Source organism: Streptomyces sp. NPDC058683 (genome assembly GCF_042716195.1).
Taxonomy (GTDB): Bacteria; Actinomycetota; Actinomycetes; order Streptomycetales; family Streptomycetaceae; genus Streptomyces.
Genome location: NZ_JBHXSK010000011.1, coordinates 56,156 through 110,607, shown reverse-complemented (window position 1 = coordinate 110,607; position 54,452 = coordinate 56,156). Strand labels below are relative to the sequence as shown.

The following is a 54,452-nucleotide window of genomic DNA, read 5'->3' as shown; positions in this document are numbered from 1 at the left end:
TGGACGAGGGCGAGTACTCGATGCCCCGGGTCGCGCTGGCCAAGATGCACTACACCGAACGGGCCCGGGCCATCCTCGCCGACGCCCGCGACATGCTCGGCGGCAACGGGATCCTGCTCGACTACCACGTGGCCCGGCACCTGTGCGACATCGAGGCGATCGACACGTACGAGGGCACCGACACCGTGCAGGCGCTGATCGTCGGTCGTGACATCACCGGTTACAACGCCTTCGTGCCCGTGGCGCCCAGCCACCACTGACCCGGCGCGTGCCGCGGCGCCCCGCCAGGGCGGTCACCCGCCCGGGCGCCGCGCGCGACCCGCCGAGGGCACATCGAGGACAAGGAGTCGTCATGAGCAACACGCCCCTGCTGCAGGGACTGCACGTCGTCGATCTCGCGAGCTTCATCGCCGGGCCCGCCGCGGCCACCATCCTCGGTGACTTCGGCGCCGACGTCGTCAAGGTGGAACCACCGGGCGTCGGCGACGCCTACCGATCGCTCAGCCGTATGCCACCGAACCCCCGTGTCGAGGGCGTCAACTACCCCTGGCAGCTGGACAACCGCAACAAGCGCAGCATCGCCCTCAACCTGAAGTCGCCCGACGCCCGGGCCGTCGTGGAACGGCTGGTGACCTGGGCGGACGTGCTGGTGACCAACTTCCCGCCGCGCACCCGCGCCAGGCTGGGCCTGGAGTACGACGACCTGGCCCCGCTCAACGCCCGGCTGATCTACGCCGATGTCACCGGCTTCGGCGAGGAGGGCCCGGACGCCCACCTGCCCGGGTTCGACGTGACCGCGTTCTGGGCACGCAGCGGCCTCATGGACGTGACACGCCAGCACGACGCGCCGCCCGCGATCAACGCGTTCGGATCGGGCGACCACCCGACGGCGATCAGCCTGTTCGCCGGGATCATGACCGCGCTGTACCGGCGGGAGCGGACCGGCGAGGGCGCCCGCGTCACCGCGTCACTGGTCGCCGAGGGCGCCTGGGCGGCGGGCATGTGGCTGCAGGCCGTACTGGTCGGCGGCAAGGCACCCCGGCCGGTCGACCGGACCGACCCGCCGAACGCGCTCGCCAACGCCTACCGCACCGCGGACGACCGCTGGCTGCTGCTGGCCTTCGCCAACGAGGACAAGCAGGTCCCCCTGTTCCTCCAGGCCATCGGCCACCCCGAGGCCGCCCAGAACCCGCACTACGCCGACTCGCAGAGCCGCCGCGCCCACGCCGCCGAGATCGTGGGCGTGCTGGACAAGACGTTCGCGGCCCGTCCGCTGGCCGAGTGGCGTGAGGTACTCGACGCCGCGGGACTCACCTACGGAGTCGCCCAGACGATCGAGGAGTTCGCCCACGACCCCCAGCTCGTCGCCAACCGGATCCTGGTGCCGATCGACGACGGCAACGCGGAACCGCACCTGACGATCGACAGCCCCGTGCGGCTCGAGCAGGAGCCGAAGGTCCCCCCGCGCCCGGCACCCGACCTGGGCGAACACACCGATTCCGTGCTCCACGACCTCGGCTTCGACGCCGCCGGGATCGAGGAGCTGCGCAAGGCCGAGGCCGTCGGCTGAGGCCAACGGCTCCACGGCGCGAGGGAACAGCACGGCCAGCAGCGCGAAGGAGAGAAGGGAAACACGTCATGACCAAGGACTCGAACACACCGACCGTACGGACCGAGGAGATCGACGGCATCTTCGTGATCACGATCGACCGGCCCAAGGCCCGTAACGCCATCGACGGGGCCACCGCACGGGCCCTCGCCACCGCCGTCGACTACCTGGAGGCCCACGAGGACCTCAGGGTCGGCATACTCACCGGCGCCGGCGGTGTCTTCAGCGCGGGCATGGACCTCAAGGCCTTCGCGGCCGGAGACATGCCCATCATCGAGGGCCGGGGCTTCGCGGGCATCACCCGGGCCAAGATCTCGACCCCGCTCATCGCCGCCGTCGAGGGCTACGCGCTCGGCGGCGGAACCGAGATGGCGCTCGCCTGCGACATGATCGTGGCCGCGCGGAACGCCACCTTCGGCCAGACCGAGGTCCGTTACGGCATCGTGCCGCCCGAAGGGGGCATGGTCCGGCTCCCCGAGCGCATCCCGCACAACATCGCGCTCGAACTCCTGCTCACGGGCGAGTCGCTGCCCGCCGAGCGCGCCGAGCGGTTCGGCCTGGTCAACGAGCTCACCGAACCGGGCCAGGCCCTGACGCGGGCCCTGGAACTGGCCAGCAGCATCGCGCTCAACGCGCCTTTGGCCATCGAGGCCGTCAAACGCGTCGTCAACGAACGGCGGGCCTTCAGTGACCAGGACGCCTTCGTCGACCAGGACCTGATCACCGCACCCGTACTGGCGTCCCACGACGCCCAGGAGGGCGCCCACGCCTTCGCGGAGCGACGCCAACCGCACTGGCAGCGCCGCTGACCCGACATCCCTGAGTGCCCGGCCACTTCACTCGGCGCTCGTGCGCAGGAGCGCCGAGCCGAGGTACCGGACGGCGCGCAGCGCGATCTCCAGATCGGTGTGTTCACTCTGCACCGGATGGCCGATCATTTCCTCGGCCTTTCGGATGCGGTATTGCACCGTGTTCTTGTGCAGAATCTGCGAGGCGGCGGTGGCGGTGTAACTGCACCCGCTGTCGAGGAAGATCTGGGCGGTCTCCCGAAGCCGTGCGCTGTTCTCGTCGTCGACGGCCAGCGGACCGAGAATTCCCCACACCCACGCGCGGATGTCGTCGATGTTCGTGGCCATCAGGGCGATGGGGGCGACGGTGGAGAATTCGGTGAAACGGGGGACCGGGTCGGCCACCGCCGCGAGTTCCTGCGCGCGCAGTGCCTGCCGGTGCGTGATACGGAATCCCTCGATTCCGTATCCCACGCTCCCGGCACATATGTGCAGGGAGGGATCACCGCGCTCCAGCACGTCCGACACCTCTTGCCACGGGACGTCGCTGTGCGCGCCCAGCGGCAGCCAGCTCCAGGACACCATCGCGTCCCGGGGGACGAACAGCGGCCTGGAGGTGCAGTTGAGCCGCTGGGCGATCTCGTCGGTGATCCGGTGCAGCCGGGCGAGTCCGGCACCCTCGACGGTCAGGGTGGGCAGCCACGCCACCAGCCCGAGATGATTCTGCCGAAGCCGGTAACCGAGCGACGGTTCCACCGAGTTGAGGTCGACGTCCCGCGTGGCGAGGATGTCGCGCACGCGGGCGGCGCGCGCCGCGGTCTGGCTGAGCAGCCAGTTGTCCCGTTCATGTTGGTAGATCGCGATGACCTGCTCGGTGACCCGGTCGATGTAACCGAAGCTCACGTGCAGCATGCGCCGGTTGGTCGTGACGGCCAGCTCCTCGTCGGCGTTCTGCCGGTTGAGCTCGTCCAGACACCACTGCAGAAAACGCCAGTGCCCGATCCTGTAGGCCCTGATCAACGCGCTGAGGGGAATTCCCCGCTGCGCCAGTCTCCGAGCGTACTCAAGCGCGGCCGCGGGCGCCTCGACCTTCTCCAGAGAAATTTCGTTCTCGAAAACATGCAACAGCGTGCCGGCGTTTTCCGCGACGCTCGCGTGGAGCATTTTGACAATGGTCGAGTCGCCCCTGAGTTCCGCTATCTCGGCTAGAACATACTGCCCGATGTCGTTGCCGACCTCCGGGAGATGTGACCCTACGTTCGCTGCGACCACGGACAGTTGCTTGGCGGCTTCTGGGTGCTCCGGAGTCATTCCTCAAAGCTACTCGCGGAATGGTCCAGCGGCACCAATTCGGGCCCCGGGGTCGTATCGCGGGCCCAGTGATTTCCGTGCGCCGCGCGCCTAGCGTCGGCTCACATGAACCTCGCACACCACGTGGTCGACAGCGCCCGGACGTATCCGGACCGCCCCGCGCTCCGCCTCGGGGACGCCACTCTCTCCTATCGCACGCTGGACCGGCGCAGTGCGCGCATGGCGGGGCTGCTGCGCGATCGTGGCGTGCGGCCCGGCGACCGAGTCGCGATCATGCTGCCCAACGTGCCGGAGTTCGCCCTCGTGTACTACGGCGTACTCCGGGCCGGTGGCGTCGTCGTGCCCATGAATCCCCTGCTCAAGTCCCGCGAGGTCGCCTATCACCTCGGCGACTCGGGTGCCCGGCTGCTGTTCGTCTGGCACGACTTCGCCGACGAGGCACGGGACGGTGCGCAGCAGGCCGACGCGGAGACGGTCGTCGTCGATCCCGGCTCGTTCGACGAACTGCCGGACGCCACCGCGCTGTCGGCGGACCTGACGGACCGTCATGACGACGACACCGCGGTCGTTCTCTACACCTCGGGGACGACCGGTCAGCCGAAGGGCGCCGAACTGACCCACGCCAACCTCGCCGGCAACTGTCACACCGTGGCCACCGAGCTGCTCCGTCTCACGGCCGACGACGTGATCTTCGGCGGGCTGCCGCTGTTCCACGCCTTCGGGCAGACCTGCACCCTCAACGCAGCCGTGGCCTCCGGCGCGTGCCTCACGATGCTCCCGCGCTTCGACGCGGCGCAGACCCTGTCGATCGTCGAGAAATACGGGGTGACGGTCTTCGCCGGGGTGCCGACGGTGTACAGCAGGCTGGTGCGGGAGCCCGGCAAGGAGGCCTACGACGTCTCCCGGCTGCGGGTGTGCCTCGCCGGCGGTGCCGAGATGCCCGTCCAGGTGCAGCTCGACTTCCGGGCCGCGTTCGGCTGCGCCGTGCTCGAAGGCTACGGGCTGTCGGAGACCTCGCCCGTCGTCGCGGCCAACACCCTGCGGGCCGGGCCCAGGCCCGGTTCGGTCGGCGTCCCGATATCGGGGGTCCAGGTACGGGTGGTCGACGTCGACAACGGCCGGGAGGTACCGCGGGGGGAGGCCGGCGAGATCGCGGTCCGCGGACCCAACGTGATGAAGGGGTACTGGCGGCGCCCCGCGGAGACGGCCGCCGCGATCAGGGACGGCTGGTTCCGCACCGGCGACCTCGGCCGGCTGGACCAGGACGGGTATCTCTGGATCGTCGGACGGAAGAAGGACGTGATCATCCGGGGCGGGTACAACGTGTACCCCCGTGAGATCGAAGGCGTGCTGTACGAGCACCCGGCGGTCGCCGACGCCGCGGTCGTCGGCATCCCCAGCCCCGATCTGGGCGAGGAGGTGGGCGCGGCGGTCGTGCTCCGGCCGGGTGCCCGGACGACCGCCGAGGAACTGCGTGCCTACGTCAAGGGCCGGGTCGCCGCCTACAAGTACCCGCGGAAGGTGTGGCTCGTGGACACCCTGCCCAAGGGGCCCACCGGCAAGATCCTCAAGAGGGAGATCGTGCCGCCGGCCGACGTGTCCGGAGCGTCGGCCCGGCCCGGCCGGATCACATGAAGGGGCAAGCGACCGGACCGGATCGGGCGGGGCGGGCCCGATCCCCCGCGATGCCGTGCCCGAACCGGTGCCGCGGGCCCCCGGACGGCGCGCGGAGGCTGGTACGCTCCCGAAATGACCACCTCCGACGCGTCGCCGGGGACCGGCGAGCCGGCCGATCCGTGGCTCACACCGGCCGAACTGGCCGCATGGATGTCGGTGGTACGGCTCATCACCCGCCTGCCCTGGGCCCTGGACACCCAGTTGCAGCGGGACGCGGATCTGAGCATGGTCGAGTACATGGCCCTGGCGATGCTCTCCGAGGCCCCCGACCGGACCCTGCGCATGAGCACCCTGGCCGAGGTCGTCAACTCGTCCCTGTCCCGGCTGTCGCACCTGGTGAAACGGCTGGAGAAGCGCGGTTACGTCCGACGTGAACCGGACCCCGACGACGGACGTTTCACCAACGCCGTGCTGCTGCCCGACGGCATACGGAAGCTGGAGTCGGCCGCGCCGGGCCACGCGGCCCACGTCCGGCATCTCGTCGTGGACAACCTCTCTCCCGAGCGTCTTCGCCGGCTGGGCCAGGACGCCGAGCGCATCCTCCAGCGCGTCGACTCGCCCGTGCGCTGAGCACGGCACGATGACTTGAGGATTAACGCGAAGGGCGCTACTGCGCGCGGCCCGCGTCCCCGAGTTCCTTGAGCAGGAGGGTCAGGGTCGCGAGACGGTCGGGACCGAGGAGCTCCTCGATCCAGCGGCTCGTCTCCCGCACCTGCTCGCGGCCCAGCGCCGCCCGCTCGCGCCCGGCGCCGGTCAGCGTGATCAGCTGCCGGCGGCGGTTGTCGGGATCCGTGTTCTTGGTGACGAGGCCACGCGCCACCAGCCGGTCGAGCAGGGGAGTGAGCGTCGACCGGTCGATCGCGGCGTGCGCGCCGAGGGACTTCTGATCGAGGCTTCCCTGCTCGTCGAGGACGTGCAGCACGGCGAACTGTGGCGGTGTGAGGTCGCCGCCGCTGTGCAGCTGCCACGAGGCGTTCACCGCCTGCGAGGCGCGTCGTAGCTGGTGGGCCATGCCGTCTTCCAGCGTCCCGTCGTATCGCGCTCCTGTCGTCATGCGCCCAGGTTACCTCCGCCTACTGTCATTCCGTACACGGATCATTTGCCATCGCAAGCCGCGTGCTCTACGTTATTCCGTGTACGGACTTACCGCGTACGGAAGGTTTTGTTCATGCCTCGACGAGTGATCTTGGGGATGACCGGGGCGACCGGCGCCGTCCTCGGTGTCGAACTGCTGCGCCGGCTGCGGGAGCAGCCCGACGTGGAGACCCATCTCGTGCTGTCCCAGTGGGCCAGGGCGACCATCCATCTGGAGACCGACCTCTCGGTCCGCGAGGTCACCGACCTCGCGGACGTGACCTACGCGTGGAACGACCAGGGTGCGGCGATCTCGTCCGGGTCGTTCCCGGTGGACGGGATGATCGTCGCGCCGTGCAGCATGAAGACCCTCGCCGGGATCCGCACCGGGTACGCCGACGGCCTCATCCCGCGCGCCGCCGACGTCACGCTGAAGGAACGGCGTCCCCTGGTGCTGGTGCCGAGAGAGACCCCGCTCAGCGAGATCCATCTGGAGAACATGCTGGCGCTCTCCCGGATGGGGGTACGGATAGTGCCTCCGATGCCGGCCTTCTACAACCGCCCGACGACCATCGACGACCTGGTCGGGCACATCGCCGTCCGGGTGCTGGACCAGCTCGGCATCCAGGTGCCGTCCGCGCAGCGCTGGGACGGGATGCCCCGCCCCTCGGAACCGAAAGGTGCAATCAACTGATGTCCGAAACCACTGACTTCCGGTCCTACCTCGCCAGGCTCGAAGAGCTGGGCGACCTCCAGCGCATCTCGCGCGTGGTCGATCCGGACCTGGAGGCGTCCGCCGTCACCCGGCGCTCCACCGAGAACGGCCGCCCCGCCCCCTTCTTCGAGCACCTCAAGGGCGCCGGCGAGGGCTTCCGCATGGTCGGCGCCCCGGGAGCGCTGTCGAGCATCCCCGGACATCCGCTGGCCCGGATCTCCCTCTCGCTCGGCCTGCCGTACACGACGACCGCCGCCGAACTCGTCGAACGACTCGCCCAGGCCGGCACCGGGGAGCTGCTCCCGCCCAGGCGGGTGACCGGCGACGGCGCGCCCTGCAAGCAGCACGTCCTTACCGGCGACGAGGCCCGGCTGGACCGGTTCCCGATCCCCGTCGTACACGAGGGCGACGGCGGCCCCTACGTCAACACCTGGGGCGTGATCGTCGCCAGGACCCCCGACGGCCGGTGGACCAACTGGTCCATCTCCCGGATCATGATGATCGACGGCCGGCACATGACCGGACTGGTCCTGCCCGGCCAGCACCTCGGCATGATCTGGCGCGAATGGGAGGCCATCGGCCAGCCGATGCCCTACGCCCTGTTCCAGGGCGGCGACCCCGGCGCCGCCGTCGTCGGCGGCATGACCGTACCCACCGAGGTCGACGAGGGCGCCTACCTCGGCGCGCTCCTCGGCCGCCCCGTCGACGTCGTCAAGTGCGAGACCAACGACCTCGAGGTCCCGGCCTCCGCCGAGGTCGTCATCGAGGGCCACCTCTCCGCCACGCGGGACGCGGTCGAAGGCCCGTTCGCCGAGTTCCACGGCTGGGCACTGCCCGAGACCTCACCCCAGCCGCTCTTCGGCATCGAGGCCATCACCTACCGCAGCGACCCCATCTGGCCGCTCGCCCCCGCCGGCCGGCCCGTCGACGACTCCCACGTGGCACCCGCCGCCGGGATCTCCGCCGAGGTCGTCTCGGAGCTGCGCAAGGCCGGACTCCCGGTCACCACAGCCTGGCTGCCGCTCGGCGCCGCCTGCTTCTGGACCGTCATCACCGTCCCCTCCGACTGGCGTGACCTGCTGCCGGACATGGACACCGCTCGCTTCGTCCACCGCATCGGCGAGGTCCTCAACGGCACCCGGGTCGGGCGGCTCTCCCCGGTCGTCTACGTCCTCGACGACGACGTGGACCCGGCCAAGGACGCGGACCTGCTGTGGGCACTGGCCACCCGCGTGCATCCCACCCTCCGCCAGGAACAGTGGCACGGCCCGATCATGCCCTGGTACCCGTGCTTCACCGAAGAGGAACTCCACAACGGCTGGGGAGCAGTCGTCGTCCACGACGCACTGCTCCCGGCGGAGGGCCACGGCCGCGCCCGGCAGGCCACCTTCGACGGCGTCTTCCCGGCCGACGTGCGCGCCAAGGTCCTCGCCGCCGAAGCCGAAGCCGAAGCCGAGGGCGGAGCCGATGCCGGAGCCGCCCCGGGCGCCTGACGGGCCGGCGCACCGGGGCAGCCCTGTCGGGTCACAGCACCGGGAGCAGCTCCATGGTCGGCAACGGCCGGGGATGGAAGAGCCGCAGCCGGTGCACCCGTCCGGCCTCGTCCAGCGTCATCAGCCAGGCCACCGTGGGCGGGCAGTGCTCCGGGTTGTCGGACGGATTGACGATGTCCATCTCCCAGACGGCCAGCGTCCGTCCGGCGACCGCATGGGCGAGCCGCTGTCGTACCCCGGCCTCGATGTCGCCGTCCATGGCACGGACCAGGAGGTCGCCGCCGCCGACCCGGTCGGTCCCCCTGAGCAGCGCGATCTCCGGCGACCAGCGCTCCGTGAGGAGCCGGGCGAAGTGCCCGCTCTCGGCGGCGGCCAGCGTCTCCCGGGCCTGGGTCCGGGTCTCCCGGGCGCGCCGGCCGGTGTCGCCGTGCGCGGTGTCCGCAGTGGCGGCCAGCGCGGCCGCGAGCTTGGCCCGGCCCTGGCTGAGCCTGCTGCGGACGGTGCCGACCGGGACCCCGCAGGCATGGGCGATCTGCTCGTAGGAGCTGACCCCGGTGGTGAAGTGGCGCAGCACCAACGGCAGCCGCAGCACCGGGGTCAGCTCCTCCAGGGCCTCCCAGACCCAGTCCCGCAGCGCGCTCTCTTCGAGCCACTGCTCCGGACCGGCCTCCGTGGCCGGCAGGTGCAGGCCCTCGTCCACCGGGCGGGCGGGAACCGCGGCCCGCAGCAGGGAGCGGGCCGCATTGCGGACGATCATCCGCAGCCATGCGCCGACCGCCCCCGGATCGCGGACGTCGCCGATCCGCCGCAGTGCGGTCAGGGCCGCTTCCTGGAGTACGTCGTCGGCGTCCGGGCCCGGCCCCAGGATGCTCAGCGCCACCGCGCGCATCCCCGCACGATGGCGTTCGAGCAGCAGACCGAGGGCGGTCACCTCGCCGGCCTGCGCGGCAAGAGTGAGCGCCGTGTCCTCGGCGAGGGCGGCCTCGGCGGTCTCCCGGATCATGCGGGCCGCCCCGGGAAGACCACGCGGAGGCTTTGGACCCTTCGGTCGGGCCTGCGGATCATGAGCCAGGCGAGGGTCGGCGGGCAGGGATGCGGGATGCCGTCGGGATTGACGGTCGTCATCTCCCAGATGGTGATGTCCGGGCTGGCCACCACATGGCGCAGGTGCTGGGTGATCCCGCTCTGCCGGGTCCGTTCCATGGCCGGGAAAGGGTGGCAGCGTTCGCCCGGCGTGCGGAGTACGCCGACCAGTTCGGTCTCCGCCGGCCACAGCTCCAGGATCTCCCTGGGCTGACGGCCGCGCAGCGCGCCGTCCAGCGTGAGTTCGGCCTCCTTGCGGCTGTCCTCGACGAGACGGGACGCGTCGTCGTGGGCCTCCGTGGCGGTCCTCAGCAGCACCTCGGCGAGCTTTCCCCGGGCCTGGCTGAGCCGGCTGCGGACCGTCCCGACCGGTATCTCGCAGGCGCCGGCAATCTCCTGGTAGGAGGTGATGCCGCTGAAGTGCCGCAGCATCAGCACCAGCCGCAACTGCTGCGGCAGTTCCGTCATCGCGTTCCAGATCCAGTCCCGCATGGCGTGCCGGTCGACGACCCGCTCCGGGTGCGACGACTCGTCGGTGCCCGTGTCCAGCCGGTCGAGCCGGTCCAGACCGGGTGTCTCCCGGCCGGTGCGCAGCCGCATACGGGAGGTGTTGCGCACGATCGCGCGCAGCCACGCGCCGACGGCCGCCGGATCGCGGACGTCGCCGATCCGCCGTAGCGCGGTGACCACGGCGTCCTGCACCGCGTCCTCCGCGTCGGGGCCGTAGCCGAGCAGGCTCAGCGCCACCGCGCGCATCGGCGCCTGGTGGCGGGCCAGCAACAGCCCGAGGGCCGCAGTCTCTCCGGACTGGGCCCTGCGGGTGAGTTCCTCATCCGTGGGGGGATCGAGAAACACCATGAAGCGAATGCCTCCATGCGGACGTGTACTGATGGTGGGGGGACTTTCGTACAGGCGGGTGCGCCGGACACAACTCCCGGCGCACCCAGTGTGACGGAGTTCCTGCTAGGCCTCTTCGGTGAGCTCCGGCAGCCAGCTTCCGTGGAAACCGGCCGGGACGGCGTACGGCAGCTCCACCACCGCCTGGACGGAGAGTTCCCGCGCGTCGAGGACGAGCAGTTCGCCGGCCTCGCCGTCGTCGTTCGAGACGAGGGACAGCAGCCAGCCCTCGTCCTCGCTCCTGCCGTCCGCCGCCGGGACGAACACGGCCTCGCCCGCGTAGCGGGCGCCGGGCGTCGCGTGCAGCTCACTGCCCCCGCCCGTCAGGTCGTGCTTGGCGATGCCGTCGCCCGAGACGGTGTACAGATACCGGTTCGCGCGGCCGGTGAGGGTCTCGTTGTGGGTGGGGAACTCGGCGTCCCGGTCGTCCAGCTGGGACTCGGTGACCCGTCCGGTCGCCGGGTCCAGCGCCCAGCGGTACAGCACGGCGGTCGCGCCGGTGTGACCCGGTTCCGGTACGACGGCCGGGCCGGAGGGCCCGCCGATGTCGCCCCAGGCGTGGTCGAAGCCGAGGCGGTCGTAGCGCACCGCGTCGAGGACGATCCGCCCCCGCTCGTCCTCGTGGGCGTTGCCGACGTGGAAGACGTAGCAGGGATCGATGTCGAACCAGCGCACGTCGGTGCTTCCGGGGGTGCGGGACATGATGCCGAGCCGGGCGCCGTAGCCGTCGTCCCATCGGTAGGGCATGCCGCCGCGTCCGGCGAGGTCCGGGTCGAAGGCGACGGGCAGGTCCATCCACACGATGTGGTGCTCGGTGATGGCGAAGTCGTGCATCATCGTCGGCCCCGGCACCGCTATCGGCCGGCTGTCGAGCAGTTCCCCTTCCGCGGTGACCCGGTGGTAGGTGAGATAAGGCGGGGCAAACCCGGTACCGAACAGGTGCAGTTCACCGGTGATCGGATCCTCTTTCGGATGGGCGGTCATCGAGGTGGTCAGCCGGCCTCCGAAGTCGTAGGGGCCGACGGTCTCCAGCGACGGGGTGACCCAGTAGGGCAGGCCGACCTCGCACAGGGCCAGCACCGTGTCCGCGTGCCGGATGACATGGGTGTTGCCGGGCGTCGCGGCCAGGTCGACGCTGCCGTCCTCGCGGACGAACGGATGCCCCTCCAGCTCTCGGGTGCGGATCCACCGGTTGCGGTACCACTCGGCGTGGCCGTCGCGCAGCCGGATGCCGTGCAGCATGCCGGGGCCGGTGAACCAGTGCCCCTTGTCCTCGCCGGGCAGCGGGTTGGGGCCGTTGCGCAGATAACGGCCGTCCAGGTCGGGCGGGAGGGTGCCGCGCACGGTGAGGTCGTGGGCGCTGTGCTCCTCGGGAACCGGGGCGAAGCGGCCCCGCAGGTACAGGGGGAGGGTGGTCTCTTCGGTCATGCTGCTTTCCTTGTCGGGCCCGGCAGGGCGCTGCCGGCCGCGTTCTCGATCAGGCCGGACGGCCGCGGCGATGGGTTCCGCGGCCGCCCGCTGCGGACGGTCAGACGGTGGACGTCAGGCCCTGGGACTCCAGCAGGCGCCGCTGGGCCCGCTCGGGGTACACCTTCGTGAAGACGATCGGGCCGACCAGGCCGATGACATGGGCGGTGATGCCCACCCACGCCGGGGCGTCCACGGCGTTGCCGATGGCCAGGCTCACCGCGATGAAGGTGAAGCCGGCTCCCCAGGCACTGGTGATGTGGTTGTTGACCTGGAGGAACTCCGGCATGTCCCAGTACTCGCGGGGCGTCTGGCGCTTGGCGATGCCCAGTGTGAAGGGACGGCGGATCGCCAGGGAGCCCCAGGCGGTGGCGCCCAGCCAGACGAACGAGAGGACGTCGGAGTGGTCCTGGAGCGACGAGTCCGGGTCCGCGACGGAGACGGCGCCGATGACGACGAAGTACACGATGGTGCTGGCCTCGAGGATCAGCGCGTCGAGGTCGACCCCTCGACGGAGGTCCTGGATCAGGAGCAGCAGCCCCGAGACGAGACCGCCGAGCGCACCCCAGCGCCAGTCGACGACGCCCGAGACGACACCGGCGACGATCCAGGGGACGAAGCCGCGCAGATAAGCCACAAAACCCATTGAGTTGTTCCTTGCTGAATGGACGGGACGGCCCCGGAGGGGGGTTGCTCCGCAGCCGCTCTGTGAACCGAACGCGGACTAGATGCAGGGCGAGAGCCAAAGTTCGACGCCGGGAGTGTGACCCTCGCCACAGCGTGGTTACGGTGGCCGGGCAGCGGCCCGCCAGGTGTCGCCGCCCGCCCGCCGGCTGCGTCCGCTGCCATACTGACCGGCGTGATGCGTGCGGGGGCATGGCGGGACAGCCGACGTCGGATGCTGCGCCGGATCGCGCAACGGCCGTACGCCTGGGCCGTGTTGCTCGGGATCCTCGCGGTCACCGAGTCCCTCGCGGAGTTCGTCGCCGGACACGGCTCCGTCCCCCGGATGTTCGCGGACCGCGCCTCCGGCGGATCCGGCGGAGTGCAATTCGCTCTGGTCGTAGGTCTGTTCTGCCTGTCGACGGCGCTACCACTGGCGTTCTTGCGCCCGTTGACGGCCGCTGTCACGGTCACCGCCGCGAGCCTCGGCTCCTTCACGATCCTCCACACCCTGACGGTCGCGGGTTTCGCCGCCCAGACCGTCGCCCAGTACCGGCTGGCCCGTACCGGCTCCGCGCTGTCCGCGCTGCTCCTCGGCGCACCGTTCCTCGCCCTGGCGCTGGCGTCGTCCGCGGACACCCGTGCGGTGCTGCTGGCGGTCCTCGCCCCCTGCGCCGCCTGCGCCGGACTCGCCGGGCGGGCCGCCGACCACGACCGTGAACACACCGCCGTACGCCGGGTCATGGCCGTGACCGAGTGGGAGAACGCGGCGCGCGGCGAGCGGGCCCGGATCGTCCGCGAACTCCACGACGTCGTCGGCCACCACCTCTCGATGATCGCCGTACAGGCCGAGACGGCCCGGGTGGCCACCCCGGGCATGCCCGCCCAGGGCGCCGAACGCCTCCTCGGCATCGGGGACACCGCCCGCGCCGCGCTCACCGAGACGCGCCGGCTGCTCGGTGTCCTGCGTGAGGACACCGGGTCCGGTACCGGCGGCGAGCGCAGTCCCCAGCCGGACCTCGGCCACCTCAACGAACTTCTGGACGAGGCCCGTACGGCCTCCGGCGCCACCGTCCGCCTGGTCCTCAGCGGTTACCCCCGCGCCCTCGACCCCGGTGTCGAACTCGCCGTCTACCGCATCGTCCAGGAGTCCCTCACCAACGCCCGCAAACACGCGCCGGGCGCCGCCGTGGACGTCGAACTGCACTACGCCGACGACCGCCTGCACCTGCGCGTCCGTGACAACGGCCCCGGTCCCGCCCCGGGGCGAACGGCCGACGGACACGGCCTGCTGGGCATGCGGGAACGGGCCGCCACGGTGGCCGGCGAGGTCCGCACCGGCACGCCGGACGCCGGCGGTTTCCTGGTGGCGGCCCGCTTCCCGGTCCCGCCACCCGACGGCCTCGAGGCCCGCACGGAAGAGAGCGCATGAACGACACCACCCCGCCGGTCCGCGTCGTGATCGCCGACGACCACCTGGTCGTCCGGACCGGCTTCGGCGCACTGCTGGACTCCCAGCCCGACTTCACCGTCGTCGGCACCGCGTCCGACGGCACCGAGGCGGTCCGCGTCTGTCACGAGACCCGCCCGGACGTCGTCCTCATGGACATCCGTATGCCGGGCCTCGACGGCATCGAGGCCACCCGCCGGCTCCTCGGCACCGCACCGGAGCGGCCGGACGGACCCCGTGTCCTCATCCTCACCACCTTCGACCTGGACGAGTACGTCTACGACGCCCTGCGCGCCGGGGCCAGCGGCTTCCTCCTCAAAGAGGTCACCGCGGAGCGGCTCTTCGACGCCGTACGGGTCGTGGCGGCCGGCGACGCGCTGCTCGCACCCGGCATCACCCGCCGGCTGATCAGCGAGTTCGCCCGGCTGCCCGCCCGCGCCGCCGCGAGCACCCCGCCGGCCCGGCCGGGCACGCTCACCGCCCGCGAGACCGAGGTCCTGCTGCTCGTCGCCGAGGGGCTGTCCAACCCGGAGATCGCGGCCCGGCTCGTCGTCGGCGAGGAGACGGTCAAGACCCACGTCAGCCGGATCCTCGCCAAGCTCGGGCTGCGCGACCGCACCCAGGCCGTCATCGCCGCCTACGAGTCGGGACTGGTCATCCCCCGTGCGAGGGACGGGAAAGCTGGCTCCCAGGGGTGACGCGACCGGCCTTCGCGCTTCCTAGCCTGGCGGGCATGGAAACGACGATCGAGGTCAGGGACTTACGCAAGCGCTTCGGGCGTGTGCAGGCCCTGGACGGCATGGAGTTCACCGTCCGGCCCGGACAGGTCACCGGCTTCGTCGGCCCGAACGGCGCCGGCAAGTCCACCACGATGCGGGTGATCCTCGGCCTGGACCGGCCCGACCGGGGCAGCGCACTGGTCGGCGGCCGCCGCTACCAGGAACTGCGCACCCCCTTCACCCACATCGGGGCGCTGCTCGACGCCGCCGCCGTCCAGCCCGCCCGCACCGCCCGCCACCATCTGCTGTGGCTGGCGCACTCCCAGGGCCTGCGCGCCGGACGCGTCGCCGAGGTGCTCCGGCAGGTCGGCCTGGAGGACGTGGCGAACCGGAAGGCGGGCGGCTTCTCGCTGGGGATGCGGCAACGGCTCGGCATCGGGGCCGCCCTGCTCGGCGACCCACCCGCGATCATGCTGGACGAGCCGTTCAACGGCCTCGACCCGGAGGGCTTCCGGTGGATGCGCGGCTTCCTCGCCTCCCTCGCCGGACAGGGCCGGGCCGTCCTGGTCTCCAGCCACCTCATGGGCGAACTCCAGGACACCGCCGACCATGTCATCGTCGTCGGCCGGGGCCGGGTCGTCGCCGACATGAGCGTGCGTGCACTCCTGGAGTCGGTCTCCCGGGGACAGGTCACCCTGCGCACCTCGGAGCGCACCCGGGCCATGACCGTCCTCGCCCGCTCCGGCGCCACCGTCAGCTCCACCGGACCCGACACGGTCACCGTCACCGGTCTTGCCGCAGAGAACGTCGTCTCGCTCCTGACCGGCCACCACGTCCCGTTCGCCGAGGTCGCCGCGCACCGCGCCTCCCTCGAAGAGGCCTACATGGAACTGACCCGTGACGCCGTCCAGTACCGCGGGACCCTCCCCGAGGAGGCGGGCCGATGACCACCGCCGCCCTCGGCGGGTTCGGCGCGCTGCTGCACGCGGAGTGGACCAAGTTCCGTACCGTGCGCGGCTGGTGGGTGAGCTGCTGCGCCGCCGTCCTCCTCGTCTGCCTGGTCGGACTGCTCGCCACCGCCGCCGGCAACGCGGCCGCCGACGGCGGTTCGTCCCTGCCCGTCGGCCCCGGCGGCGAAGCCGTCAACGACGACTTCTCCTTCGTGCACCAGCCCCTGAGGGGCGACGGCACCCTCACCGTCTCCGTGACCGCGCTGACCGGCGTGATCGCCACCGACCCCGGCCGCACCGAACCCGGCCTCGCGCCCTGGGCGAAGGCCGGCATCATCGTCAAGGACGGCCTGGAACAGGGGTCTTCGTACGCGGCGGTCATGGTCACCGGCAGCCACGGCGTGCGGATGCAGTACGACTACACGCACGACGTGGCCGCGCCGGCGGGCGAGGTCTCCGCACGGTCGCCGCGCTGGCTCAGGCTGCGGCGCGCGGGCGACGTCCTCACCGGCTACCGGTCGGCCGACGGCCGCACCTGGACCGAGGTCGGCACCGCGCGGCTCGCCGGGCTCCCCGACACCGCGCAGGTCGGGCTGTTCGTGACCTCGCCGGCGGCCGAGCGGTCCACCGGGACCGGCGCCGGGTTCGCGCCCGCGGTGGCCACCGGGACCTTCGGGCAACCCGCCCTGGGCGGGCACTGGACGCCAGGCGGTTGGCGGTACCGCCAGGTGGGCGAGGGCGCGGGGGTCTCCGGCAGCTACACCCAGGACACCAAGGGGCAGGCCACCCCGTCCGGTACCGGTTTCACGGTCACCGGGGCCGGGGACATCGCCCCGGTGGTGGGCGGCCCGGCCGCCAGCGGTGTGCGCAGCATCGAGAACTTCCTGGTCGGCGCGTTCGCCGGACTCGTCGTGGTCGTGGTGGTCGCCGCCGGATACATCACCGCCGAGTACCGGCGCGGACTGATCGGCCTCACCCTGGCCGCCGGCCCCCGCCGGGGCCGCGTCCTGGTGGCCAAGGCCCTCGTGGTGGGCGGGGTGGCCTTCCTCGCCGGGACGGTCGCCGCCGCCGTGATGGTGCCGCTGGGCGGACGGCGCTCGCGGGCCGCGGGCTTCCCGGTGCTCACCGTGCCGGCCGGCACCGAGGTGCGGGTCGTCGTCGGCACCGGGCTGCTGCTGGCCGCGGCCGCCGTCTTAGCCCTCGGTGTGGGCACGGTCCTGCGGCGCGGTGCCGTCGCCATCACCGTGGTCGTCGTCTCCATGGTCCTGCCGTACCTGCTGGCGACGGCCTCCGTACTGCCCGACGGGGCGGCCGAGTGGCTGCTGCGGGTCACCCCGGCCGCCGGCTTCGCCGTCCAGCAGAGCCTCGTGCGCTACGACCAGGTGGTCACTGTCTACGCGCCGTCGTCGGGTTACTTCCCGCTCACACCCTGGGCCGGTTTCGCGGTGCTCTGCGCCTACGCGGCCGTCGCGTTCGGCACCGGGGTCGTGCTGCTGCGCCGGAGGGACGTATGAGGCGCGCCGGGCACGCGGAGTGGACGAAGCTGCGCACCGACGCGGCCAACGTCCGGCTGCTGCTGGGCGTGATCGCGCTGACGGTGGCGGTGGGTGCCGGGGTGGCGTCGACGTCCCGGTGCGATGCCGCCGGCTGCGGCGGTGACCCGGCGCGGCTGTGCCTGACCGGGGTCATGGTCGGACAGGTCGCGGTCGCGGTCGTCGCCGTCCTCATGGTCGGCAACGAGTACGGCACCGGCATGATGCGCACGACCCTCACGGCGGTCCCGCGCCGGCTGACGGTCCTGTCCGCCAAGGCCGCCGTCCTCACGGCGGTCACACTGGCGGCCGCGACCGTCTCGGTGCTCGGCTCGCTGCTGATCGGGCGGCTGGCCGGGCCGGGCCGGGGCTTCACCCAGGCACACGGATACCCGGCCCTGTCGCTGACCGACGCAGCGACCCTGCGGGCCGCGGTCGGCTCGGTCCTCTACCTGGTTCTGATCGGCCTGCTGAGCCTGGGCCTGGCGCTCGCCGTGCGGAGCTCGGCCACCGCGATCGGTCTCGTCCTGGCCCTGCTGTTCGTCCTCCCGATCCTCGCCCAGGTGATCGCCGACCCGGACTGGCAGCGCCATGTCCAGCAGATCGCGCCGATGACGGCGGGGCTGGCCGTCCAGACCACCGTCGGCGTCGGCACCCTGCCCATCGGCCCCTGGCAGGGACTGGGCGTACTGGCTCTCTGGACGGTCGCCGCCCTCACGGCGGGCGGACGGCTGCTTCGCTCCCGCGACGCCTGAGCCGGCCGCCCTGCCCGCCGTGGGCGGGTCAGCCCTCGATCCAGCCGTGGTTCTTCGCGAACTGGGCCAGTGCGCCGCGGACCCGCACGATCTCCTCGGCGGTGAGCGTGGGCGCCGACGCCAGCAGTGTCTCGGTGACCTCGCGGGTGAACTCGTCCGCGCTCAGCAGATCACAGAGCGAATCGTCGTCCGGACCGAGCGTCCGGACGTCGGCTCCCCGGGCGAGCCGGACACCGGACGCCTTCGGCCCACGCTCGCCGCTCTCGATCTCGAACTCCACGGCCACGCCCGGGCGGACGTAGGACTCGGGCATCTGCATGTCGTTCACATGCAGGAAGACGTCTTCCCCGCCACCGTCCGGAGTGATGAAACCGTACCCGCGCGTGCTGTCGAACCGCACCACACGACCACTGACCATGAGAAACCCCCAACCAATCCGGGCCACCTGCCCGGGCACCTGGGCCAGATGGTAGCCAGACCGGCCCCGGTCAGGCGACTCCACCCACCGGCCGGCCTCGCACGCACGGCGCCGTCGACGGAGACCGGCACGTCGCGACAGGGGCGAGCGGTGTGCGGTCCGCTGCCGGAACTCCGTGCACAAGCACCGGAGTTGATATGGAAAGCTGTCGCCAGCCGTCGGTGTGCCAAGGGGGGCCGGGGCGGTCATCGAGAGGAGCACACGTGACGCAGGACGGTACGCACCCCGTGGAGATCGACACCAGCAAGCCGCATCCCGCGCGGATCTACGACTACCTGCTGGGCGGCAAGGACAACTACGAGGTGGACCGCACGGCCGGTGACCAGCTCGCCGCCGTGGCGCCCGAGGTGTGGATCTCGGTACGGGCCAACCGCGGCTTCCTGCAGCGCGCCGTCCGGCACGTCATCGACAGCGGGGTCCGCCAGATCCTGGACGTCGGCACCGGGCTGCCCACCTCGCCGAACGTGCACGAGATCGCCCAGGAGGCCGCCCCGGGCGTCCGCGTCGCCTACGTCGACAACGACCCGATCGTGAAGGCACACGCCGACGCGCTGCTCAACCGGGCCGGCACCACCAGCATCGTCCTCGCCGACCTGCGCGACCCGCAGTCCGTCGTGGAGCACCCCGAGGTCCGCCGCATTATCGACTTCGACCAGCCCGTCGCCCTGTTCCTCGTCGCCATCCTGCACTTCATCCGCGACGCGGAGGAGCCCGAGCGGATCGTGGCCACGCTGCGCGACGCGCTCCCGGCCGGCAGCTTCCTGGTGCTCTCGCACGCCACGGACGACTTCGCCGACGACCGCAGCGAGGCCCAGGCCGTCTACAACAACGCGACCGCCACCATGAACCTGCGCCCCCGCGCCCGGATCGAGCAGTTCTTCGACGGTTTCGAGCTGATCGAACCCGGCCTGATCCAGGTCCCGTTCTGGCGCCCGGACGCCACCCCGCCGGAGGGCTCCCAGGACATCGGTTTCTACGGCGGGGTGGCCGTCAAGAAGGGCTGAGCCGTCGCCACGGGGTGTCCGGCGGTGCGCCTGACACCCTTTAGGGCACCCCGAGTTCGAACAGCGCGTACCCCGCGTACGAGCCGGAGGCCAGTGCCGCGAGGCCCAGCAGGAGGAACTGGCAGGGCAGGCCGACACGGCGCAGCGCGACCGCGAGCGGGACGAACAGCGGGAAGGCGGGCAGCAGATAGCGCGAGACGTTGGCGAAGTACTGCTGGCTGCCGAGCACCAGGGCCAGGGTGAGCACCGTGTGGACGACCAGCACCGCCGGCGGCCGCAGCCGGATCAGCAGCGGCAGCAGCGCGAGATCCAGCAGCACGACACCGACCCCGATGACGTCCGCGAACGGAAGCGCGAAGAGATAGCCGAAGTGGCCCACGGCGACGGACGTCAGGACGTCCAGGGTCTGCCTGCCGTAGTCGAACTCGTGCCCCCACGCACCCGACTGGAGCCTGAAGTAGCCGCCGTAGTCGCCCATCCGGTGGCCCACCCAGCCGAGGTAACCGAGCAGACCCAGCGGGGCCACGAGCATCGCAGTCAGCGGACGGGTGACGCCGTCCTCGCGGCGGCGCAGCGCGAGCAGCCCGGCCAGGGCGAGCGCGGCGATCAGGGCGGCGGCGGTGGGCCGGTTGAGGCCGGCCGCGAAGGTCAGCACCCCCGCCGTCAGCCAGCGGCGGGTCAGTATCGCGTACAGGGCCCAGGCGGCGAGTGCCACATACAGCGAGTCCGAGTAGACCGCCCACTCCACGCCGGACCCCGGCCACACGGCCCAGAGTCCGGCCGCCGCCAGCCCCGCCCGGCGGCCGCCGAACCACGCGGCGACGGCGTGGATGCCCAGCGCCGCCGTGAACGAGGCCACCACCGACACCAGCAGCCCGGCACCGAACGGGCCGAGACCGGTGACCTCCATGGCCAGCCGCATGAGCGCCGGGTAGAGCGGGAAGAACGCGGCCGAGTTGCCCTGGAGGGTGATCAGGCCGGTGGCGCCGGGGACCGGGACCAGCTCGGGGTGGTAGCCGTGCAGGGCGATCTGCTGGTACCACCAGCCGTCCCAGGTGCCCAGCACGTCCCAGGTGTGCGCGCCGCCCCCGAAGCGCGGATGCTTCCTGCGGAAGTCCCCGGCCGAGTCCAGCAGATACATGAACGAGCCGAACCCGATGAGCTTCAGGACCCCGTACATCGCGAGGACCGGGCCGTAGCGGCGCAGCCACCGCCGGAGGACAGGGGCTTCGGGAGAACCGGGAGCGGGGGCCTCGGGCAGGGCCGGGGGCGTGATCGTCACAGGTGTCGTCACGAGGCCTCGGACTCCGTCCGGTTCCGGCCGAGCGGCCACACCCCGGGCACGAGGGCCAGATGGGCGGCGGCCAGTACGGCGAGTTCGGCGCGGTGCCCGGCGGCGGGCACGGTGTGCCGCAGGGCGGCGAGCGAACCGGCGGTGAGAGCCAGTCGGACCGCCAGCGCGGGCAGCGGAAGCGCGCCCAGGGCCGCCTGGGCGACAGTCCAACAGGCCAGCAGGGAGAGGGAGTTGGCCACCTGCGCGCCGGTGGCCGGGCGCACGGCCGCGTACAGCAGGAGATGCGTGAGAGCCATGACGGCCACCGGTGTCACGGACCGCCGTTCGCGTCGGCCGGCCGGCAACGCGCCCCGGGCCAGCGCCCAGCCGACCCTGGCGATGCCGCGCAGATCGGCGAGCGCGGTGGACAGCAGCGCGACCCGGCTGTCCGGGTCGTCCACCCAGTCGACCGGCACCTCGTGGATCCGCAGCCCGGCCCGCTCGGCGGCGACCAGCAACTCGGTGTCGAAGAACCACCCGGAGTCCCGCACCAGCGGCAGCAGCCGCTCGGCGGCGTCCCGGCGCACCGCCTTGAAACCGCACTGGGCGTCCGAGAACCGGACCGAAAGGGTGCAGCGCAGCAGGACGTTGTAGCAGCGCGAGACGACCTCCCGCCGGGGGCCGCGCACCACCCGGGCGCCGGGCGCCAGCCGGGTGCCGATGGCCAGGTCGGAGTGGCCCGAGAGCAGCGGGGCGACGAGCGGCAGCAGCGCGGCGAGTCCGGTCGACAGGTCCACGTCGAGATAGGCGAGGACGGTCGCCCGCGATCTCGTCCAGGCGGCCCGCAGGGCCCGCCCGCGCCCCTTCTCGGCCAGCCGTATCCACTCGACCTCGGGGAATTCGCCGGCGAGGCGGGCGGCGATCAGCGGAGTGGCGTCCGTGCTGGCGTTGTCGGCGACGGTGATACGGAAGGGGTACGGGAACGTGTCCCGCAGATGCGCGTGGAGCCGCCGCACGCTCGGCTCCAGGTCCTTCTCCTCGTTGAACACCGGCACGGCCAGGTCCAGGACCGGCTCGTCGAGGTGGCTCGGAGGCGAGGGAGCCGGGGTCGGCGAGGTGGCTTGAGGAGGCATGAACTGGGCCCGTTTCATGGTGTTTTCTCGCATTCGTACTCGTTCTCGGGGCGTGCCGAAGGCACACCCGGCGGGGTGGGATCAGGGACGGAGGGCTGCTCGCTAGCCGGCCGAGCCGGCCGAGTTCGACGGGTCGGCCCCCTCGGTCGTGGGCGCCGACGGAGGAGGCGAGGTGGCCGTGGAGTCCCCGGACGTGTCCGTGGACGTGCTCTCCGACGAGGTCGCGCCCGAGTCCGGGGTGGTCGTCCCGGACGGCGTCGACGAGGCCGAATGTCCGTTCGTGGCCGAGACGGTGGCCGAGGGCGAGGAGGTGTCCACGGGCGGCGGGGCCGAGGTCGTGGCCCCGGTGGGCGATGCGGTGGGGGAGGGGCTCGGCCCCGGTGTCGTACCCGTGGTCGGGCCGGGGCTGGTCGCGGGCCACGGGTGGGGCGCGCTGGGCTCGTCGTGGACACCGGCGTGGGGCCACAGGAAGAGACCGAGGCAGAGCCCCGCGACCGCGAGGACACCGCCGGCCGCCCGCTGGGCCGCGCGCACGCGCCGCCGCGCCTGCACACCGGCCCGCAGCCGGTCCCGGTGCCGGGGCTCGAACGCCGCCGTCTCCCGCTCGCCGTGCATCAACTGCGTCAACTGCCGCTCGAAGTGATCCATGGCTTCTCCCTCACCCCACCGGCTCGATGACGTCGGCCAGCAGCTGACGCAGCCGGGCCACACCGCGCGCCGCGTGCGAGCGGGCCGTGCCCACCGGGCACCCCAGCACCTCGGCGACCTGCCGGTCGGGCAGGTCCTGGTAGTAGCGCAGGACGACCGCGGCCCGCTGGCGCGGGGTCAGCAGGGCGAGCGCGGACTCCAGGCGGGAACGCTCGGCCACGGCCGCCGACAGGTCGCCGGCCGCCGCGACCTCGGGCAGTTCCTCGACGGGGCGCTCGCCCCACCAGCGCCGCCGTGCCGACCGTGCGGCCGCGCGGGCCAGCACCTTGCGGACGTACGCCTCCGGTGCCTCGTCGGCGATCTTCGGCCAGACGAACCACAGCTTGACCAAGGATTCCTGCAACAGATCCTCGGCCCGATGCCGATCGCCACCGGTGAGCAGACGGGCCAGATGGAACAACCCCGACCAGCGGGCCGCCACGAACTCGTCGTACTCACCGGCCCGAGCCTGCTCCGTTCCCTCGGTTCTCACGGTCCCCGCTCTCCCCGGCTGCCTACACCTGGGAAAAGGCCCTGGGAGCGACAGAACGCTGCACTCGGCCGAGGTGATCCGCGTCACGTGCGGGGAGCCGCGTAATTGCCTGGCCGACCGGGGCGGCCCCGCCGTATGCTCCCCGCGATGACCACTCACTCTGTTCACAGAATGGGGGTCCCGTCCACGCAAGGTGAGTGCTGATGGCCACTCACCCCGTGTACGAGGACACCCGGCTCTCCCTCTGGCGGCGGGTGCGCGAGTTCGCCGTACCGCCCGCCATGATCGACACCGCGACCGCCCGGCGCGACGCCGGGGACTGGGCGGGGGCATGTGCCGCCGCCGGTTTCGACGTCGACCTCGACCTGCGTGCCCTGGCCCGTACCCGGGGCCGGGACGTCAGGGAACGGGTCCGGGCCGATCTGCGCCGGCTCGCTCCCGACCTGCTGCGCTGGCATCTGCCGAGAATCGCGCCCGACGGGCTGCTGCGGCCCGGGCTGACCATGCCGCTCGCCCGATATGACATCGGGCCGGAATCCGTGCAGCTCGTGGCCCGGACCCCGCCGGCCTGGGCGGACGCCGGGCAGCGGATCAGCCTCTCGCTCTGGGAAGGAAACCTGGGCGAGGCCGCCGCCCGGGGACATCCGCATCCGCGCCCCAGCCGCCGCTTCCGCTTCGACCTGCACCGCCACCTGTGGGACGCGGGCGCCGCCGGCGACCTGCGGACCCGGTCCGGCGCCGGCCGGCACACCGGCGGCGAAGGGCCGTGCGCGGGCCTTGCCGCCGAACCGCACACCGACTCCGGCACCGGCCCCGCACCGTCGTCGTGTGCCACGGACCGATGGGCGGAGGAGGCCAGGATCGTGCTGCGCGCCGAGGGGCGGGACAGCCTGCGCGCCGAGGGGCAGGACAGCGGAACCGTCGCCGTCCACCTGCGTGGCCGGCGGCGGCTCGCCCTGCACCTCGCGGCCGACGGGACGGCGACCACGAGCCCCGGCGAGGACACCGGGGCACTGCCCGTCCTCCCCGACGCGGCGACCTGGACCCTCCCCGACCTGGAGTTGCTGCGCGCCGGGCTGATCGACGCCGGCCGGCTCCATCCGCTGGTCGCCGGCGCACTCGTGCCCGGACACGCGGCGGCCGCCCGGACCCCGCGCCCGGACCCGGCCGGGCAGTCACGTCTCGTGGAGTGCCGGGGCGCCCTCCACCGCATCGGCCTGGTCGACGGCGTGCTGTCCCCGCTGGACCACGCCCCGGACGAACTCCGGCGCGAGGAAATGCTGGTGGCGCTCGGCGGCCCGCCGCTGCCCTGCCTGCGGATCATCGACGAGGCACACCGCCGCCCGGACTGCCTCACCGGCGTCCGCGAACGCCTCGACCACGGGGACATCGCCGGCGCGCTCGCCGTCGTCGCAGGACTGCTGGGACCCGAAGCCGTGCTGCGCGACGGCCCGTTGAAGGACGAACTGGAGTCGGCCGCGCACCGGCGGATCGCGTACGGCCTCTACCGGGCGGGCCTCGCCGGACCCGGCACCGGCCCCGTCCGCACCCGGCAACGGCGGCGGCCGCGGTCCCGCGACCCGCGCCTGGGCCCCCGCCCCGCCACCTGGCGCTGACCCACACCCACTTGCTTACTCACACCCCAAGGTGATCAGACATGCCCCCTTACGCTCCCGCCCAACTCGACGTCGCCGAAGACCTGTTGAAGCTTCTCACCGACTCCGCCACCGAACCCCGGCCGGACACCCAGCTGGAGGCGCTCACCCTCGCCGTCGCCGCCGACCTGCCCGTCCTGCTGTGGGGCGAGCCCGGCATCGGCAAGACCGCCGCCCTGACCCAGCTGGCCGAGGCCCTCGACCTGCCGCTGACCACGGTGATCGCCAGCGTGCACGAGCCGTCCGACTTCTCCGGGCTGCCCGTCGTAGGAGACGACCCCGCCGTCCAGGGCGTCCCGATGGCCCCGCCGGACTGGGCGGTACGGCTGGTGAAGGCCGGCCGGGGCCTGCTCTTCCTGGACGAGCTGTCCACCGCGCCGCCCGCCGTGCAGGCCGCCCTGCTCCGGCTCGTCCTGGAACGGCGGGTCGGCGCCCTTCGGCTCCCGCCGGGGGTACGGATCGTGGCGGCGGCCAACCCGCGTTCCTCGGCGGCCGACGGCTGGGAGCTGAGCCCGCCGCTGGCCAACCGGTTCGTGCATCTGCAGTGGGCCCACGACCACGAGGTCGTCGTACGCGGCCTCGGCGGCACCTGGCCGCGGGCGACCCTGCCCCGGCTCGACCCGGACAAGCTGTCCGCCGCCGTCGACTTCGCGCGCCGCGCGGTGTGCGGCCTGCTCGCCACCCGGCCCACGCTCGTCCACCGGCTGCCCAGCGGCGAGACGCGCCGGGGCGGCGCCTGGCCGTCACCCCGAAGCTGGGACATGACCCTGCGCCTGGTCGCCTTCGCGCACGCCGCCGGCTCCTCCCGGGACGTGCTCTCCCTGCTGGTGCGGGGCACGGTCGGGGACGGCCCGGGCCTCGAACTGCTGGCGAGCGTGGACCGGATGGAGCTCCCGGACCCCGAGACGCTGCTCGCCGACCCGGGCGCTGCCGAGCTGCCCGAGCGCGGTGATCTGCGCCAGGCCGTGCTCGACGGCGTGGTCGCCGCCGTGCGCGAGCGGCCCGACCGCGCCCGCTGGGACGCGGCCTGGGCGCTGCTCGTCCGCGCGCTGGACACCGGCGCCCCCGATCTGGTGGTCGTGCCCGCCACCACCCTCGCCTCGCTCCGCCAGGAGGACTGGGACGTGCCCGAGGCCGTCGAACGCCTCGCCGGAGCCGTGTCCGTCTCCCGCCGGGCCGACCGGGCCGCCCAGCGCGTCGTCGCGAAGGCCGGACGATGAACGCCCCACCGGCCGGGGCACTGGACCTGGAGAAGCTGTACGCCGCTCGGTTGCAGGCCGCCCGGGCCCGGCCCTACCTCGCCACCGCGCTGTTCGCCCTGCACGTGGTGGAGTCCCGGCAGGTACCCACCATGGCCGTCGACACCCACTGGCGGTGCTATGTCTCGCCCGCCTTCGTGGACCGGATGCCGGTGCAGGACCTGGCCGGCGTCTGGGTGCACGAGGTGTCGCACCTGCTGCGCGACCACCACGGGCGCAGCGACCGGGTCGCCAGGCAACGCGGGCTGACCGGGGCCGGCGAGCGGCTGCGGATGAACATCGCGGCGGACCTGGAGATCAACGACGACGCCTACGGCGACGGACTCGCCCGGCCCCAGGGCGCCGTCCGGCCACGCAATCTGAAGCTGGACGAGGGCCTGCTGATGGAGGACTACCTACGGCGGTTCCGGCTGGGACCGCTGACTCAGGGTCTCACCTGGCTGGACTGCGGCAGTGGCGCCGACGGCCGCGAGCGGGAGTGGGACCTGGGGCCGGACGGCGCGCACGGCCTCAGCGAGCAGGAGCGGGACGGGGTGCGGTTCCGGGTGGCCCAGGCCATCACCGGGCGTCCGGGCAGCACCCCCGACGGCTGGCGGCGCTGGGCGGAGGAGGCCTTTCATCCGCCGCAGCCGTGGCGGGAGCTGCTGGGCGCGGCGGTCCGCTCGGCGACCTCCGCCGCGGGTGCCGGCGACGACTACGACTACGGCCGCCCCTCACGCCGTTCGGCGAGCCTGCCCGGGGTGGTGCTCCCGAGCCTGCGCCGCCGCCCGCCCCGGGTCTCCGTCGTCATCGACACCTCCGGCTCGGTCAGCGACGCCGAACTGGGCAGCGCCCTGCTGGAGGTGGCCGCCATCGCCCGCGCCGTCGGCGGCCGCCGGGACCTGGTCAGTGTGGTCTCCTGCGACGCGGCCGCCCGGACCGTGCACCCGCTGTGCCGCGCGGAGGGCATCGCGCTGGTGGGCGGCGGCGGTACGGACCTGCGCGAGGGCTTCGCCAGAGCGCTGCGGGCCCGCCCCGCCCCGGACGTCGTGGTGGCCCTGACCGACGGACAGACACCCTGGCCGGGGACCCAGCCGCCCTGCCGGACGGTGGTCGGGCTGTTCCCCCGCCAGTACACCGGCAGGCCGTACAACGAGAACAACCCCGACTACGTACCGGACGAACCGCCCGCCTGGGCCCGGGTCGTGCACATCGGATGACGCCGCCGTCCGGCCAGGGCCTGCCGTTCGGATCGGGTCGCAGGACAGCGGAGTGCCACACCCCGCGTCTGCGGCGTGATCCGAACGGCAGGCCCTAGTCCGTGCGGGTGGCCGCCAGGTAGTTGTACGCGGAGGCGCGGGAGATGCCGAGCCGGGCGGCGATCTGCTGGACCGCGCCGCGCACCGCGAAGACGCCCTGGCGGTCGAGGTCGCGGAACAGCTCCAGGCGTTCCTCGCGGGTGAGCTGGGGCCACGGCCTGGTCTCGCGCAGCCGGCGGGCGTCGACGATCGCGTCCAGTACGGCGGTGATGTCGTCGCCGAACGTCGTGGTCGGCGGTGTCTCGGGCCCGGCCGCGACCCCGGCCAGGTCGCCCACCAGGGCGTGTACTTGGGTCACGGCCGTGACGTCGAGGTTCACGCACAGCGCCCCGAAGGCCGTACCGGCCGAGTCGCGCAGCACCATCGTGGAGGACTTGACCAGCTTTCCGTCCCGGGTGCGGGTGAGGTAGTTCAGCTCGTCGGCCGCCGCGTCGCCGGCCGCCAGCAGCTTCATGCCGATCTCGCTCATCGCCCCGCCGACCCGGCGGCCGGTGACGGACCCGGCGATGGCCACCACGGAGCGCTCGGGGCGCCGGTAGTCATGGATGACGACCTCGCAGAAGGCGCCGAAGGTCGCCGCGAGCCCGTCGACGACCGGGGCCAGCGCGGCGATGATCGCGTCCTGTTCGGCACGCGCCGCCTCGCCCGCCGTACCCGTCGGTTCCTGTGTCATCGGCTCGCCTCCGTGCCCCCGCCCGGACCGGGTCTGGACTTCCCGTCCAGATGATAGACAATAATTCCATGCGGTAGGCGTCGAACGGCTCTGCTCGATGCCCATCCGGCGCCCGGCGGCGCCCAGAACGGAGGACGAACATGCCCGACACCCCGCCCGTGACCCTCCAGGACGTGCAGGACGCGGCCGCGCGGATCAAGGGAGTGGCCCACCGCACCCCCGTGCTGCGCTCGCGCACCCTGGACGAGCTGGTCGGCGCCGAGGTCTTCCTGAAGTGCGAGAACCTCCAGCGCATCGGCGCCTTCAAGTTCCGGGGCGCCTACAACGCCGCGTCCCGGCTCTCCGCCGAGCAGCTGGCCAAGGGCATCGCCGCCTACTCGTCCGGCAACCACGCCCAGGCCGTCGCCCTCGCCGCCCGTGAACTCGGCACCACCGCCGTGATCGTGATGCCCGAGGACACCCCGCGCGCCAAGCTGGAGGCGACCGCCGGATACGGCGCGGAGATCGTGACGTACGACCGCTACACCGGCGACCGTGTCGCCATCGGTGAGGCCCTCGCCGCCGAACGCGGACTCGCGCTGGTCCCGCCGTACGAGCATCCGCACGTGATCGCGGGGCAGGGCACCGCCGCCCTCGAACTCATCGAGGAAGTCGGCGAGTTGGACGCTCTGGTGGTACCGGTCGGGGGCGGCGGGCTGATCGCCGGCAGCGCGACCGCCGCGAAGGGGCTGCTGCCCGGGATCCGTGTCGTCGGGGTCGAGCCCGAGGCCGGGGACGACACCAAGCGGTCCCTCGAGGCGGGGCACCGGGTGTCCATTCCCGTGCCGAGGACCATCGCCGACGGCCAGGCGGCCGACATCCCCGGCGAGCTGACCTTCTCCGTCAACCGGCGCCTGGTGGACGACATCTCCCTGGTGAGCGACGACCAGATCCGGGACGCGATGCGGTTCGCCTTCGAGCGGATGAAGACCGTCGTCGAGCCGAGCGGCGCCAGCGGTCTGGCCGCGCTGCTCGCTCACCGGGTGGCGCCGCTGCCGCGCCGGATCGGGGTCATCCTCTCCGGCGGCAACGTGGGTGCCGAGCGGTTCGCCGAGATCATCGCCGGCTGAACAGCCACGTCGGCCCGGACGGCCGGGGGCCGCTCGGCCTCGCCCTGGGCACGATCCGGCTGCCCGCCGAGGCCGTCGAGGGCAGCCCGGAGGCCGCCGAACGCGCCCTGCCGCTGACCGTCCTCCTGGAGCCCGCGCCGACGGCGCTGCGGCGCATGGCCCAGGAGAACGAGTCGGCCCGGCGGCACACTCCCTGACGGCGGAGTTCCCGCGGCGCACCGGGCCGGCGCCTGCTGAGCCGAACCGGGGAGCCGGTTCAGCAGTCGCGGAACTCGGGTGACTGGTTGAGGATCTGCGAACGCGCCGAGGTGAAGCGGGTGTGGATCCGGCCGCCCCGCGCCTCGGGCGGGAACACCGCCACCCGGTGGCAGTTCTGGAAGGCGAGGGCGACCCCGAAGTGCCGCTCCAGGCCGGCCCGGATCGCGTCGGAGGACAGCGCCCGCAGCAGCTGCCCGCGCTCCTTCTCCGACGGCGGCGGGGTCTGGTTGTCGGCGAACTCCGCGGTCCCGTCGCGCAGTTCGGCGGTCAGCCGGGCGATGAGCTGGTACGCGTACGGCAGCGACGTACGGACGGTATCCACGAAGTCCTCCTCCCGCACCGCACCGTTCTCGGCTTCGGCGAGCAGCTGCGGGGAGACGTCGAGCGACATAGGGCTGTGTCCTGTTCTGTTCAAGGGGCGTTACTCGAAAGGGAGTCGGGAGACAAGCGCGGTCTCAGGCGAAGGCGGGCAGGGCCGCAGGGCCGTGCCGGAAGTCCGGGTCGACCTGCGCGGCCAGATCCTGGCCGGTGGCCGCGTTCGCCCAGGCGGCGGCGTTGCGCAGATGGAACTCCACGGCGTGCCGCTGGAAGGCGTCCCAGTCCTTGGCCCGTGCGTCCACGGCGGCCCGCAGCCGATCCATGGCCCGGGAGTTGTGCGGCTCCAGCGCCCCGCCGTCGCGGCCCTGCTCCTGGGCGCGGACGTACGACGACAGCTCGCAGTGGGTCAGCAGGTCCTCGCCCACCCGCTCCCGCAGGAAGGCGAGGTCGTCCGCACCGGTCACCTTGTTGCCGACCACGGCGACCGGGATGCCGAACTCGGCCGCGTGGTCCCGGTACTGGCGGTACACGGAGAGGCTCTTGCGGGTCGGCTCGACCACCAGGAACGTCATGTCGAAGCGGGTGAACAGGCCGGAGGCGAAGGCGTCGGCGCCCGCCGTCATGTCGACGACGACGTACTCGCCGGGCCCGTCCACCAGATGGTTCAGGTAGAGCTCCACCGCGCCGAGCTTGGAGTGGTAGCAGGCCACCCCGAGGTCGCTCTCGGCGAACGCCCCGGTGACCATGAGCGGCACCCCGGCGACCTCCTGGACATGGCGGGAGTGAACCTCGTCGTCGCCGAGCAGGCGCAGCAGCCGCGAGCCGCGCCCGGGCGGGGTTGTCTTGACCATGGCCTCCCGGGACGCGATCCGGGGGTTCGTGCCGCGCAGATAGTCCTTGATCGCACCGGTCCGCGCGCTCAGAGGGGGCGCCGTGAACAGTTCGTCCTCGTCGAGCCCGAGGGCGTGGGCCAGGTGCTGGTTGATGTCGCCGTCGATCGCGACGACCGGCGCGCCGGACCGCGCCAGCCGACGGGTGAAGAGGGCCGACAGGGTGGTCTTGCCGCTGCCGCCCTTGCCGACGAAAGCCACACGCATCGCTAGCCGTCCCTCCTGTTGAAAATGGAAGTCATGATCACAGATTGGAGAGGGTGCCGGGCGGTGTCAAATCGGGGTGACCCAACCGGGTTGCGGTCCGGGGGAGTTGACGGAGCCCCGGATCCGGCGGGCGGTGGCCGTCGCTGCCGTTGCGGGCCCGCTGAGCGCCGCCCGCCCTGATCGCCCCGCCTTGACCCCCGTCGGCGCCAGACCTAGCCTCCAGCCAACACACCTGGACGGATGGGTCGACGATGGCGGACGCACGGGAACCCGGCCGGCAGCTCCAGGTGGAGACCCACGGCCTCGACGTGATCGGCGACGCCGACCGCAAGGGCACCCCGCGCACGCTGTTCTGGCCCTGGTTCGGTGCGAACGTCTCCGTCCTGGGAATGAGCTACGGCGCGTTCGCGCTCGGCTTCGGGATCTCCTTCTGGCAGGCACTGGCCGCCGGAGTCCTCGGCATCCTCGTCTCCTTCCTGCTCTGCGGCTTCGTCGCGGTCGCCGGGAAACGCGGCTCGGCACCCACGATGGTGCTCAGCCGGGCCGCGTACGGCGTGCGCGGGAACCGGCTGCCGTCGGCTGTCTCCTGGGTGCTCACCGTCGGCTGGGAGACCGTCCTCATCGCCCTCGCCACCATGGCCACCGCGACCGTCTTCGCCCGGCTGGGCTGGGGCGGCGGCACCGGCACCGAGGTGGTCGCCCTGGTCGTGGTCTGTGCCCTGACCGTGATCGGCGGAGTGATGGGCTTCGACCTGATCATGCGGCTCCAGACCGTGATCACGGTGGTGACCGGCGTCCTCACCCTCGGCTATGTCGGGCTGGTGGCCGACCACATCCACTGGGCGACGGTGCGCGCGATCCCGTCCGGCTCCGCCCAGGAGTTCATCGGCGCGCTGGTGTTCATGATGACCGGCTTCGGACTCGGCTGGGTCAACGCGGCCGCCGACTACTCCCGTTACCTGCCCCGAAGCTCCTCGGGCCGGGGCGTGATCGGCTGGACCACCTTCGGCAGCTCCCTCGCCCCGCTCCTCCTGCTGGTCTTCGGCCTGCTGCTCGCGGGCTCCTCCGACGCCCTGGACAAGGCGATCGCCGCCGACCCCATCGGCGCGCTGACGACCATCCTGCCCACCTGGTTCCTGCTCCCCTTCGCCGTCGTCGCCGTCCTCGGCCTGGTCGGCGGCGCGGTCCTGGACATCTACTCCTCGGGCCTCGCCCTGCTCTCCGCGGGCCTGCGGGTGCCGCGCTACCTGGCCGCCCTGGTCGACGGCGTCCTGATGATCGCCGGCTCGGTCTACATCGTCTTCTTCGCCGACGACTTCCTGGGCCAGTTCATGGGGTTCCTCACCACCCTCGGCGTCCCGATCGCCGCCTGGTGCGGCATCATGCTCGCCGACCTCGCGCTGCGCCGCCGCGACTACGACGAGGCCGACCTCTACCGCCCGGGCGGTCGTTACGGCGACGTACCGCTGCCGCCCCTGCTGCTCACACTGGCCGCCACCGCCCTCGGCTGGGGCCTGGTCACCAACAGCTCCGCGGGCTGGCTGACCTGGCAGGGCTATCTGCTGGGCCCGCTCGGCCTCGGCGGCACATCCGGCGCCTGGGCGTACGCCAACCTGGGCGTCCTGGCCGCCCTCGCGCTCGGCTTCGTCGGCACCCTGGTACTGGGCCGCGGCCGGATCCGCGCCCAGGAGACCCAGGCCGCGACCACTCCGGCGCCGCCGGCCTGACCACCCGGCCCGGTCCGCTGCCCGTATGACCGCACCCCGCCCACACCGTCAGTCGTCATCGCCACGAGGCGTGTCCCACAAGAAGCAGCCACCCCCGAACCGCCCTGGCACCGCCCCCGAACCGCCCCGGCACGGCCCCGGCACGCCTTCGCCCCGCACCGCGCCCACCTCGTCCCGTCCCGCCGCCACCCGGCCGGAGCTGCCCTTCCGTCGTCCGGGGTCAGGAGCCCGGACGCATGCCCCGGCCCGGATCGGGTACGCGTGCCGTGGCCGCCCGGTACTCACCGGTCCCTGCGGCCAGTACCGCCACTACCTGGGGATCTGCCATGGAGACACCCGCACACGACGACCTTCCTACGCCGGCCCAGCGGGCGCTCGACACGCTGGCCGTGAACGCCGAGGACCGTGACGCACTGGACACGCTGGCGCACAGTGACGTGCTGGTCCCGGTGCCGGACGACGCGGCGGAGGCGGCCGACCCCGCGATGATCGCGCTGCCCGTCCTGGAACGCCCCGAGGGCGACCCCGTCGTCCCCGTGTTCACCTCGGAGGGAGAGCTGACCGGTCTGCTGCCGACGGTCTCCCGCTACCGCCTGGTGCCGCTGGGCGCGCTCGCCTCGCAGTGGCCCGAGGACAACCTGTCACTCGCCATCGACGGCAGCTCGTCGCACGCGCTGACGCTCACCTCGGAGGGCGTGCGCACCCTGCTGGCCCGGCCGACGGGCTGACGAAGGGTTCCGGTCACCGGGAGGTCGCCGCCCGGGTCAGAATGGCCCCATGGAATGGATCTCCGGGGTGGCCGGGGGACTGGTACTGATCCTGGTCCTGCGCAGCATCCTGCGCACGCTCGTGGTCCCCCGGGGCCTGTACTCCGTGCTGGTGTACCGGCTGTGGTGGACCCTGCGCAAGCTGCTCTGCCTGACCGCGCGCGGCCGCGACTACCGGGCGATCGACCGGGCGGAGACCTGGCTCGCCCCGCTGATGCTGATCGGCATGCTCGCCGCCTGGCTCGGCGGGGCGTTCCTCGGCTTCGGCCTGCTGCTGTACGCGTTCTCCCCGCTGTCCTGGAGCACCGCGTTCCGGGAGGCCGGCTCCAGCCTGTTCACCCTCGGGTTCGCCAGCGGCGTCCGGCTGCGGCTGTCCGCGATCGACTTCGTCGCCGCCGCCACCGGCCCCGTCGTCATCGCCCTGCAGATCGCCTACCTCCCCACGCTGTACGCCGCCTACAACCGCCGCGAACTGGAGGTCACCCTCCTCCAGTCCCGGGCCGGCGAGCCCGCCTGGGGCCCGGAGATCCTGGCCCGGCAGTGGCTGGTCGACACCGAGGTCGCGCTGCCCCAGCTGTACCGGGACTGGGAGCGGCTGGCCGCGGACATGGGGGAGAGCCACGCCACCTACCCGGTGCTGCTGGCGTTCCGCTCGCCCCGTCCCTACCGCAGCTGGCTGGTCGGCCTGATCGCCGTCATGGACGCGGCCGCCCTGCAGCTCGCGCTCACCCCGCGCGCCGCCCCGCCGGAGGCCCGCCTGGTGCTGCGCGCCGGGTTCACCGCCCTGCGTGACATCGCCGCCTCGGTACGGGCGACCTTCGACACCGACCCGCCCCCGGACGCCCCGATCGACCTGACGTACGGCGAGTTCGAGGCGGCCGTGACCATGCTGGAGAAGAGCGGCTTCCGTGCGGAACGCGGCACGCGGGAGGCCTGGCCGCACTTCCACGGCTGGCGGGTCAACTACGAGGCCGTGGCCTACGAGCTGTGCCGCCGGTGCGACGCCGTACCGGCGCTGTGGACCGGCGGGCGCGACTTCCCGTCGGAACCGATCCCGCCGATGCGCCCGGTGGACCGGCAGCCCCCCGAAGGACGGCCGGAAGTTCCCCCCAGCCACGGGTAGCGCGGCCCATCCTGAGGGAAGATCCCAGCAGGGGTCGGGGAGTACCGAGAGGGGCGGATCGTCGTGAGGGTCGTCCTGCTGGGCACCGCCGCCGGTGGCGGATTCCCGCAGTGGAACTGCGCCTGCGCGCTGTGCGCCGCCGCCCGGGACGGCAAGCTGCCGTCCCGTACCCAGGAGTGCGTCGCCCTGACCGGCAACGGCCGGGACTGGTGGCTGCTCAACGCCTCGCCGGACATCCGCGCCCAGCTCACCGCCACCGCGGTGCTCTGGCCGGGTCCGGGCCCCCGGGAGACCCCGGTGCGCGGAGTGCTGCTCACCGACGCCGAGGCCGACCATGTCACGGGTCTGAGCGTGCTGCGCGGGGCACCCGACCTGAAGGTGTACGCGGCCCCGCCCGTGCGGACGCTGCTGGCCCCGGCCCGTGGCGCCCTCGACCGCTACGCCCCCTGGGAGTGGGCCGACAGTCTGGCCGACGGCGGCTTCGTGCTGTCCGGCGGCCTGGTCGTGACCGCGCACCCGGTGAGCGCCAAGGCCCCGAAGTACGTCCCGGCCGGGCTCGCGGCGGCCGACGGCCGCTGGGTCACGGCGTACCGCGTCGAGGACCTGGCCACCGGGGGAGTCCTGCTCTACGCGCCCTGCGTCGGTGCCTGGAGCGACACGCTCGACGAGCTGTGCGAGGAAGCCGACTGCGTCCTGCTGGACGGCACCTTCTTCACCGCCGACGAGATGGGCTCCACGGTCCGCTCCGGACCCGGGCAGGCCGCCATGGGCCATCTCCCGGTCTCCGGCCGGAACGGCAGCCTCGCCGCCCTGGCCCGGCACCCCCGCACCCGCCGGATCTACACCCACCTCAACAACACGAACCCCCTGGTCGACCCCGCCTCGCGGGCCCGCGCCCAGCTGGCCGAGGAGGGCATCGAAGTCCTCCCGGACGGCATCGAGTTCGCGCTCTAGCCGGCGGCCGGGCCTTCGAGCATCCGCTCCAGCGCGGCCCGCTGCAGCGGCCGTACCTCGGCGTGCCGGGCGCGGCCCTCGGCGGTGAGCGCGACCCACACGCCCCGCCGGTCCTCCACGCACACCGACCGCTCCACCAGACCGTCCTTCTCCAGCCGCCCGATCAGACGGGACAGCGCGCTCTGGCTGAGATGCACCCGTCCCACCAGGTTCTGCACCCGGCAGTGGTCACCCTCGGCGGGCGTCTCGGTGGCCAGCAGGTCGAGCACCTCGAAGTCGCTCGCGCCCAGCCCGTGCGGGTGCAGCACCCGGTCGATCTCGCACATCGTGCGCGCGTGCACCGACAGGATGTCCCGCCAGCGTTCTTCCAGCCGGGCCTCGGCCGTCGTGACTGCCATACCCGCACCGTAGCACCGATCCGGCCAATCGTTGAGTGTGCAACTAGTGCGGGTGCAAGCAGGATTCCGCAGGCCGTACGAAGGGGGCGGTACGGCGGTCAGGCCACCGGGTCCTGAAGAAGCCCCACCATGTTGCCGTCGGCGTCCTTCACGGAGGCGACCAGCCGGCCGTTGCCGACGTCCCGGGCGTCCTGGACCAGTTCCGCACCCGCCGCCAGCAGCGCCGCGAGCCGCTCCCGCAGATCGGTGACGTGCCAGAACGGCGTCGGCCCGGTCAGCCCCTGGGCATGCCCGTTCGGGTCCAGGCCGACGTCCTGTCCGGCGGCCTTGTACCCGATGTAGTACGGCTCGTCGGCGAACGGCTCGACGCCCAGCAGGGCGGTGAACAGGGCCTTGGCCCGCGCCGCGTCCTTGACGGGGTAGATGATCGTCTGGATGCCTGCGGTCATGGTCTTCTCGCTCCTCGGGTTAGGGGAACCGGCGTGTTTCGGCCGGTGAGCCCACGCTAGGACGGGGGAGGCCGCCGCGGCTTCTTCGATCCTGACCGGTTGCGGTCTTCGGCGAAAGCGCCCGAAGGGGCGCGGGGCTCAGCCCGATATGGGGCTGCCGCCGCGTGGGCACGACAAGCCCACGCGGCGGCAGATGCCCGACGGCAGGCCCTGGCACTTCCGGACCGCGCCCGGCTCACGTCGACTCGCGCCGCACCAGTTCCGTCGGCAGGATCACCGCCGCCGGGTCCTCGCCGCCTATCTGGGCGAGGAGCAGCCGCACCATCTCGGCGCTGATGCGGTCATAGGGCTGGTGGATCGTCGTGAGGGCGGGGGTGGCCTCCATCGCGGCGACCGAGTCGTCGAAGCCACCGACCGAGACGTCCTCGGGCACCCGACGGCCCGCACGGTGCAGTGCCGCGAGGGCCCCCTGTGCCATCAGGTCGGAGGCCACGAAAAGCGCGTCGATGTCCGGCGCCTGCGCCAGCAACCGCTCGGCGCCCGCCTCGCCGCTGGCCCGGCTGTAGTCGCCGGAGACGATGAGCCGTTCGTCGACCTCGATTCCCGCTTCCGTGAGTACCTCCTGGTAGCCGGCGAGGCGATCGACACCACCCGGGGTGTCCAGGGGGCCGCTCACCATGCCGATCCGGCGGCGGCCCCGCGACAGCAGGTGCTGCACCATGTCGCGGGCGCCGTCCCGGTCGTCCGCCGCCACGTAACTCACCTTGGAGCCGGGCCCCATGGGCTTGCCGCACTGGACGAGGGGCACACCCGCCTCGCGCAGCTCCTCGGCGACCCGGTCACCGGAGTGACTGGACACCAGCAGCACCCCGTCGACGTGCCCGGCGCTGATGTACCGCGTGATGCGCCGCCGTTCGTCCTTCGTGCCCGCCAGCATCAGCAGCAGCGGGATGTCGTACCCGGCCAGCGCCTGCGTGCAACCGCTCAGCAGCACATTGAAGTTGGGGTCCTCGAAGAACCTCTCCTGAGGCTCCGTCAGCAGGAAGCCGACCGAGTCCGAACGTCCGGTGATCAGTGAACGGGCGTGCCGGTTCACGACGTACCCGGTGCGGCGGATGGCGTCGTTCACCGCCTCCTGCGCGGCGGGGCTGACGTAGTGCCCGCCGTTGAGCACGCGCGAGACGGTCCCCCGCGAGACACCCGCCTCGCGCGCCACGTCATGAATCGTCGGCGGTCTGCGCCGGCCCCCCGCATTGCTGCCCATGGTCATGACTTTACGGCTCCGGACAGCAGGTCAAGGCTCCAGAACCGCTGAATGACCAGGAACAGCGCGATCAGCGGCAGCACGGCCAGGAACGCCCCGGTGATCACCAGGGTGTACAGCGCCGGGGTGTTGGCGCCTTGCTCCAGGAGCGTGTACAGACCGAGCGTGAGCGGGAACTTCTCGTCGTCGCTCAGCATGATGTACGGCAGCAGGAAGTTGTTCCAGACGGCCACGAACTGGAACAGGAACACCGTCACCATGCCGGGGATCATCATCGGCATCGCGATCCGGGTGAAGATCCGCCACTCGCCGGCCCCGTCCATCCGCCCGGCCTCGACCACGTCGGCCGGTACGGCCGCGGCCGCGTAGATCCGCGAGAGGTAGACGCCGTACGGGGAGAGGATCTGCGGCAGCAGCACGGACCAGTAGGAGTCCGTGAGGTCCGCCTTGGCCAGCAGCAGGTACTGCGGGATGGCGAGGATGACCGGGGGCATCAGTACGCCGGCCAGCAGCACGTTGAAGAGCGACTCGCGGCCCGGGAAGCGGTAGGTCGCGAGGGCGTAGCCGCTGAAGGCGGACACGCAGGTCGACAGCAGGGCGCCCAGACCGGCGTACAGGGCGGAGTTGCCCATCCAGTTCCAGTAGATGCCCTCGCGGTAGCCGTTGAGGTCCTTGAGGTTGTCCACGAATCCGGTGCCGGGCAGGAAGGTGAAGGTGGAGAACAGTTCGCTGCCGGACTTGGTGGACGCGATCACCACCCAGGCCACCGGGAGGAGTGTGTAGACCGCGCCGAGGAGGAGGGTGAGTGTCGGGATCAGGGCGATACGGCGGCGCAGCGGCGGACCCTGGGCGATACCGGCGGCCGGGGCGGCCTTGCGCACGGCAAGAGAACTCATCCTGCTGCCTCCTGCTTGTTGCGGCGGTTCGCGGCCCGCAGGAACCCGAAGGACAGCAGCAGCGTGGCGAGGGCGATCAGCGTCGCCTCGGCCGCCGCCGAGTAGATGTCCCCCTTGGCGAAGGCGTCGACGTACACCTTCATCAGCGGACTCCAGGTCGTGTTGACCGAGTTGGTGAGGGGCTTGAGGGTGGTCGGCTCGTTGAAGACCTGGAGCGTCGCGATGATCGAGAAGAAGAAGGTCAGCACCAGCGAGGGCGCCACCATCGGGATCTTGATCCTGAGGGCGGTCTGCAGCGGGGTGGCGCCGTCCAGCTTCGCCGCCTCGTACACCTCGGCCGGGATGGACCTGAGCGAGGTGTAGATGACGATCATGTTGAAGCCGGTGCCGCCCCAGATCGCGATGTTGGAGAGGGCCAGGTAAAGCGGCCCGCCGTCCAGCAGGTCCGGCTGCGGCAGGTGCAGCTTGTCGAGCACGTAGTAGAAGGGGCTGACGTCCGGCAGGTACAGGAAGCCCCAGAGCAGCGCGGCCACCACGCCGGGGATGGCGTACGGCAGGAAGATCGCGAGCCGGGTGAAGGGGGCCAGCCGGACCCGCTCGGTGTCGAGCATCAGGGCGAACGCCAGGGCGAGGCCCAGCATCACCGGGACGACGATGCAGCCGTAGCCGAGGACGCGCAGCGCGCCGGCCCAGAACTCGTTGTCGGTGAGGGCGTCCCGGTAGTTCTCCAGTCCGGCCCACACCTCGCTGCGGGCGCCCGCGCCCAGGCCGAGGCCGGAGACGTGCACCTTGCGGAAGCTGAGCCAGACCGCGTACCCGATGGGCAGCGCGAAGAACAGGGCGAAGAGGGCCGTGGCGGGGAGGAGGAAGGCGTACGGGGCCCCCTTGACCCCGTACGCCTTCCGGTCGGTGGGGCTGGTCACTGAGAGACCTCGAAGCCCTGCTTCTTCATGTCGGCGACCGTGGCCTCCTGCATGGTGTCCAGGGCGGCCCCGAAGTCCGACTTGTTCTTGGCGGCGGCGCCGAACGCGTCGTTGAAGGACGTGTACGCGACGTTCACGTTCGGGCCCCACGCGGAGGGCGCCGTGGTCTTCGCGATCTTGGCGGCCTCGGTGTAGAAGTCGGCCTGGTTCGAGAAGTACTCCGGCGGGTTGGAGAAGGCTCCGCTGAGCTGGGCCGAGGTGGACGCCGGGTAGATGCCGCCCTCCTTGGCCAGTGCGTTGAGCGCGTCGCCGTCGGTGTTCAGCCAGGCGGCGAACTTGGCCGCGGCCTCCTGGTGCTCGGAGTCGGTGGTGACGGCGGTGGAGGAGCCGCCCCAGCTGCCGGTGACGTCCTCGGACGCGGACCACTGGGGGAGCGGGGCCATCGCCCACTTGCCCTTGGTGTCCGGCGCGGCCGTGGTCAGCGTGCCCGGTGCCCACACCGCGGAGACCCAGGCGATCTGCTTGCCGGTGTTCAGCGCCTTGTTCCAGGCCGGGGTGTACATCGGCTGGTTGTCGATGGCGCCCTCCTTGACCAGGCCGCCCCAGAACTCGGCCACCTTCTGGGTGGCCGCGTCGTTGATGGCGACCTTCCACTTGTCGCCGGAGGTGGTCCACCACTTGGCGCCGGCCTGCTGGGCGAGGCCCGCGAACAGGCCGGAGTCGTTGGCGGAGAACGTGGTCAGGTCGGTGTCCGGCGCCTTCTTCTTCAGCGCGCGGGCGGTCTTCGCGAACTCGTCCCAGGTGGTGGGGACGGTCAGGCCGTACTTCTTGAACAGGTCCGCGCGGTAGTAGAACATCATCGGGCCGATGTCCTGCGGCACCGCGTACACCGCGTCCGTCCCCAGCGTGACCTGCTGCCAGACGCCGTCCGCGAACTTGGACTTGGCGTCACCGACGCTCTTCGATATGTCGGCGACGGCGTCGTTGCTGACCAGCGTCGGCAGCGCCTGGTACTCGGCCTGCACCAGGTCGGGGCCGTTCTTCGCCTTGTGCGCGGTGAGGATCTTGGTGATCAGCGTGTCACCGGACGCCTGCTTCTTCACCGTGACGGTGATCTGCTCCTTCTTGCCCTCGCCCTTGTTCCACAGGTCGACGACCTTGTCCATACCGGGCGCCCATGCCCAGTACGTCAGCGAGACCGGACCGGAGTCGGCCTTGCTGTCGTCGTCGGACGAGCCGCAGGCGGCGAGGGCGGTGGCGCCGAGCGAGACGGCGACGGCGGTTGTCACGAGGCGGCGGCGCTTCGTGTGCGGCATGGATCTCTCCCCTGACCTGGGTCCCCGCCCGTCGCGGGGACCTGCCATGCAGATGTTGTGTGAGCGTTCTCAGACCCGGATCATCGCCCGTCGCGAGTCCGTGTCCTGCTCTGTGAGCGTTCACAGTAGAGAAACATCCCGGACACTTGTCAATGGTTGTTGCTGTGCGGTTATGTTGGGCTCACGCCACGATCGATGTGTGTGCACGTTCCCAAATGATCGATTAAACGGGAGAGATCCATGCCGGACACCACCCCCAGGGGCCTCACCAGGCTCGCCTTCGGTGGGGACTACAACCCCGAGCAGTGGCCGGAAAGCGTCTGGCAGGAGGACGTGCGGCTGATGCGCGAGGCCGGGGTCACGATGGTGAGCGTCGGGATCTTCTCCTGGGCCCTGTTGGAGCCGGCCCCGGGGGAGTACGACTTCGGCTGGCTGGACCGGGTCCTCGACCTGCTGCACGAGAACGGCATCCGCGTCGACCTGGGCACGCCCACCGTGGCGCCGCCCGCCTGGTTCTACCGGGCCCACCCCGAGGCCCTGCCGGTGACCGCGGAGGGCGTGCGGTACGAGTTCGGCTCACGCGGCGCCATCTGCCACTCCAACGCCGACTACCGCGCGGCCGCCGCGGACATCACCACCCGCCTCGCCGAGCGCTACGGCGACCACCCCGCGCTCGCCCTGTGGCACGTCCACAACGAGTACGGCGTCCCCGTCTCGGCCTGCTACTGCGACTCCTGCGCCGCCCACTTCCGCCGCTGGCTGACCGACACCCACGGCACGGTCGACGCCGTCAACGAGGCCTGGGGCACCGCCTTCTGGGGCCAGCACTACACCGACCTGGCGCAGATCAACCCGCCGCGCGCCACCCCGACCGTCGGCAACCCGGGCCAGGCCCTCGACTACAAGCGATTCGTCGACGCCACCATCCGGGAGAACTTCCGCGCGGAGCGGGACATCCTGCACCGCCTCTCGCCCGGCGTCCCGGTGACCACCAACTTCATGACCGCCCTCAGCCAGTGCGACTCCATGGACTACTGGGCCTGGGGCCGCGAGGTCGACCTGGTCACCAACGACCACTACCTGATCACCGACGGCCGCCGCACCCACGTCAACCTCGCGATGGCCGCCGACCTCACCCGCTCCGTGGCCGGCGGTGCGCCCTGGCTGCTGCTGGAGCACTCCACCTCGGGTGTCAACTGGCAGCCGCGCAATCCGGCCAAGGCGCCCGGGCAGATGGCCCGCAACTCGCTGGCCCATGTGGCCCGCGGCTCCGACGGTGCGATGTTCTTCCAGTGGCGGCAGTCCCGGCGCGGCGCCGAGAAGTTCCACTCCGCGATGCTCCCGCACGGCGGCACCGGGACCCGGGTGTGGCGCGAGGTCGTCGAACTGGGCGCCTCCCTCGACTCGTTGGCCCAGGTCAAGGGCGCCCGCACGCAGGCCGACGCGGCCGTCCTGTGGGACTGGCAGTCCTGGTGGGCGCAGAACCTCCAGTGGCGCCCCAGCGAGGACCACGACCCGCGCGAGCGTGCCGACGCCTTCTACGAGGCCCTCTACGACCGCCACCTCACGGTCGACTTCGCCCACCCGGAAAGCGACTTGTCGGCCTATCCCCTTGTCGTCGTACCGGCCCTCTACCTGATGACGGAGGCGGCCGGGAACAACCTCAAGGAGTACGTCGAGAACGGCGGCACGCTGGTCGTCTCGTACTTCTCCGGGATCGTCGACGAGCACGACGCCGTGCACGCGGGCGCCTACCCGGGCCCGCTGCGCGACGCCCTCGGCCTCACCGTCGAGGAGTTCTCGCCCCTGCTCCAGGGCGGGCGGGTGCGCCTCACCGGCCCCGACGGCTCCGAGCTGACCGGCGACGTGTGGACCGAGTTCGTCGTCCCGGGCGCCGCCGAGACCGTCTGGACCTACACCGACGGCCTCACCGCCGGCCACCCGGCCGTCACCCGGCACCGGCTGGGGGAGGGCACCGCCTGGTACGTGTCGACCCGCCTGGACGCACCCGGCCTCGACGCCCTGCTCGGCCGGGCCGCCGAGGACGCCCGGATCGCACCCCGCGCCGACCTGCCCCGCGATGTCGAGGTGGTCCGCCGCACCGGTGACCACGGCACCTTCCTCTTCGCCATCAACCACACCGCCACCGACGCCAAGGTGCCGCTGGAGGCACACGGCACCGAACTGCTGACGGGCGAACGCGCCGCGGGCCGCCTCGCGGTCCCCGCGGGCGCCGTCCGGGTCGTACGGCTCGACGGCTGAGCCCCGGCCGCGGACCGGGCCGCCGCACCCGGGTCCGCCGAGACTCCCCTCCGCCCGCGAGTGCCACGAGAGCCGTGGGCGGAGGGGCTCCTCCGGCCCCGCCGGAGGACACCCCTCCCCAGTCACGTCGAAGGGACGACGGACGATGATGTTCCATCCCAGACGCACCATCAGAGCCCTGCTGCTGCCGCTGCTGGCCGGGCTCGCCCTCACCGCCCTTCCCGCGGGGACCGCCCAGGCGGCCAGCACCCTCACCAACGGCGGCTTCGAATCGGACGGCGCCGGTGTGGCCGCACCCACCGGCTGGTCGGAGTACGGCGCCACGGGCGCCTCGTACACCGAGTCCGGAGGCCACAGCGGCAGTTACCGCCTGAGCCACTACTCGGCCGCCGCCTACAAGGTGGAGACGTACCAGTACCTCTCCGGCCTGACCAACGGCACCTACACCCTCACCGCCTGGGTCCGCTCCAGCGGCGGGCAGAACTCCGCCTACATATCCCTGAAGAACTGCGGCAGTTCGGAGCAGCGGACCGATCTGCCGGTCTCCACCAGCAGCTGGGTCCGTATCGTCACCTCGATCGCGGTCACCGGCAACCAGTGCACGATCAGCATCAACTCCGATGCCAACGCGGGCAACTGGATCAACGTCGACGACCTGACCTTCGCCTCCGGCTCGACAGGCCTGGCCATCAAGGGATCCGACATCTCGTCACTCGCCAAGAGCGAGGCCAAGGGCGGCGTCTACAAGACCAGCTCCGGCACCACCGGGGACGCGGTCACCATCCTCAGGAGCGCCGGCATGAACTACGCGCGCCTGAAGGTCTGGGTCAACCCGGCCGACGGCTACAACGACAAGGCGCACGTCCTGGCCGTGGCCAAGCGCGTCAAGGCGGCCGGCATGAAGCTGCTGGTCGACTTCCACTACTCGGACAGCTGGGCCGACCCGGGCAAGCAGACCAAGCCCGCCGCCTGGTCCGGCCACTCCTACAGCCAGCTCAAGACCGACGTCTACAACCACACGTACGACGTCCTCAACGCCCTGAAGGCGCAGGGCACCACCGCCGACATGGTCCAGGTCGGCAACGAGATCAACGGCGGCATGCTCTGGTCCGACGGCTCCACCGACAACTGGTCCCAGCTCGCCGGCCTCATCAACTCCGGCTACAGCGCGGCCAAGGCGGTCTCCTCCGGCACTCTGGTCGCCCTGCACCTGGCCAACGCGGGCGACGACGCCACGGTCCGCTGGTGGTTCGACAACGCCAAGACCTACGGCATCAACTACGACGTGATCGGGCTGTCGTACTACGGCTACTGGCACGGCTCGCTGGCCGCCGCCCAGACCACCCTCGACGACGCGGCCTCCCGCTACGGCAAGCCGGTCTACATCGCCGAGACCGCCTACCCGTTCACCCTCGCCCAGGACGACTCGCTGGAGAACCAGATCGACACCAGCGGTGAACTGGTCACCGGCTACCCGGCCACCGCGGCCGGCCAGCTGGCCTGGATGAACGCCGTCGCGAACATCGTCGAGGCCGTCCCGAACGGCCGTGGCCTCGGCGTCTTCTACTGGGAGGCGACCTGGACCGCCGTCACCGGCAACGGCTGGGACCCGACCGACGCCACCTCCGGCAACGGCTGGGAGAACCAGGCCCTGTTCGGCTACGACGACAAGGCGCTCTCCTCCATGGCGTGGTTCAGCCACCGCTGAACCACCGCTGACGAGGGGCCCGGCCGTCAGGGGACGGCCGGGCCCCTCCGCCCGGTCCGGGGCAGGTCGCGAAGGCAAGGCCCCCATCGGCCGATTTCGTACGGCCATTCGATCTCGGACAACGCTCACCGAGTCCCTGACGTGGGGGCTTCGGCTGCGGAACAGTGGGAAAACGAACTACGAGGAGGCAGGGACGGACGGAGGCCGGTCGGATGCTGAGGAACTCCAAGAGCGTGAGCCGCCTGGACATTCTGGACTGGCTCAAGGATCCGACGGCCCACTTCCCGCCCCAGCGTCACGCGGACCTCACCGAGGACGGCGTCACCGTCCGGGCCGTCGCGGTCAAACTCGGCGTCTCCCGCAAGGTCGCCGGCACCCATCTGGGCATGCTGACCCGGCTCGGGCTGCTGCGCACCCGGCGCATCCGGCACCGCACCTACTACCGGCGTGACGAGATCCGGATCGCCGAAGTGGCCCGGATGTTCGAGAAGGGCTGGTGAGAGCGGTTACGCCTGTCAGTATGGGGTTCATGGACCGACCCTCGCGCCTCGTCCCCCTCCACTACGTCGCCATCGGCGGCCGCGGTCCGGAGGACGTGGTGACGGATCCGGACGGCGGGGTCCTGACCGGCGTCGAGGACGGCCGCATCCTGCGCCTGGACGGGCTCGGCGACCCGGACACCGCCCGGGTCCGCGAGCTGGCCCGCACCGGCGGCCGCCCCCTGGGCCTCGAACTGCTCCCGGACGGCGACCTGCTGGTCTGCGACGCGGAGCGCGGCCTGTTGCGCGTCGGCCTCGCCGACGGCGCCGTCCGCGTCCTCGCGGACTCGGTCGAGGGAGAGCCGCTGCGGTTCGCGAGCAATGTGGTCGCCCTGCCCGACGGCACCGTGTACTTCACCGCCTCCAGCCGACGCTTCCCGCTGGACCGGTGGATCGGTGACATCGTCGAGCACAGCGGCACCGGCCGCCTGCTGCGCCTCGCGCCCGGCGCCCGTACGGCCGAAGTGGCCTGCGACGGCCTCCAGTTCGCCAACGGGCTGGCCGTGAGCGGCGACGGCACCTTCCTGATCGTCGCCGAGACCGGGGCGTACCGTCTCAGCCGCTACTGGCTCACCGGCCCGCGGGCCGGCCGCGCCGAGTTCTTCGCCGAGCTCCCCGGTATGCCCGACAACATGTGGCGCGACGGCGAGCTGATCTGGGTCGCCCTGGCCGGCCCGCGCAACCCGCCGCTCGACCTCTTCCACCGCACCCCGCCCGCCGTCCGCCGGGCCGCCGCGCGGGCCGCCGTACACGCCCCCTACCGCCCGGCCGGCACCATCGCCGTGACGGCCCTCGACGACCACGGCAGGGTCGTCCACCACCTCGCCCGCCACCACTCCGGCTTCCGCATGGCCACCAGCGTCTGCGTGACCGGCCGCCACCTGGTCCTCGGCAGCGTCTGGGAGCCCGGCGTCGCGGTGTGCGCGGCCCCCACCGCGAAGTGACCGGCGGGTAGACCCGGCGGTACCCTGGTGCACCCGTCGGGGCGGTGCCGAACAGGAGATCCACGACCCATGACAGCCCCGGAAGCCGAGAGCCTCCATGACCGGCCGAGCCCCAGGCGGCGGCCGGAATGGCGCGCCCAGGCACCGGTCGTCGCGGTGGTCGCCGCCGGCGGCGCGATCGGGGCGGTGGCCCGCTACGCGCTCGCCCTGGCGCTGCCCACGGCGGCGGGCGGATTCCCCTGGGCGACCTTCTGGACGAACGTCATCGGCTGCGCGGTGATCGGCGCGTTCCTGGTCCTGATCACCGAAGGGCTGCCCGCGCACCGCCTCGTCCGCCCTTTCTTCGGCACCGGCGTCCTCGGCGGCTTCACCACCTTCTCCACCTATGCCGTCGACATCCAGAAACTGGTCGACCACGGCCGGCCCGCCACGGGCCTGGCCTACCTCGCCGCGACGCTGTGCGCGGCCCTCGCCGCGGTGTGGTGCGCGGCCACCGCGACCCGCCGTGTCCTCACCCGGAGGCAGCGATGACGAGACCGACCGACCGCGCCCTGCGCCTGACGGTCCACGTCGGCGAGGACGACACCCGGCACCACGAGCCCCTCTGCACGGAGATCGTGCACCGCGCCCACGCGGCCGGACTCGCGGGCGCCGGCGTCTTCCGGGGCATCGAGGGTTTCGGTGCCTCCGCCCGCATCCACACCGCCCGGCTGCCGTCCCTGAGCGAGGACCTGCCGGTGGCGGTCGTCACGCTGGACGACTGCGAGGTCATCGGATACGTCGGGCGGGACGCGAACTCCGGCAAAACGGACGCGAAGGGTAAGAAGTCGTTGTGAACTGGCTGCTGGTCGTCGCCGGTGCCGTCGTCGGTGCTCCGCTGCGCTACCTCACCGACCGTGCCGTCCGGGCCAGGCACGACTCCGTCTTCCCCTGGGGCACCTTCGTGGTGAACGTCGTCGGCTGCCTGATCCTCGGCCTGCTGACCGGCGCGGCCTCGGCGGGCGCGGCGAGCCCCCACCTCCAGCTGCTGCTGGGCACCGGGCTGTGCGGGGCGCTCACGACGTACTCGACGTTCTCCTACGAGACCCTGCGGCTGACCGAGACCGGCGCCGGGCTCTACGCTGCGGCCAACGTCGTCGCGAGCGTGGCGGCGGGGCTCGGAGCGGCCTTCGCCGGAGTGGCGATCGCCCAGGCGGTGTGGGCCTAGGACTTGCTTCACACCCGCGCGTTGTAAGACTGTCTACAGCACTGTCGACCAAACTCTGCAGAACTGGATCCCATGAGCGCCATCTCCGTCGGTCAGGCCGCCATCCTCGGGGTAGTCGAGGGGGTGACCGAGTTCCTCCCGGTGTCCTCCACCGGTCACCTCAAGATCACCGAGGGGCTCATGAACATCCCCGTCGACGACCAGTCCGTCGTCGGGTTCTCGGCCGTCATCCAGGTCGGTGCCATCGCCGCTGTGCTGGTGTACTTCTTCAAGGACATCCGGCGGATCGTCTCCGCCTGGGGCCGGGGGCTGGTCAACAAGGAGGAGCGCTACCACCACGACTACAAGTTCGCCTGGTGGGTGATCGCCGCGACCATCCCGATCGTCCTGGTGGGCCTCGCCGCCAAGCCACTGATCGACGGCCCGCTCGCCTCGCTCTGGGTGGTGGCCGGCTCGCTGATCCTCGGCTCCGGCGTGATGTGGGTGGCCGACCAGATGGGCCGCCACAAGCGCGGAGAGGACGACACCTCCTTCGCGGACGCGATGTGGGTCGGCTCCTCCCAGATCCTCGCCCTGCTCTTCCCCGGCTTCTCCCGCTCCGGCGCCACCATGTCCACCGCGCTCATCCGGGACCTGGACCGGGTCGCCGCCACCCGCCTCTCCTTCTTCCTCGGCATCCCGGCCCTGACCGGCGCCGGCCTCTACGAGCTCAAGGACGCCCTGGGCGCGGGCGTCGGCGCCGCCCCGCTGGTCGTCGGCACGGTCGTCTCCTTCGTGGTCGCCTACGCCTCCATCGCCTGGCTGCTGAAGTTCGTCGCCAAGCACTCCTTCAACGCGTTCGTGATCTACCGGATCGTCATCGGCCTGGGCCTCTTCGGGCTGCTCGCCACCAACACGATCAGCGCCTGACCCTGTCATCGCTCCGCCACGGGGTGTGACGCCTGTCCATTCAGGTGTCGCACCCCGTGAATGTTTCCTTTCCGGAAACCTTGACAGTCTCGTCCCGCAACCCGGAACATCTCACTCGTGAACCTGTCAGACAGCCCGACAGCCGGACAGCCTCCGCGGCGTGTGAGTGCCATGGAGGCGGTACTGGCGCATCTGCGCGGTGCCATCGAGCGCGGCGAGTACGCCGTAGGCGACAAGCTCCCCTCCGAGGCGGAGCTGTGCCGCACCCTGGAGGTCAGCAGGCCCGTCCTGCGCGAGGCCCTGCGGGCCCTGCAGACGATGGGCCTGACCGTCTCCAAGACCGGCAAGGGCACCTTCGTCGTCGCCAGCGCCGTCGAGGACCCCACCTTCGGCGACTACGCGGCCAGCGACCTGCTCGAAGTGCGCCGGCACATCGAGATCCCGGTCGCCGGGTACGCGGCGCTGCGCCGCACCCCGGAGAACCTGGACCACCTGGCCCATCTGCTCGACCGCATGGAGCGGGAGACGGACACCACCGCGTGGGTCGCGATGGACACCCTCTTCCACCTCGCCGTGGCCGAGGCCGCCCAGAACCCGGTCTTCCGCCGGGTCATCGAGGAGATCCGGGACGCACTGGCGCGTCAGTCGGCCTTCCTCAACGAACTGGGCGGCCGCCGCGAGCAGTCCAACCGGGAGCACCGGGCCATCGTCGAGGCACTGATCGACGGTTCCGAACCCGACGCCGTGGACGCCATGAGCCACCACCTGGACCGCGTCGAGACGACCCTCACCCACATCGTGCGCCCCGCGCGCACGGACGAGCACACGGAAGGCGGAACCGAGGCGTGAGCGAACAGCACCTCAAAGACGAGACGCGCCCCTCGTCCCGTCACGTCGACGCCGGAGACCACGGCTACAGCAAGTCGCTGAAGCACCGGCACGTCAACATGATCGCCATCGGCGGCGCCATAGGCACCGGCCTCTTCCTCGGCGCCGGTGGCCGCCTCGCCGACGCCGGTCCCTCCCTCTTCGTCGCGTACGCGGTCTGCGGGATCTTCGCCTTCCTCGTCGTACGAGCCCTCGGCGAACTCGTCCTGTACCGCCCGTCCTCCGGCGCCTTCGTCTCGTACGCCCGTGAGTTCCTCGGTGAGAAGGGCGCGTACACCGCGGGCTGGATGTACTTCCTGAACTGGGCGACCACCGGCATCGCCGACATCACCGCGGTGGCCACCTACACGCACTACTGGGGGATGTTCTCCGACATCCCGCAATGGTTGATCGCATTGATCGCCCTTGCCGTCGTGTTGACCGTCAACCTCATCTCGGTCAAGATCTTCGGCGAACTGGAGTTCTGGTTCGCGATCGTCAAGGTCAGCGCGCTGGTCATCTTCATGGTCATCGGCATCTTCCTGCTGGTCACCCAGCACCCCGTGGACGGCACCACCCCCGGCCCCACCCTGATCACCGACAACGGCGGCATCTTCCCCAACGGCCTGCTGCCCATGCTGCTGATCATCCAGGGCGTCGTCTTCGCCTACGCGTCGGTCGAACTGGTCGGCGTCGCCGCGGGCGAGACCGAGAACCCCGAGAAGATCATGCCCAAGGCGATCAACTCGATCATGTGGCGGGTCGGCCTGTTCTACGTCGGCTCGGTCGTCCTGCTGTCGATGCTGCTGCCCTGGAACAAGTACACGTCGGGGGAGAGCCCCTTCGTCACCGTCCTCTCCCACGTCGGGATCCCGGCGGCCGGCGGTGTGATGAACCTCGTCGTGCTCACCGCGGCCATGTCCTCCCTCAACTCCGGCCTCTACTCCACGGGACGCATCCTGCGCTCCATGGCCGTCAACGGCTCCGCCCCCAAGTTCACCGCGAAGATGAGCCGCAGCCAGGTGCCGTACGGCGGAATCCTGCTGACCAGCGGTATCTGTGTGCTCGGCGTGGGCCTCAACTTCGTCGTCCCCGCCGACGCGTTCGAGATCGTCCTCAACTTCGCGGCGATCGGCATCCTCGCCACCTGGGGCATGATCATGCTCTGTCACCTGCTCTTCTGGCAGAAGACCCAGAAGGGCGAACTCACCCGCCCCGGCTACCGACTGCCGGGCTCCCCCTGGACCGAGCTCGTGACGCTGGCGTTCCTCGCCTCCGTCCTGGTCCTCATGTACGCCGACGGCGGCGCCGGACGCACCACCGTGCTGTGCCTGCCGCTGATCGTCGGAGCGCTGGTCGCCGGTTGGTACGCCATCCGCCGCGGCCTCGCGCGCCCGTCCGCCGGAACCGACGCGTGAACCGCGTACCGGTCCGTCCCGACTCACCCGAGACCAGGCAGTGATGTACAGCAGTTCCCCCGCGGCCGCACCCATCGTCCGTGAGCCCCTCCACGCCCCCGTCGCCCACCTCATACGCGGCGGGGTCGTCGAGGGCATCCACTACGGCTCCGTCGTCGTCCTCGGCGCCGACGGCGAGGTCCAGTTCCAGCTCGGCGACATCGAGGCCGCGTTCTACCCGCGCTCGGCCGTCAAGCCCGTCCAGGCCGTGGCCATGCTGCGGGCCGGGCTGCCGCTCGACGGCGAGCTGCTCGCGCTGGCCGCCGCCAGCCACTCCGGCGAGGAACGCCACCTCGCCGGCACCCGGCGGATCCTCGGCCTCGCCGGTCTCACCGAGGACGACCTGCGCAACGTTCCCGACCTGCCGTACGACCCCGTCGTGCGGGACGCCTGGGTGCGGGAGGGGCGGGAGCCGTCGCGGCTCGCGCAGAACTGCTCCGGGAAGCACGCGGCGATGCTGTGGACCGCGAAGCTCAACGGGTGGTCCCTGGACGACTATCTCGATTCGGCGCACCCGCTCCAGCAGGCGATCGCCGAGATCGTCGAGGACCTGACCGGGCAGCGCATCGCGCGGACCACCGTGGACGGCTGCGGGGCGCCGCTGTTCTCCATCTCCCTGCACGGTCTCGCCCGTGCGGTGTCGCGGATCGTCAGCGCCGTGCCGGGTACGCCCGAGGCGCGGGTCGCCGACGCGATGCGCGAGCACGCGGAGATGGCGTCCGGCGCGGGCCGCGACGTGGCCGCGCTGATGGCGGCCGTGCCGGGGCTGCTGGCCAAGGACGGCTTCGAGGGCGTCGAGGTCGCGGCGCTGCCGGACGGGCGGGCCGTGGCCGTGAAGATCGCCGACGGGGCGAACCGGGCGCGGGTGCCGGTGGCGGCGGCGGCGTTGGCGCGGGCCGGGGTGGATCCGGAGCTGCTGACCGGGTTCGCCGGGGAGGCGCTGCTCGGCGGTGGCAGGGAGGTCGGGCGTGTGCGGCCCGTTCGGTCCTTGGAGCCGGTTGCGGTTTCGGCTTGCGCCTAGTCGCCTGCGCGGACTTGTGGTTTTGCGGCCGCGGGCTCGTTGTGGCTGGTCGCGCAGTTCCCCGCGCCCCTGACGGGGCGCTTCACCCTCACTCTCTTGAAACAGGACTCGTGCTTTCATGACTGTTCGTAGCGAGCATGATCTGCTCGGTGACCGCGACGTGCCCGACGACGCCTACTGGGGTGTGCACACCCTGCGGGCCACCGAGAACTTCCCCATCACCGGGACGCCGATCTCCGCCTACCCGCATCTGATCGACGCCCTGGCCGCCGTCAAGGAGGCCGCCGCTCTCGCCAATGAGGAACTGGGGCTGCTGGCGCCCGCGAAGGCCGCGGCGATCGTCGCCGCCTGCCGGGAGATCCGGGACGGCAAGCTGCACGACCAGTTCGTCGTGGACGTCATCCAGGGCGGTGCCGGGACCTCGACGAACATGAACGCCAACGAGGTGGTCGCCAACCGGGCGCTGGAGTTGATGGGGCACCGGAAGGGGCAGTACCAGTACCTGCACCCCAATGAGGACGTCAACCTCGGTCAGTCGACCAATGACGTCTACCCGACCGCCGTCAAGATCGCGACGGTCTTCGCGGTGCGTGGACTGCTCAAGGCGATGGCTGTACTCCAGGACGCCTTCGGCCGTAAGGCCGTCGAGTTCCGTGACGTGCTCAAGATGGGCCGTACACAGTTGCAGGACGCGGTTCCCATGACGCTCGGTCAGGAGTTCTCCACCTTTGCCGTAATGATTGACGAGGACCGCTCCCGTCTTGACGAGGCCGTCGAGTTGATCCAGGAGATCAACCTGGGGGCCACCGCCATCGGCACCGGCCTCAACGCGCCCGTCGGATACGCCGAGTCGGCCCGCCGGCACCTCGCCGGGATCACCGGACTGCCCCTGGTCACCGCCGCCAACCTGGTGGAGGCCACTCAGGACTGCGGTGCGTTCGTGCAGATGTCCGGTGTGCTGAAGCGGATCGCGGTCAAGCTCAGCAAGAGCTGCAACGACCTGCGGCTGCTGTCCTCCGGGCCGCGCGCGGGGCTCGGCGAGATCAACCTGCCGCCCGTGCAGGCCGGCTCGTCGATCATGCCCGGCAAGGTCAACCCGGTCATCCCCGAGGTCGTCAACCAGGTCGCCTTCGAGGTCATCGGCAACGACGTCGCCATCACCATGGCCGCCGAGGCCGGGCAGCTCCAGCTCAACGCGTTCGAGCCGCTCATCCTGCACTCCCTGTCGGAGAGCATCACCCACCTGCGGAACGCCTGCCTGACCCTGGCCGAGCGGTGCGTCGACGGCATCACCGCCAACACCGACGTGCTGCGGGCGACGGTCGAGAACTCCATCGGCCTGGTCACCGCCCTCAACCCGTACATCGGGTACACGGCGGCCACCGACATCGCCAAGGAGGCCCTCGTCACCGGCCGGGGTGTCGCGGAACTCGTCCTGGAGAAGGGTCTGTTGCCGGCCGAGCGGCTCGCCGACCTGCTGCGTCCCGAGGTCGTCGCCGGCAGCGGTGCGCCCCTCGTCTGACCTGCGAGTACGCACCAGGACCGGCCCGGAGGCACAATGGTGATCATGACAATGACGTCGTCACCGGCCTTTCTGCCGGTCCTGGAGCGGATCGCGGAGGAGATCGAGCGGACGCCCGGCCGCGGGCGGCCCGCCGACTACATACCGGCGCTCGCCGCCTGCGACCCCCGCAGTTTCGGCATGGCCGTGGCCGAGCTGGACGGCACGGTCTACGGCGTGGGCGACTGGCGGCAGCCGTTCTCCACGCAGTCCATCACCAAGGTCTTCACCCTCGCCCTCGACCTGGGCCGCGAGGGTGACGAACTCTGGGAACACGTCGGCCGCGAACCCTCCGGCAACCCCTTCAACTCCCTGGTCCAGCTGGAGTACGAGAACGGCATCCCGCGCAACCCCTTCATCAACGCGGGCGCCCTCGTCGTCACCGACCGCCTCCAGACCCGTACCGGAGACGCGGCCGGCGAGCTCCTCGCCTTTCTGCGCGCGGAGAGCGGCAACGCCGCCCTGGACTTCGACAGGGGGGTGGCCGCCTCCGAGTCCCAGCACGGCGACCGCAACGCCGCCCTGGCCCACTTCATGGCCTCCTACGGCAACATCGACAACGAGGTCCCGGTCCTCCTCGACCAGTACTTCCGCCAGTGCTCCGTCGCCGCGTCCTGCGCCGACCTCGCCCTGGCGACCACGTTCCTGGCCCGCCACGGCATCCGGGCCGACGGCAGCCGTCTGCTCACCCGCAGCCAGGCGAAACAGGTCAACGCGGTGATGCTGACCTGCGGCACGTACGACGCGGCGGGCGACTTCGCGTACCGGGTGGGGCTGCCGGGGAAGAGCGGGGTGGGCGGTGGCATCATCGCCGTGGTGCCGGGCCGTTGTGCGCTGTGCGTGTGGAGCCCGGGCCTGGACGAGCGGGGCAACTCGGTGGCGGGGGTGGCGGCCCTGGACCGCTTCACGACACTGACGGGCCTGTCGGTTTTCTAGACGCGTGACTGTGCCGTCCGGCGACGAATCACTGGCCAGTCACAGCCAGGTCTCTCGCAGGAAAACGCCCCGTCGCTTTCTGGCCACCCGCAATTGACACGCTGAGCCAGTGTTGGCCATGGCTTTTCCCGTCGATCTTCGCCGCTGTCAGGTCCTAGGCCTGGCCGGTACCGCGTTCCTTGCCCTGGGAGGTGAGACCGCAGGCGCCCTCCCCGTGGAGGACCTGCTCGCGCCCAGCTCGGTGCAGGCGGCGTTCGGCCTGGTCGGGGTCTACTTCGGTGTCGTGCTGCTCATCGCGGCGTGGCT

The 54,452-nt window shown here is 71.7% G+C and carries 55 protein-coding genes (2 of these 55 running past the window's edge); 35 read left to right on the top strand and 20 right to left on the bottom strand.

From position 1 onward, the window contains the following. The 3 genes from ACFWXC_RS14215 to ACFWXC_RS14205 form a co-directional block, all read left to right on the top strand. A protein-coding gene (locus ACFWXC_RS14215) for an acyl-CoA dehydrogenase family protein (RefSeq protein ID WP_384478202.1) crosses the window boundary here: on the top strand, window positions 1–260 show its 3' portion. The gene continues 1,018 nt to the left of window position 1, outside the view; 260 of the gene's 1,278 nt are visible here — the last part of the coding sequence; its start codon lies off the left edge, out of view; its stop codon occupies window positions 258–260. Between the two features lie 92 nt (window positions 261–352). After that, window positions 353–1,570 (top strand): CaiB/BaiF CoA transferase family protein, encoded by a 1,218-nt coding sequence (locus tag ACFWXC_RS14210; RefSeq protein WP_384478199.1) that lies wholly within the window; start codon window positions 353–355, stop codon window positions 1,568–1,570. A 68-nt stretch (window positions 1,571–1,638) separates the two neighbouring features. After that, the gene (locus ACFWXC_RS14205; protein WP_384478196.1) at window positions 1,639–2,418 is read left to right on the top strand and encodes a crotonase/enoyl-CoA hydratase family protein; all 780 of its coding nucleotides are present in this window, start codon (window positions 1,639–1,641) and stop codon (window positions 2,416–2,418) included. 27 nt (window positions 2,419–2,445) lie between these two features. On the opposite strand, the gene ACFWXC_RS14200 is transcribed toward ACFWXC_RS14205, so the two are convergent. Then, entirely contained in the window at window positions 2,446–3,708 is a 1,263-nt protein-coding gene (locus ACFWXC_RS14200) for a PucR family transcriptional regulator (RefSeq protein WP_384478194.1), read from the bottom strand. A 105-nt stretch (window positions 3,709–3,813) separates the two neighbouring features. Between ACFWXC_RS14200 and ACFWXC_RS14195 the strand changes: the two genes are divergently transcribed. Beyond that, window positions 3,814–5,343 (top strand): long-chain fatty acid--CoA ligase, encoded by a 1,530-nt coding sequence (locus ACFWXC_RS14195; RefSeq protein ID WP_384478191.1) that lies wholly within the window; start codon window positions 3,814–3,816, stop codon window positions 5,341–5,343. A 114-nt stretch (window positions 5,344–5,457) separates the two neighbouring features. Next, window positions 5,458–5,955, top strand: a complete 498-nt coding sequence (locus tag ACFWXC_RS14190) for a MarR family transcriptional regulator (protein ID WP_351736391.1) — start codon at window positions 5,458–5,460, stop codon at window positions 5,953–5,955. A gap of 37 nt (window positions 5,956–5,992) precedes the next feature. Here the strand turns inward: ACFWXC_RS14190 and ACFWXC_RS14185 are convergent, their stop codons facing one another. Next, window positions 5,993–6,439, bottom strand: coding sequence for a MarR family winged helix-turn-helix transcriptional regulator (locus tag ACFWXC_RS14185; RefSeq protein ID WP_384478187.1), 447 nt, complete (start codon window positions 6,437–6,439; stop codon window positions 5,993–5,995). A gap of 114 nt (window positions 6,440–6,553) precedes the next feature. Between ACFWXC_RS14185 and ACFWXC_RS14180 the strand changes: the two genes are divergently transcribed. Both ACFWXC_RS14180 and ACFWXC_RS14175 read left to right on the top strand, forming a co-directional pair. Further along, window positions 6,554–7,153 (top strand): non-oxidative hydroxyarylic acid decarboxylases subunit B, encoded by a 600-nt coding sequence (locus ACFWXC_RS14180; RefSeq protein ID WP_351736387.1) that lies wholly within the window; start codon window positions 6,554–6,556, stop codon window positions 7,151–7,153. Then, window positions 7,153–8,667, top strand: a complete 1,515-nt coding sequence (locus tag ACFWXC_RS14175; RefSeq protein WP_384478183.1) for a UbiD family decarboxylase — start codon at window positions 7,153–7,155, stop codon at window positions 8,665–8,667. The genes ACFWXC_RS14180 and ACFWXC_RS14175 overlap by 1 nt, the downstream gene beginning before the upstream one ends. A 31-nt stretch (window positions 8,668–8,698) precedes the next feature. Here ACFWXC_RS14175 and ACFWXC_RS14170 read toward each other — a convergent pair whose 3' ends face one another. The 4 genes from ACFWXC_RS14170 to ACFWXC_RS14155 form a co-directional block, all read right to left on the bottom strand. Further along, window positions 8,699–9,670 carry an RNA polymerase sigma factor gene (locus tag ACFWXC_RS14170; protein WP_384478180.1) on the bottom strand — a complete coding sequence of 324 codons (972 nt, stop codon included), beginning with the start codon at window positions 9,668–9,670 and terminating at the stop codon, window positions 8,699–8,701. Continuing rightward, entirely contained in the window at window positions 9,667–10,608 is a 942-nt protein-coding gene (locus tag ACFWXC_RS14165) for an RNA polymerase sigma factor (protein WP_384478177.1), read from the bottom strand. The genes ACFWXC_RS14170 and ACFWXC_RS14165 overlap by 4 nt, the downstream gene beginning before the upstream one ends. A gap of 105 nt (window positions 10,609–10,713) precedes the next feature. Then, on the bottom strand, window positions 10,714–12,075 hold the full coding sequence (locus ACFWXC_RS14160; RefSeq protein ID WP_384478174.1) for a carotenoid oxygenase family protein: 1,362 nt from the start codon (window positions 12,073–12,075) through the stop codon (window positions 10,714–10,716). Between the two features lie 100 nt (window positions 12,076–12,175). Beyond that, entirely contained in the window at window positions 12,176–12,760 is a 585-nt protein-coding gene (locus tag ACFWXC_RS14155; RefSeq protein WP_384478171.1) for a hypothetical protein, read from the bottom strand. A 216-nt stretch (window positions 12,761–12,976) separates the two neighbouring features. On the opposite strand from ACFWXC_RS14155, the gene ACFWXC_RS14150 reads away from it, so the two are divergent. The 5 genes from ACFWXC_RS14150 to ACFWXC_RS14130 are packed head-to-tail and all read left to right on the top strand — an operon-like array spanning window position 12,977 to window position 18,183. Further along, window positions 12,977–14,209 (top strand): sensor histidine kinase, encoded by a 1,233-nt coding sequence (locus tag ACFWXC_RS14150; protein ID WP_384478513.1) that lies wholly within the window; start codon window positions 12,977–12,979, stop codon window positions 14,207–14,209. Next, on the top strand, window positions 14,206–14,925 hold the full coding sequence (locus tag ACFWXC_RS14145; protein WP_384478168.1) for a response regulator: 720 nt from the start codon (window positions 14,206–14,208) through the stop codon (window positions 14,923–14,925). The genes ACFWXC_RS14150 and ACFWXC_RS14145 overlap by 4 nt, the downstream gene beginning before the upstream one ends. 35 nt (window positions 14,926–14,960) lie before the next feature. After that, complete coding sequence (locus ACFWXC_RS14140) at window positions 14,961–15,893, top strand: ATP-binding cassette domain-containing protein (RefSeq protein ID WP_384478166.1); 933 nt, start codon at window positions 14,961–14,963, stop codon at window positions 15,891–15,893. Further along, window positions 15,890–17,410 carry an ABC transporter permease subunit gene (locus ACFWXC_RS14135; RefSeq protein ID WP_384478163.1) on the top strand — a complete coding sequence of 507 codons (1,521 nt, stop codon included), beginning with the start codon at window positions 15,890–15,892 and terminating at the stop codon, window positions 17,408–17,410. Before ACFWXC_RS14140 ends, ACFWXC_RS14135 begins: the two co-directional genes overlap by 4 nt. Continuing rightward, entirely contained in the window at window positions 17,407–18,183 is a 777-nt protein-coding gene (locus ACFWXC_RS14130; protein ID WP_384478161.1) for an ABC transporter permease, read from the top strand. Before ACFWXC_RS14135 ends, ACFWXC_RS14130 begins: the two co-directional genes overlap by 4 nt. A gap of 28 nt (window positions 18,184–18,211) precedes the next feature. On the opposite strand, the gene ACFWXC_RS14125 is transcribed toward ACFWXC_RS14130, so the two are convergent. Continuing rightward, window positions 18,212–18,601 (bottom strand): cold-shock protein, encoded by a 390-nt coding sequence (locus ACFWXC_RS14125; RefSeq protein ID WP_384478158.1) that lies wholly within the window; start codon window positions 18,599–18,601, stop codon window positions 18,212–18,214. A gap of 263 nt (window positions 18,602–18,864) precedes the next feature. Here ACFWXC_RS14125 and ACFWXC_RS14120 point away from each other — a divergent pair, with 263 nt between their 5' ends. Then, window positions 18,865–19,665 (top strand): SAM-dependent methyltransferase, encoded by an 801-nt coding sequence (locus ACFWXC_RS14120; RefSeq protein WP_384478154.1) that lies wholly within the window; start codon window positions 18,865–18,867, stop codon window positions 19,663–19,665. 40 nt (window positions 19,666–19,705) lie between these two features. On the opposite strand, the gene ACFWXC_RS14115 is transcribed toward ACFWXC_RS14120, so the two are convergent. The 4 genes from ACFWXC_RS14115 to ACFWXC_RS14100 form a co-directional block, all read right to left on the bottom strand. Next, complete coding sequence (locus ACFWXC_RS14115; protein ID WP_384478511.1) at window positions 19,706–20,845, bottom strand: hypothetical protein; 1,140 nt, start codon at window positions 20,843–20,845, stop codon at window positions 19,706–19,708. Window positions 20,846–20,955: 110 nt separating this feature from the next. Further along, window positions 20,956–22,089 carry a glycosyltransferase gene (locus ACFWXC_RS14110; protein ID WP_384478152.1) on the bottom strand — a complete coding sequence of 378 codons (1,134 nt, stop codon included), beginning with the start codon at window positions 22,087–22,089 and terminating at the stop codon, window positions 20,956–20,958. An 84-nt stretch (window positions 22,090–22,173) separates the two neighbouring features. Then, on the bottom strand, window positions 22,174–22,719 hold the full coding sequence (locus ACFWXC_RS14105) for a hypothetical protein (RefSeq protein ID WP_384478149.1): 546 nt from the start codon (window positions 22,717–22,719) through the stop codon (window positions 22,174–22,176). Window positions 22,720–22,729: 10 nt separating this feature from the next. Beyond that, window positions 22,730–23,251, bottom strand: coding sequence for a SigE family RNA polymerase sigma factor (locus ACFWXC_RS14100; RefSeq protein ID WP_384478147.1), 522 nt, complete (start codon window positions 23,249–23,251; stop codon window positions 22,730–22,732). A 203-nt stretch (window positions 23,252–23,454) separates the two neighbouring features. On the opposite strand from ACFWXC_RS14100, the gene ACFWXC_RS14095 reads away from it, so the two are divergent. Genes ACFWXC_RS14095 through ACFWXC_RS14085 form a run of 3 tightly spaced genes read left to right on the top strand, consistent with a single transcriptional unit; the run spans window position 23,455 to window position 27,364 of the window. Next, window positions 23,455–24,867 carry a hypothetical protein gene (locus ACFWXC_RS14095; RefSeq protein WP_384478144.1) on the top strand — a complete coding sequence of 471 codons (1,413 nt, stop codon included), beginning with the start codon at window positions 23,455–23,457 and terminating at the stop codon, window positions 24,865–24,867. A 41-nt stretch (window positions 24,868–24,908) separates the two neighbouring features. After that, window positions 24,909–26,126, top strand: coding sequence for an AAA family ATPase (locus ACFWXC_RS14090; protein ID WP_384478141.1), 1,218 nt, complete (start codon window positions 24,909–24,911; stop codon window positions 26,124–26,126). Continuing rightward, complete coding sequence (locus ACFWXC_RS14085) at window positions 26,123–27,364, top strand: VWA-like domain-containing protein (protein WP_384478138.1); 1,242 nt, start codon at window positions 26,123–26,125, stop codon at window positions 27,362–27,364. Before ACFWXC_RS14090 ends, ACFWXC_RS14085 begins: the two co-directional genes overlap by 4 nt. Window positions 27,365–27,458: 94 nt before the next feature. On the opposite strand, the gene ACFWXC_RS14080 is transcribed toward ACFWXC_RS14085, so the two are convergent. Next, window positions 27,459–28,136 (bottom strand): transcriptional regulator, encoded by a 678-nt coding sequence (locus tag ACFWXC_RS14080; RefSeq protein WP_384478135.1) that lies wholly within the window; start codon window positions 28,134–28,136, stop codon window positions 27,459–27,461. Window positions 28,137–28,276: 140 nt separating this feature from the next. Here ACFWXC_RS14080 and ACFWXC_RS14075 point away from each other — a divergent pair, with 140 nt between their 5' ends. Continuing rightward, window positions 28,277–29,245, top strand: coding sequence for a threo-3-hydroxy-L-aspartate ammonia-lyase (locus ACFWXC_RS14075; protein WP_384478132.1), 969 nt, complete (start codon window positions 28,277–28,279; stop codon window positions 29,243–29,245). Between the two features lie 256 nt (window positions 29,246–29,501). On the opposite strand, the gene ACFWXC_RS14070 is transcribed toward ACFWXC_RS14075, so the two are convergent. Both ACFWXC_RS14070 and ACFWXC_RS14065 read right to left on the bottom strand, forming a co-directional pair. Then, window positions 29,502–29,894 (bottom strand): SCO5389 family protein, encoded by a 393-nt coding sequence (locus tag ACFWXC_RS14070; protein ID WP_384478129.1) that lies wholly within the window; start codon window positions 29,892–29,894, stop codon window positions 29,502–29,504. Between the two features lie 64 nt (window positions 29,895–29,958). After that, entirely contained in the window at window positions 29,959–30,918 is a 960-nt protein-coding gene (locus tag ACFWXC_RS14065) for an adenylyl-sulfate kinase (RefSeq protein ID WP_384478126.1), read from the bottom strand. Between the two features lie 251 nt (window positions 30,919–31,169). On the opposite strand from ACFWXC_RS14065, the gene ACFWXC_RS14060 reads away from it, so the two are divergent. From ACFWXC_RS14060 to pqqB, 4 genes are all read left to right on the top strand, one after another. Then, window positions 31,170–32,645, top strand: a complete 1,476-nt coding sequence (locus ACFWXC_RS14060; RefSeq protein WP_384478123.1) for a purine-cytosine permease family protein — start codon at window positions 31,170–31,172, stop codon at window positions 32,643–32,645. A 326-nt stretch (window positions 32,646–32,971) separates the two neighbouring features. Beyond that, a complete protein-coding gene (locus ACFWXC_RS14055) occupies window positions 32,972–33,373 on the top strand; it encodes an SseB family protein (protein ID WP_384478120.1) in 402 nt (133 codons plus the stop codon). Between the two features lie 49 nt (window positions 33,374–33,422). After that, entirely contained in the window at window positions 33,423–34,535 is a 1,113-nt protein-coding gene (locus ACFWXC_RS14050; protein ID WP_384478117.1) for a hypothetical protein, read from the top strand. A gap of 63 nt (window positions 34,536–34,598) precedes the next feature. Next, complete coding sequence (pqqB, locus tag ACFWXC_RS14045) at window positions 34,599–35,489, top strand: pyrroloquinoline quinone biosynthesis protein PqqB (RefSeq protein ID WP_384478114.1); 891 nt, start codon at window positions 34,599–34,601, stop codon at window positions 35,487–35,489. Here pqqB and ACFWXC_RS14040 read toward each other — a convergent pair. The 6 genes from ACFWXC_RS14040 to ACFWXC_RS14015 form a co-directional block, all read right to left on the bottom strand. Next, entirely contained in the window at window positions 35,486–35,887 is a 402-nt protein-coding gene (locus tag ACFWXC_RS14040) for a MarR family winged helix-turn-helix transcriptional regulator (RefSeq protein ID WP_384478111.1), read from the bottom strand. The two genes, pqqB and ACFWXC_RS14040, sit on opposite strands and share 4 nt — an antisense overlap. A 98-nt stretch (window positions 35,888–35,985) precedes the next feature. Next, entirely contained in the window at window positions 35,986–36,336 is a 351-nt protein-coding gene (locus tag ACFWXC_RS14035; protein WP_384478108.1) for a VOC family protein, read from the bottom strand. A gap of 235 nt (window positions 36,337–36,571) precedes the next feature. After that, a complete protein-coding gene (locus ACFWXC_RS14030; protein ID WP_384478105.1) occupies window positions 36,572–37,606 on the bottom strand; it encodes a LacI family DNA-binding transcriptional regulator in 1,035 nt (344 codons plus the stop codon). Beyond that, on the bottom strand, window positions 37,603–38,496 hold the full coding sequence (locus ACFWXC_RS14025) for a carbohydrate ABC transporter permease (protein WP_384478103.1): 894 nt from the start codon (window positions 38,494–38,496) through the stop codon (window positions 37,603–37,605). The genes ACFWXC_RS14030 and ACFWXC_RS14025 overlap by 4 nt, the downstream gene beginning before the upstream one ends. After that, window positions 38,493–39,419, bottom strand: coding sequence for a carbohydrate ABC transporter permease (locus ACFWXC_RS14020; RefSeq protein ID WP_384478100.1), 927 nt, complete (start codon window positions 39,417–39,419; stop codon window positions 38,493–38,495). The genes ACFWXC_RS14025 and ACFWXC_RS14020 overlap by 4 nt, the downstream gene beginning before the upstream one ends. Next, on the bottom strand, window positions 39,416–40,735 hold the full coding sequence (locus tag ACFWXC_RS14015; RefSeq protein WP_384478097.1) for an ABC transporter substrate-binding protein: 1,320 nt from the start codon (window positions 40,733–40,735) through the stop codon (window positions 39,416–39,418). Before ACFWXC_RS14015 ends, ACFWXC_RS14020 begins: the two co-directional genes overlap by 4 nt. Window positions 40,736–40,975: 240 nt before the next feature. Between ACFWXC_RS14015 and ACFWXC_RS14010 the strand changes: the two genes are divergently transcribed. The 14 genes from ACFWXC_RS14010 to mptB all read left to right on the top strand — a co-directional run. Then, on the top strand, window positions 40,976–42,997 hold the full coding sequence (locus tag ACFWXC_RS14010; RefSeq protein ID WP_384478094.1) for a beta-galactosidase: 2,022 nt from the start codon (window positions 40,976–40,978) through the stop codon (window positions 42,995–42,997). 148 nt (window positions 42,998–43,145) lie between these two features. Continuing rightward, the gene (locus tag ACFWXC_RS14005) at window positions 43,146–44,705 is read left to right on the top strand and encodes a glycosyl hydrolase 53 family protein (RefSeq protein WP_384478508.1); all 1,560 of its coding nucleotides are present in this window, start codon (window positions 43,146–43,148) and stop codon (window positions 44,703–44,705) included. Window positions 44,706–44,917: 212 nt separating this feature from the next. Next, on the top strand, window positions 44,918–45,205 hold the full coding sequence (locus ACFWXC_RS14000; protein WP_384478092.1) for an ArsR family transcriptional regulator: 288 nt from the start codon (window positions 44,918–44,920) through the stop codon (window positions 45,203–45,205). 29 nt (window positions 45,206–45,234) lie between these two features. Then, window positions 45,235–46,188, top strand: coding sequence for an SMP-30/gluconolactonase/LRE family protein (locus tag ACFWXC_RS13995; RefSeq protein ID WP_384478089.1), 954 nt, complete (start codon window positions 45,235–45,237; stop codon window positions 46,186–46,188). Between the two features lie 69 nt (window positions 46,189–46,257). Continuing rightward, window positions 46,258–46,719 (top strand): fluoride efflux transporter CrcB, encoded by a 462-nt coding sequence (crcB, locus tag ACFWXC_RS13990; protein WP_384478086.1) that lies wholly within the window; start codon window positions 46,258–46,260, stop codon window positions 46,717–46,719. Then, complete coding sequence (locus tag ACFWXC_RS13985) at window positions 46,716–47,024, top strand: DUF190 domain-containing protein (RefSeq protein ID WP_384478083.1); 309 nt, start codon at window positions 46,716–46,718, stop codon at window positions 47,022–47,024. The genes crcB (ACFWXC_RS13990) and ACFWXC_RS13985 overlap by 4 nt, the downstream gene beginning before the upstream one ends. Beyond that, complete coding sequence (gene crcB / locus ACFWXC_RS13980; protein ID WP_384478080.1) at window positions 47,021–47,395, top strand: fluoride efflux transporter CrcB; 375 nt, start codon at window positions 47,021–47,023, stop codon at window positions 47,393–47,395. Before ACFWXC_RS13985 ends, crcB (ACFWXC_RS13980) begins: the two co-directional genes overlap by 4 nt. 72 nt (window positions 47,396–47,467) lie before the next feature. Next, window positions 47,468–48,304 (top strand): undecaprenyl-diphosphate phosphatase, encoded by an 837-nt coding sequence (locus tag ACFWXC_RS13975; RefSeq protein ID WP_384478078.1) that lies wholly within the window; start codon window positions 47,468–47,470, stop codon window positions 48,302–48,304. A 171-nt stretch (window positions 48,305–48,475) separates the two neighbouring features. Beyond that, window positions 48,476–49,153 (top strand): FadR/GntR family transcriptional regulator, encoded by a 678-nt coding sequence (locus ACFWXC_RS13970; RefSeq protein ID WP_351736505.1) that lies wholly within the window; start codon window positions 48,476–48,478, stop codon window positions 49,151–49,153. After that, window positions 49,150–50,589 (top strand): amino acid permease, encoded by a 1,440-nt coding sequence (locus ACFWXC_RS13965; RefSeq protein WP_384478076.1) that lies wholly within the window; start codon window positions 49,150–49,152, stop codon window positions 50,587–50,589. The genes ACFWXC_RS13970 and ACFWXC_RS13965 overlap by 4 nt, the downstream gene beginning before the upstream one ends. 43 nt (window positions 50,590–50,632) lie before the next feature. Then, the gene (locus ACFWXC_RS13960) at window positions 50,633–51,649 is read left to right on the top strand and encodes an asparaginase (RefSeq protein ID WP_384478074.1); all 1,017 of its coding nucleotides are present in this window, start codon (window positions 50,633–50,635) and stop codon (window positions 51,647–51,649) included. A 118-nt stretch (window positions 51,650–51,767) separates the two neighbouring features. Continuing rightward, complete coding sequence (gene aspA / locus ACFWXC_RS13955; protein WP_384478071.1) at window positions 51,768–53,171, top strand: aspartate ammonia-lyase; 1,404 nt, start codon at window positions 51,768–51,770, stop codon at window positions 53,169–53,171. A gap of 36 nt (window positions 53,172–53,207) precedes the next feature. Next, window positions 53,208–54,146 (top strand): glutaminase, encoded by a 939-nt coding sequence (locus tag ACFWXC_RS13950; protein WP_384478068.1) that lies wholly within the window; start codon window positions 53,208–53,210, stop codon window positions 54,144–54,146. A 118-nt stretch (window positions 54,147–54,264) separates the two neighbouring features. After that, on the top strand, window positions 54,265–54,452 hold the 5' portion of the coding sequence (gene mptB / locus ACFWXC_RS13945; protein WP_384478066.1) for a polyprenol phosphomannose-dependent alpha 1,6 mannosyltransferase MptB. It continues 1,207 nt past the right edge of the window; the window shows 188 of its 1,395 coding nt (coding positions 1–188); it begins with the start codon at window positions 54,265–54,267; the stop codon falls past the right edge of the window.

Bases quoted from the DNA above. Each gene is read 5' to 3' on its own strand.
- ACFWXC_RS14180 (WP_351736387.1), top strand. From the start codon at position 6,554: ATGCCTCGACGAGTGATCTTGGGGATGACCGGGGCGACCGGCGCCGTC.
- ACFWXC_RS14025 (WP_384478103.1), bottom strand. From the start codon at position 38,496: ATGAGTTCTCTTGCCGTGCGCAAGGCCGCCCCGGCCGCCGGTATCGCC.
- ACFWXC_RS13985 (WP_384478083.1), top strand. From the start codon at position 46,716: ATGACGAGACCGACCGACCGCGCCCTGCGCCTGACGGTCCACGTCGGC.
- ACFWXC_RS14195 (WP_384478191.1), top strand. From the start codon at position 3,814: ATGAACCTCGCACACCACGTGGTCGACAGCGCCCGGACGTATCCGGAC.
- ACFWXC_RS14080 (WP_384478135.1), bottom strand. From the start codon at position 28,136: ATGACACAGGAACCGACGGGTACGGCGGGCGAGGCGGCGCGTGCCGAA.
- ACFWXC_RS14060 (WP_384478123.1), top strand. From the start codon at position 31,170: ATGGCGGACGCACGGGAACCCGGCCGGCAGCTCCAGGTGGAGACCCAC.
- ACFWXC_RS14095 (WP_384478144.1), top strand. From the start codon at position 23,455: ATGGCCACTCACCCCGTGTACGAGGACACCCGGCTCTCCCTCTGGCGG.
- ACFWXC_RS13960 (WP_384478074.1), top strand. From the start codon at position 50,633: ATGTACAGCAGTTCCCCCGCGGCCGCACCCATCGTCCGTGAGCCCCTC.
- ACFWXC_RS14200 (WP_384478194.1), bottom strand. From the start codon at position 3,708: ATGACTCCGGAGCACCCAGAAGCCGCCAAGCAACTGTCCGTGGTCGCA.
- ACFWXC_RS14075 (WP_384478132.1), top strand. From the start codon at position 28,277: ATGCCCGACACCCCGCCCGTGACCCTCCAGGACGTGCAGGACGCGGCC.
- ACFWXC_RS14090 (WP_384478141.1), top strand. From the start codon at position 24,909: ATGCCCCCTTACGCTCCCGCCCAACTCGACGTCGCCGAAGACCTGTTG.
- ACFWXC_RS14070 (WP_384478129.1), bottom strand. From the start codon at position 29,894: ATGTCGCTCGACGTCTCCCCGCAGCTGCTCGCCGAAGCCGAGAACGGT.
- aspA (WP_384478071.1), top strand. From the start codon at position 51,768: ATGACTGTTCGTAGCGAGCATGATCTGCTCGGTGACCGCGACGTGCCC.
- ACFWXC_RS14040 (WP_384478111.1), bottom strand. From the start codon at position 35,887: ATGGCAGTCACGACGGCCGAGGCCCGGCTGGAAGAACGCTGGCGGGAC.
- ACFWXC_RS14185 (WP_384478187.1), bottom strand. From the start codon at position 6,439: ATGACGACAGGAGCGCGATACGACGGGACGCTGGAAGACGGCATGGCC.
- ACFWXC_RS14035 (WP_384478108.1), bottom strand. From the start codon at position 36,336: ATGACCGCAGGCATCCAGACGATCATCTACCCCGTCAAGGACGCGGCG.
- ACFWXC_RS13975 (WP_384478078.1), top strand. From the start codon at position 47,468: ATGAGCGCCATCTCCGTCGGTCAGGCCGCCATCCTCGGGGTAGTCGAG.
- ACFWXC_RS14085 (WP_384478138.1), top strand. From the start codon at position 26,123: ATGAACGCCCCACCGGCCGGGGCACTGGACCTGGAGAAGCTGTACGCC.
- ACFWXC_RS14145 (WP_384478168.1), top strand. From the start codon at position 14,206: ATGAACGACACCACCCCGCCGGTCCGCGTCGTGATCGCCGACGACCAC.
- crcB (WP_384478086.1), top strand. From the start codon at position 46,258: ATGACAGCCCCGGAAGCCGAGAGCCTCCATGACCGGCCGAGCCCCAGG.
- ACFWXC_RS14165 (WP_384478177.1), bottom strand. From the start codon at position 10,608: ATGGTGTTTCTCGATCCCCCCACGGATGAGGAACTCACCCGCAGGGCC.
- ACFWXC_RS14130 (WP_384478161.1), top strand. From the start codon at position 17,407: ATGAGGCGCGCCGGGCACGCGGAGTGGACGAAGCTGCGCACCGACGCG.
- ACFWXC_RS13995 (WP_384478089.1), top strand. From the start codon at position 45,235: ATGGACCGACCCTCGCGCCTCGTCCCCCTCCACTACGTCGCCATCGGC.
- ACFWXC_RS14105 (WP_384478149.1), bottom strand. From the start codon at position 22,719: ATGGATCACTTCGAGCGGCAGTTGACGCAGTTGATGCACGGCGAGCGG.
- ACFWXC_RS14110 (WP_384478152.1), bottom strand. From the start codon at position 22,089: ATGAAACGGGCCCAGTTCATGCCTCCTCAAGCCACCTCGCCGACCCCG.
- ACFWXC_RS14125 (WP_384478158.1), bottom strand. From the start codon at position 18,601: ATGGTCAGTGGTCGTGTGGTGCGGTTCGACAGCACGCGCGGGTACGGT.
- ACFWXC_RS14205 (WP_384478196.1), top strand. From the start codon at position 1,639: ATGACCAAGGACTCGAACACACCGACCGTACGGACCGAGGAGATCGAC.
- ACFWXC_RS14065 (WP_384478126.1), bottom strand. From the start codon at position 30,918: ATGCGTGTGGCTTTCGTCGGCAAGGGCGGCAGCGGCAAGACCACCCTG.
- ACFWXC_RS14050 (WP_384478117.1), top strand. From the start codon at position 33,423: ATGGAATGGATCTCCGGGGTGGCCGGGGGACTGGTACTGATCCTGGTC.
- ACFWXC_RS14160 (WP_384478174.1), bottom strand. From the start codon at position 12,075: ATGACCGAAGAGACCACCCTCCCCCTGTACCTGCGGGGCCGCTTCGCC.
- ACFWXC_RS14015 (WP_384478097.1), bottom strand. From the start codon at position 40,735: ATGCCGCACACGAAGCGCCGCCGCCTCGTGACAACCGCCGTCGCCGTC.
- ACFWXC_RS14210 (WP_384478199.1), top strand. From the start codon at position 353: ATGAGCAACACGCCCCTGCTGCAGGGACTGCACGTCGTCGATCTCGCG.
- ACFWXC_RS14030 (WP_384478105.1), bottom strand. From the start codon at position 37,606: ATGACCATGGGCAGCAATGCGGGGGGCCGGCGCAGACCGCCGACGATT.
- ACFWXC_RS14055 (WP_384478120.1), top strand. From the start codon at position 32,972: ATGGAGACACCCGCACACGACGACCTTCCTACGCCGGCCCAGCGGGCG.
- ACFWXC_RS14005 (WP_384478508.1), top strand. From the start codon at position 43,146: ATGTTCCATCCCAGACGCACCATCAGAGCCCTGCTGCTGCCGCTGCTG.
- ACFWXC_RS14175 (WP_384478183.1), top strand. From the start codon at position 7,153: ATGTCCGAAACCACTGACTTCCGGTCCTACCTCGCCAGGCTCGAAGAG.
- ACFWXC_RS14140 (WP_384478166.1), top strand. From the start codon at position 14,961: ATGGAAACGACGATCGAGGTCAGGGACTTACGCAAGCGCTTCGGGCGT.
- ACFWXC_RS14010 (WP_384478094.1), top strand. From the start codon at position 40,976: ATGCCGGACACCACCCCCAGGGGCCTCACCAGGCTCGCCTTCGGTGGG.
- ACFWXC_RS13970 (WP_351736505.1), top strand. From the start codon at position 48,476: ATGGAGGCGGTACTGGCGCATCTGCGCGGTGCCATCGAGCGCGGCGAG.
- ACFWXC_RS14135 (WP_384478163.1), top strand. From the start codon at position 15,890: ATGACCACCGCCGCCCTCGGCGGGTTCGGCGCGCTGCTGCACGCGGAG.
- ACFWXC_RS14150 (WP_384478513.1), top strand. From the start codon at position 12,977: ATGCGTGCGGGGGCATGGCGGGACAGCCGACGTCGGATGCTGCGCCGG.
- ACFWXC_RS14190 (WP_351736391.1), top strand. From the start codon at position 5,458: ATGACCACCTCCGACGCGTCGCCGGGGACCGGCGAGCCGGCCGATCCG.
- ACFWXC_RS14115 (WP_384478511.1), bottom strand. From the start codon at position 20,845: ATGTACGGGGTCCTGAAGCTCATCGGGTTCGGCTCGTTCATGTATCTG.
- ACFWXC_RS14000 (WP_384478092.1), top strand. From the start codon at position 44,918: ATGCTGAGGAACTCCAAGAGCGTGAGCCGCCTGGACATTCTGGACTGG.
- ACFWXC_RS14155 (WP_384478171.1), bottom strand. From the start codon at position 12,760: ATGGGTTTTGTGGCTTATCTGCGCGGCTTCGTCCCCTGGATCGTCGCC.
- ACFWXC_RS13950 (WP_384478068.1), top strand. From the start codon at position 53,208: ATGGTGATCATGACAATGACGTCGTCACCGGCCTTTCTGCCGGTCCTG.
- ACFWXC_RS14170 (WP_384478180.1), bottom strand. From the start codon at position 9,670: ATGATCCGGGAGACCGCCGAGGCCGCCCTCGCCGAGGACACGGCGCTC.